Source organism: Streptomyces sp. BoleA5 (assembly GCF_000373665.1).
Taxonomy (GTDB): domain Bacteria; phylum Actinomycetota; class Actinomycetes; order Streptomycetales; family Streptomycetaceae; genus Actinacidiphila.
The window spans coordinates 1-56,255 of sequence record NZ_KB892121.1 but is presented as its reverse complement, the minus strand read 5'-3'; the positions used below and the strand labels follow the sequence as shown (position 1 = coordinate 56,255).

General features: G+C 72.4%; 51 protein-coding genes and 4 pseudogenes (1 of these 55 running past the window's edge). 25 read left to right on the top strand and 30 right to left on the bottom strand.

Features of this window, described 5'->3' with window-relative positions; translation table 11 throughout:
- Positions 1–1,643, bottom strand: the 5' portion of a protein-coding gene (locus B085_RS0129200) for a HEAT repeat domain-containing protein (RefSeq protein WP_018562149.1). Its footprint begins 469 nt before the window's first position; 1,643 of the gene's 2,112 nt are visible here — the first part of the coding sequence; it begins with the start codon at positions 1,641–1,643; its stop codon lies beyond the left edge, outside the window.
- A gap of 153 nt (positions 1,644–1,796) precedes the next feature.
- Here B085_RS0129200 and B085_RS0129195 point away from each other — a divergent pair, with 153 nt between their 5' ends.
- Positions 1,797–2,642, top strand: coding sequence for a GNAT family N-acetyltransferase (locus tag B085_RS0129195; RefSeq protein ID WP_026251561.1), 846 nt, complete (start codon positions 1,797–1,799; stop codon positions 2,640–2,642).
- Positions 2,643–2,773: 131 nt separating this feature from the next.
- On the top strand, positions 2,774–3,583 hold the full coding sequence (locus B085_RS0129190) for an SDR family NAD(P)-dependent oxidoreductase (RefSeq protein WP_018562147.1): 810 nt from the start codon (positions 2,774–2,776) through the stop codon (positions 3,581–3,583).
- Between the two features lie 44 nt (positions 3,584–3,627).
- Here B085_RS0129190 and B085_RS0129185 read toward each other — a convergent pair whose 3' ends face one another.
- Positions 3,628–4,104, bottom strand: coding sequence for a MarR family winged helix-turn-helix transcriptional regulator (locus B085_RS0129185; RefSeq protein ID WP_018562146.1), 477 nt, complete (start codon positions 4,102–4,104; stop codon positions 3,628–3,630).
- A 104-nt stretch (positions 4,105–4,208) separates the two neighbouring features.
- Here B085_RS0129185 and B085_RS0129180 point away from each other — a divergent pair, with 104 nt between their 5' ends.
- The 5 genes from B085_RS0129180 to B085_RS0129160 all read left to right on the top strand — a co-directional run bounded on the left by B085_RS0129180 (position 4,209) and on the right by B085_RS0129160 (position 9,306).
- A complete protein-coding gene (locus B085_RS0129180; RefSeq protein WP_026251559.1) occupies positions 4,209–5,258 on the top strand; it encodes an LLM class flavin-dependent oxidoreductase in 1,050 nt (349 codons plus the stop codon).
- Positions 5,251–6,282, top strand: a complete 1,032-nt coding sequence (locus tag B085_RS0129175) for an LLM class flavin-dependent oxidoreductase (RefSeq protein WP_018562144.1) — start codon at positions 5,251–5,253, stop codon at positions 6,280–6,282. Before B085_RS0129180 ends, B085_RS0129175 begins: the two co-directional genes overlap by 8 nt.
- 33 nt (positions 6,283–6,315) lie before the next feature.
- Complete coding sequence (locus B085_RS0129170) at positions 6,316–7,002, top strand: NADPH-dependent F420 reductase (RefSeq protein ID WP_018562143.1); 687 nt, start codon at positions 6,316–6,318, stop codon at positions 7,000–7,002.
- Between the two features lie 88 nt (positions 7,003–7,090).
- The gene (locus B085_RS51080) at positions 7,091–7,585 is read left to right on the top strand and encodes a hypothetical protein (protein WP_026251557.1); all 495 of its coding nucleotides are present in this window, start codon (positions 7,091–7,093) and stop codon (positions 7,583–7,585) included.
- Positions 7,579–9,306, top strand: coding sequence for a hypothetical protein (locus tag B085_RS0129160; protein ID WP_234018682.1), 1,728 nt, complete (start codon positions 7,579–7,581; stop codon positions 9,304–9,306). The genes B085_RS51080 and B085_RS0129160 overlap by 7 nt, the downstream gene beginning before the upstream one ends.
- Before the next feature lie 715 nt (positions 9,307–10,021).
- On the opposite strand, the pseudogene B085_RS51075 reads toward B085_RS0129160, so the two are convergent.
- Both B085_RS51075 and B085_RS0129150 read right to left on the bottom strand, forming a co-directional pair.
- A pseudogene (locus tag B085_RS51075) lies at positions 10,022–10,287 on the bottom strand (site-specific integrase); the annotation flags it as partial.
- A gap of 176 nt (positions 10,288–10,463) precedes the next feature.
- The gene (locus B085_RS0129150) at positions 10,464–10,925 is read right to left on the bottom strand and encodes a hypothetical protein (RefSeq protein WP_018562141.1); all 462 of its coding nucleotides are present in this window, start codon (positions 10,923–10,925) and stop codon (positions 10,464–10,466) included.
- Between the two features lie 77 nt (positions 10,926–11,002).
- On the opposite strand from B085_RS0129150, the gene B085_RS47470 reads away from it, so the two are divergent.
- On the top strand, positions 11,003–11,563 hold the full coding sequence (locus B085_RS47470) for an IS5 family transposase (RefSeq protein WP_324603887.1): 561 nt from the start codon (positions 11,003–11,005) through the stop codon (positions 11,561–11,563).
- Positions 11,564–11,614: 51 nt separating this feature from the next.
- Here B085_RS47470 and B085_RS0129140 read toward each other — a convergent pair whose 3' ends face one another.
- The 3 genes from B085_RS0129140 to B085_RS44155 all read right to left on the bottom strand — a co-directional run bounded on the left by B085_RS0129140 (position 11,615) and on the right by B085_RS44155 (position 13,414).
- Positions 11,615–12,313: an alpha/beta fold hydrolase gene (locus B085_RS0129140; RefSeq protein WP_026251554.1), complete on the bottom strand. Its 699-nt coding sequence runs from the start codon at positions 12,311–12,313 to the stop codon at positions 11,615–11,617.
- Between the two features lie 236 nt (positions 12,314–12,549).
- On the bottom strand, positions 12,550–12,957 hold the full coding sequence (locus tag B085_RS0129135) for a DUF6416 domain-containing protein (RefSeq protein ID WP_234018681.1): 408 nt from the start codon (positions 12,955–12,957) through the stop codon (positions 12,550–12,552).
- A gap of 184 nt (positions 12,958–13,141) precedes the next feature.
- Positions 13,142–13,414, bottom strand: coding sequence for a hypothetical protein (locus tag B085_RS44155; protein WP_158689851.1), 273 nt, complete (start codon positions 13,412–13,414; stop codon positions 13,142–13,144).
- 904 nt (positions 13,415–14,318) lie between these two features.
- Between B085_RS44155 and B085_RS0129125 the strand changes: the two genes are divergently transcribed.
- Positions 14,319–16,811 carry a SpoIIE family protein phosphatase gene (locus tag B085_RS0129125; RefSeq protein WP_018562136.1) on the top strand — a complete coding sequence of 831 codons (2,493 nt, stop codon included), beginning with the start codon at positions 14,319–14,321 and terminating at the stop codon, positions 16,809–16,811.
- Between the two features lie 253 nt (positions 16,812–17,064).
- Positions 17,065–19,599, top strand: a complete 2,535-nt coding sequence (locus B085_RS46305) for an alkaline phosphatase D family protein (protein ID WP_018562135.1) — start codon at positions 17,065–17,067, stop codon at positions 19,597–19,599.
- A 67-nt stretch (positions 19,600–19,666) separates the two neighbouring features.
- Here B085_RS46305 and B085_RS0129115 read toward each other — a convergent pair whose 3' ends face one another.
- From B085_RS0129115 to B085_RS0129105, 3 genes are all read right to left on the bottom strand, one after another.
- A complete protein-coding gene (locus tag B085_RS0129115) occupies positions 19,667–20,647 on the bottom strand; it encodes an aldo/keto reductase (protein WP_018562134.1) in 981 nt (326 codons plus the stop codon).
- 147 nt (positions 20,648–20,794) lie between these two features.
- The gene (locus tag B085_RS0129110) at positions 20,795–21,895 is read right to left on the bottom strand and encodes a M20 family metallopeptidase (protein ID WP_018562133.1); all 1,101 of its coding nucleotides are present in this window, start codon (positions 21,893–21,895) and stop codon (positions 20,795–20,797) included.
- Positions 21,896–21,932: 37 nt separating this feature from the next.
- Positions 21,933–22,526 carry a DinB family protein gene (locus B085_RS0129105; RefSeq protein WP_018562132.1) on the bottom strand — a complete coding sequence of 198 codons (594 nt, stop codon included), beginning with the start codon at positions 22,524–22,526 and terminating at the stop codon, positions 21,933–21,935.
- A 190-nt stretch (positions 22,527–22,716) separates the two neighbouring features.
- Here B085_RS0129105 and B085_RS0129100 point away from each other — a divergent pair, with 190 nt between their 5' ends.
- From B085_RS0129100 to B085_RS0129085, 4 genes are all read left to right on the top strand, one after another.
- On the top strand, positions 22,717–23,664 hold the full coding sequence (locus tag B085_RS0129100) for a hypothetical protein (RefSeq protein ID WP_018562131.1): 948 nt from the start codon (positions 22,717–22,719) through the stop codon (positions 23,662–23,664).
- A 161-nt stretch (positions 23,665–23,825) separates the two neighbouring features.
- A complete protein-coding gene (locus B085_RS0129095) occupies positions 23,826–24,353 on the top strand; it encodes a hypothetical protein (protein ID WP_037732724.1) in 528 nt (175 codons plus the stop codon).
- A 155-nt stretch (positions 24,354–24,508) separates the two neighbouring features.
- A complete protein-coding gene (locus B085_RS0129090) occupies positions 24,509–25,075 on the top strand; it encodes a SigE family RNA polymerase sigma factor (RefSeq protein ID WP_018562129.1) in 567 nt (188 codons plus the stop codon).
- Entirely contained in the window at positions 25,072–26,286 is a 1,215-nt protein-coding gene (locus B085_RS0129085; RefSeq protein WP_018562128.1) for a WD40 repeat domain-containing protein, read from the top strand. Before B085_RS0129090 ends, B085_RS0129085 begins: the two co-directional genes overlap by 4 nt.
- Before the next feature lie 182 nt (positions 26,287–26,468).
- Here the strand turns inward: B085_RS0129085 and B085_RS0129080 are convergent, their stop codons facing one another.
- From B085_RS0129080 to B085_RS0129070, 3 genes are all read right to left on the bottom strand, one after another.
- Positions 26,469–27,620, bottom strand: coding sequence for an amidohydrolase family protein (locus tag B085_RS0129080; protein WP_018562127.1), 1,152 nt, complete (start codon positions 27,618–27,620; stop codon positions 26,469–26,471).
- Between the two features lie 465 nt (positions 27,621–28,085).
- Positions 28,086–28,928: an alpha/beta fold hydrolase gene (locus B085_RS44145; RefSeq protein ID WP_018562126.1), complete on the bottom strand. Its 843-nt coding sequence runs from the start codon at positions 28,926–28,928 to the stop codon at positions 28,086–28,088.
- Between the two features lie 146 nt (positions 28,929–29,074).
- On the bottom strand, positions 29,075–29,599 hold the full coding sequence (locus B085_RS0129070) for a cupin domain-containing protein (RefSeq protein WP_018562125.1): 525 nt from the start codon (positions 29,597–29,599) through the stop codon (positions 29,075–29,077).
- Between the two features lie 508 nt (positions 29,600–30,107).
- Here B085_RS0129070 and B085_RS44140 point away from each other — a divergent pair.
- Positions 30,108–30,470: pseudogene (locus tag B085_RS44140) on the top strand (alpha/beta fold hydrolase); the annotation flags it as partial.
- A 113-nt stretch (positions 30,471–30,583) separates the two neighbouring features.
- On the opposite strand, the gene sigJ reads toward B085_RS44140, so the two are convergent.
- Positions 30,584–31,465 (bottom strand): RNA polymerase sigma factor SigJ, encoded by an 882-nt coding sequence (gene sigJ / locus B085_RS0129060; protein WP_018562123.1) that lies wholly within the window; start codon positions 31,463–31,465, stop codon positions 30,584–30,586.
- Positions 31,466–31,985: 520 nt separating this feature from the next.
- Positions 31,986–32,954, bottom strand: coding sequence for an esterase-like activity of phytase family protein (locus B085_RS0129055; protein WP_018562122.1), 969 nt, complete (start codon positions 32,952–32,954; stop codon positions 31,986–31,988).
- A 662-nt stretch (positions 32,955–33,616) separates the two neighbouring features.
- On the opposite strand from B085_RS0129055, the gene B085_RS44135 reads away from it, so the two are divergent.
- From B085_RS44135 to B085_RS44125, 6 genes and pseudogenes are all read left to right on the top strand, one after another.
- Entirely contained in the window at positions 33,617–34,369 is a 753-nt protein-coding gene (locus tag B085_RS44135; RefSeq protein WP_078620116.1) for a hypothetical protein, read from the top strand.
- A gap of 151 nt (positions 34,370–34,520) precedes the next feature.
- Complete coding sequence (locus B085_RS0129045) at positions 34,521–35,597, top strand: SpoIIE family protein phosphatase (protein WP_018562120.1); 1,077 nt, start codon at positions 34,521–34,523, stop codon at positions 35,595–35,597.
- A 41-nt stretch (positions 35,598–35,638) separates the two neighbouring features.
- Positions 35,639–35,980: pseudogene (locus tag B085_RS44130) on the top strand (RrF2 family transcriptional regulator); the annotation flags it as partial.
- Positions 35,981–36,092: 112 nt separating this feature from the next.
- A complete protein-coding gene (locus B085_RS0129035; RefSeq protein WP_018562118.1) occupies positions 36,093–36,704 on the top strand; it encodes a GOLPH3/VPS74 family protein in 612 nt (203 codons plus the stop codon).
- Between the two features lie 318 nt (positions 36,705–37,022).
- Positions 37,023–37,304, top strand: coding sequence for a helix-turn-helix domain-containing protein (locus B085_RS52010; protein WP_078620114.1), 282 nt, complete (start codon positions 37,023–37,025; stop codon positions 37,302–37,304).
- 81 nt (positions 37,305–37,385) lie between these two features.
- Entirely contained in the window at positions 37,386–38,069 is a 684-nt protein-coding gene (locus tag B085_RS44125; protein WP_158689850.1) for a hypothetical protein, read from the top strand.
- Positions 38,070–38,156: 87 nt separating this feature from the next.
- Here B085_RS44125 and B085_RS0129025 read toward each other — a convergent pair whose 3' ends face one another.
- Positions 38,157–38,633, bottom strand: coding sequence for a MarR family winged helix-turn-helix transcriptional regulator (locus B085_RS0129025; RefSeq protein ID WP_234018679.1), 477 nt, complete (start codon positions 38,631–38,633; stop codon positions 38,157–38,159).
- Between the two features lie 87 nt (positions 38,634–38,720).
- Positions 38,721–40,193: a dihydrolipoyl dehydrogenase family protein gene (locus B085_RS0129020; protein ID WP_018562115.1), complete on the bottom strand. Its 1,473-nt coding sequence runs from the start codon at positions 40,191–40,193 to the stop codon at positions 38,721–38,723.
- A 144-nt stretch (positions 40,194–40,337) separates the two neighbouring features.
- Between B085_RS0129020 and B085_RS0129015 the strand changes: the two genes are divergently transcribed.
- On the top strand, positions 40,338–40,787 hold the full coding sequence (locus B085_RS0129015) for a MarR family winged helix-turn-helix transcriptional regulator (protein WP_026251552.1): 450 nt from the start codon (positions 40,338–40,340) through the stop codon (positions 40,785–40,787).
- A gap of 17 nt (positions 40,788–40,804) precedes the next feature.
- Here B085_RS0129015 and tatC read toward each other — a convergent pair whose 3' ends face one another.
- The 5 genes from tatC to B085_RS0128990 form a co-directional block, all read right to left on the bottom strand.
- Entirely contained in the window at positions 40,805–41,662 is an 858-nt protein-coding gene (gene tatC, locus B085_RS0129010) for a twin-arginine translocase subunit TatC (RefSeq protein ID WP_018562113.1), read from the bottom strand.
- 20 nt (positions 41,663–41,682) lie between these two features.
- Positions 41,683–41,943, bottom strand: coding sequence for a Sec-independent protein translocase subunit TatA (tatA, locus tag B085_RS0129005; RefSeq protein WP_018562112.1), 261 nt, complete (start codon positions 41,941–41,943; stop codon positions 41,683–41,685).
- A gap of 76 nt (positions 41,944–42,019) precedes the next feature.
- The gene (locus B085_RS44120) at positions 42,020–42,259 is read right to left on the bottom strand and encodes a hypothetical protein (protein WP_018562111.1); all 240 of its coding nucleotides are present in this window, start codon (positions 42,257–42,259) and stop codon (positions 42,020–42,022) included.
- A 51-nt stretch (positions 42,260–42,310) separates the two neighbouring features.
- Positions 42,311–43,420, bottom strand: a complete 1,110-nt coding sequence (locus B085_RS0128995) for an alpha/beta fold hydrolase (protein ID WP_078620123.1) — start codon at positions 43,418–43,420, stop codon at positions 42,311–42,313.
- 118 nt (positions 43,421–43,538) lie between these two features.
- Positions 43,539–44,012, bottom strand: a complete 474-nt coding sequence (locus tag B085_RS0128990; protein ID WP_018562109.1) for a VOC family protein — start codon at positions 44,010–44,012, stop codon at positions 43,539–43,541.
- A 321-nt stretch (positions 44,013–44,333) separates the two neighbouring features.
- Between B085_RS0128990 and B085_RS0128985 the strand changes: the two genes are divergently transcribed.
- Both B085_RS0128985 and B085_RS0128980 read left to right on the top strand, forming a co-directional pair.
- Positions 44,334–44,936, top strand: coding sequence for a CGNR zinc finger domain-containing protein (locus B085_RS0128985; protein ID WP_018562108.1), 603 nt, complete (start codon positions 44,334–44,336; stop codon positions 44,934–44,936).
- Between the two features lie 155 nt (positions 44,937–45,091).
- Positions 45,092–46,447, top strand: coding sequence for a mycothione reductase (locus B085_RS0128980; protein WP_018562107.1), 1,356 nt, complete (start codon positions 45,092–45,094; stop codon positions 46,445–46,447).
- A gap of 70 nt (positions 46,448–46,517) precedes the next feature.
- Here B085_RS0128980 and B085_RS0128975 read toward each other — a convergent pair whose 3' ends face one another.
- Positions 46,518–48,488 carry a multicopper oxidase family protein gene (locus B085_RS0128975; RefSeq protein WP_106435057.1) on the bottom strand — a complete coding sequence of 657 codons (1,971 nt, stop codon included), beginning with the start codon at positions 48,486–48,488 and terminating at the stop codon, positions 46,518–46,520.
- A 498-nt stretch (positions 48,489–48,986) separates the two neighbouring features.
- Entirely contained in the window at positions 48,987–49,892 is a 906-nt protein-coding gene (locus B085_RS0128970; RefSeq protein WP_018562105.1) for an NAD(P)H-binding protein, read from the bottom strand.
- Between the two features lie 239 nt (positions 49,893–50,131).
- Between B085_RS0128970 and B085_RS0128965 the strand changes: the two genes are divergently transcribed.
- Entirely contained in the window at positions 50,132–52,375 is a 2,244-nt protein-coding gene (locus B085_RS0128965) for an ATP-binding SpoIIE family protein phosphatase (RefSeq protein WP_018562104.1), read from the top strand.
- A 31-nt stretch (positions 52,376–52,406) separates the two neighbouring features.
- Here the strand turns inward: B085_RS0128965 and B085_RS44115 are convergent, their stop codons facing one another.
- From B085_RS44115 to B085_RS0128935, 6 genes and pseudogenes are all read right to left on the bottom strand, one after another.
- Complete coding sequence (locus B085_RS44115) at positions 52,407–52,787, bottom strand: nitrile hydratase accessory protein (RefSeq protein WP_018562103.1); 381 nt, start codon at positions 52,785–52,787, stop codon at positions 52,407–52,409.
- Positions 52,784–53,383 (bottom strand): nitrile hydratase subunit alpha, encoded by a 600-nt coding sequence (gene nthA / locus B085_RS0128955; RefSeq protein WP_018562102.1) that lies wholly within the window; start codon positions 53,381–53,383, stop codon positions 52,784–52,786. The genes B085_RS44115 and nthA overlap by 4 nt, the downstream gene beginning before the upstream one ends.
- On the bottom strand, positions 53,380–54,045 hold the full coding sequence (gene nthB, locus B085_RS0128950) for a nitrile hydratase subunit beta (RefSeq protein ID WP_018562101.1): 666 nt from the start codon (positions 54,043–54,045) through the stop codon (positions 53,380–53,382). The genes nthA and nthB overlap by 4 nt, the downstream gene beginning before the upstream one ends.
- Positions 54,046–54,167: 122 nt before the next feature.
- Positions 54,168–54,995 carry an SDR family oxidoreductase gene (locus B085_RS0128945; RefSeq protein WP_037732701.1) on the bottom strand — a complete coding sequence of 276 codons (828 nt, stop codon included), beginning with the start codon at positions 54,993–54,995 and terminating at the stop codon, positions 54,168–54,170.
- A 176-nt stretch (positions 54,996–55,171) separates the two neighbouring features.
- Positions 55,172–55,843, bottom strand: coding sequence for a histidine phosphatase family protein (locus B085_RS0128940; RefSeq protein WP_018562099.1), 672 nt, complete (start codon positions 55,841–55,843; stop codon positions 55,172–55,174).
- 89 nt (positions 55,844–55,932) lie between these two features.
- Positions 55,933–56,255, bottom strand: a pseudogene (locus B085_RS0128935) (6-phosphogluconate dehydrogenase); the annotation flags it as partial.

Genomic DNA, 56,255 nt, shown 5'->3' with positions numbered 1-56,255 from the left:
GGGTCGTCGGCCTGCGCCAGCACCCGCACCGCTTCGAGGGCGGGTGCGGCACCGGTCCCGAAGGCGGCCAGTGCCTTGAGAGCGGAGGCGGTGGTGCGCCACTGCCCGTGGCGCGCCGAGGCCGTGGCCATCGCGGTGATCGCGGGTACGGCGGCGGGATCCCCCAGCCGGGCGAGGGCGGAGAGCAGGGCGTTCGTGCTCATGTCCGCCCATTCCGACGACGGGTCCTCGGCGGTGAGGTGCCGGCACAGTCGCGGCACCAACTGGTCGGCCGCGGGGGCGAGGTGTCCTGCCACCTGCACGGCGCGCCAGGCGTCGACGCCACCGTCCAGCGCCGTCAGCAGGCAGGGCAGGGCGCGCATGTCACCGAGGCGGGCGAGGGCCATGACGGACTGCTGGTGCGCCCGGCGCAGCAGTGGGCAGGGCGCGGCCCAGACCTCCGGTCCGTGCGCGTCGCGCAGGGCGAGGACGTACGCGGCGAGGGCTTCGCGGGCGGGTTCCGCGATCGGGCTCAGGGCGCCGAGGACCTCGGCCGCTTCGGCGGCGGTGTACGAATGGCCGGGGAGCAGGCAGCCGGCGAGCTGCGTGACCAGCGCGGAGTGGTCCCCGCGCCAGGCGCCCATGAGTTCCTTGGCCATACGGATCGCGTCGTGGCGGACGGCCGGATCCGGGCTGGCGATCTGCTCGGTGACGAGCGCGGTGCGATCGGCGACGCGGAAGTCCAGCACCTTGTGGAAGGTCCGCAGCAGGGAGGTGAGCGGGGAGTGCGTGCGGTTGTGCCGGTCGAGGTCGTCGAACGCGGCGACGACCTGCGGCGGCGCGTTCCGCGACGCCTCCGCGGGCGCTTCGGGTTCTTCGGGCGCGGTGCACCGGCACCCCCCGGTGCCGGACCCGGCGGCCCCGTCTCCGGTGCCGGTCTCAGGGGCGGGCGTGCTCAGCCGCAGCAGGCCGACGGCCCGGGGCATGGTGCCGGCGACGATCCGCTCCGGGGCGCAGCGGGCGCCGTGAACGAGGGCGGCGAGCCGGGTCGCCGGGTCCACCGCCTCGTCGGAGGCCACGGTGTCGAGCCAGGCGGTCGCGGCGTCCCGGGCCGCCGGCAGGCGCAGCGCCAGCGTGGCCGTCGTCTCGACGACGAGCAGCCGCTCCTCGGTGCCGTCCTCGGCGGGCAGGCGGTCGCGCAGCAGTGCGGCCGCCCGGGCCGCGTCGTCGACGAACAACCCCAGGCCCTCGATCGCCGCCCGGCGCACCAGGCGGTCGTCGTCGCGGGCGTAGGACACGAAGGCGTCCGCGCGCTCGCGCACCACGACCGCGCTGCCCTTGTAGTCCGGGCCGTCCACGTAGTCGTACCCGCAGCGCTCGACCGCGTGCGCCCCGATGCTGACCAGCAGCCGCACGATCGCGGCCCGGTCGGGCGTGGCGGGGTCGTCGGCCAGGGCGAAGAGGAAGGGCAGGCTCGCCGTCGTGCTGGCGTACACGTCTCCCTGGTGGTGGACGGCGCTGTAGAAGTGGCTCACGGCCTTCCGGCGGGTCTCGGCGTCCGGGGAGGCCATGTCCCTCAGCCACACCGGAACCTCGTCCGCCGCGCCGTAGGCGTGGTGCATGGAGGACCAGTCGATGGCGTCGAGTGCTCGTTCGTCGATCATGGGCGGCACTCTGCCGCAGGCCACTGACACCGGCGCCTGGACCGGAATCCCGTACGTCACATTGTCGATATATGATCCGCGCGCCCCCTCCCCGGTGGGGGCGGTGTTCCGGCCCGCGGGCGACGCGCACCAGAGAAGAGAGCCAGGCCTCACATGAACGCAGTGGTCCCCCCGGCGGTCGCGGAGCGGTCCGAGGCCGAGGCGCTGTACCGGTTCGAGACGGAGGTGCCCGACTCCGTCCGGGCGGCGCTCGGGATGAACGCCGCGCGGATCGGCGGCGGCGTCGTGCTGTCGATGCGCGACGACCCCACCCGTTTCTGGAGCAAGGCGCTCGGCTTCGGTGTCACCGCCCCGGTCACGGCCGAGGTGATCGGTGCGGTCTGCGACTTCTACCGTTCGGAGGGGACGTCGCAGGCCGTCCTTCAGATCGCGCCCGCCTTCCTCCCGGAGGACTGGGACGACATCCGCGCCCGCGAGGGCATCACGGCGGGCTCGTCCTGGGTGAAGCTGGCCTGCCCCGTCGAGGAGGCCGTGACCCGCGCGCGGGCGCTGGAGCCGCCCGCCGGAATCCGGGTCGCCCCCGTGGAGGCGGACCAGGCCCAGGAGTGGGGCGCGGTGGTGACCCGGGCGTTCGGCATGCCCGAGGAGCACTACGCCGGGATGACCGCGGCCTCGGTGGGACGGCGCGGCTGGCATCCGTTCGCGGCCCTGCTGGACGGGGAGATCGTCGGCACGGGCACGATGCACGCCGATGGCGACGCGGCACAGTTCTTCGCCGGCGCGGTGCTGCCGCACGCCCGCAAGCGCGGCGGCCAGACCGCCCTGCTGGCCGCCCGGGCCCTGAGAGCGCGGGACCTCGGCTGCCGCGTGCTGGTCGCCGAGACCGGCGCGGAGGCACCCGGCACCCGCAACTCCTCGCTGCACAACATGCTCCGGCTCGGCTTCCAGGTGGCGTACGAGCGCCGCAACTGGGTCTGGCGGTCCTCGACCGGGGCCTGACGCGGCGCGGCCGGTCGCGAGGCCGCGACGCGAAGGCCGTCCGCGGGGCGCGGCAGGGCTTCCCGGCCCGACCATGGGAGGACCGGGTCCGCACGACAGGACGGGTCCGGACCCTGACCCGGAAGGTGCCCATGGTCCATGAACACGCAGATGGCGCCCGCGCCGCGCTGATCACCGGCGCGTCCTCGGGAATCGGGCGCTGCTACGCCGAGCAATTGGCCCGGCGCGGCTACACGCCGGTCCTCGTCGCCCGCCGCGCGGACCGGCTGGCCGCGCTCGCCGAGTCCGTCCGCCGGGAGACCGGTCTCAAGGCGACCGTACTCGCCGCCGACCTGGCCGACCCGGACGACCTGGCCCGGGTGGAACGGGCCGTCCTCGACCACGGCAGCCTCGCCGTGGTCGTCAACGCGGCCGGGCTCGGTGCCCTCGGGCCGCTGCGCGACGCGGCGCCCGGGGACCTGGACCGCCTCGTCGCGGTGAACGTGCTCGCGCTGACCCGGCTCTCCCGGGCGGCGCTGCTCGCCTTCGACCGGCACGGCTCGGGCACGTTGATCAACGTGTCGTCGATCGGATCCTTCCACGCACCGCCCGGCGGCACCGCGTACGCCGCGAGCAAGGCCTACGACCTGCACTTCTCCCGGGCCCTGCAACGCGAGGTCGAGGGCAGCGGCATCCGCGTGCAGGTCGTGCTGCCGGGCCCCGTGCGCACCGAGTTCTTCGAGGCCTCCGGCGTGGACTCCTCCTTGTTCCCGCAGGAGTCGTTCGTCGACGCCGGCGACCTCGTCCGCGCCGCGCTCGCCGGCCTGGACATGGGTGAACTCGTCTGCATCCCCACCCTCCCCGACATGACGGCCTGGGAGGACGAGGCCGCGCGGGGGCAGGCACTGCGGAACGCCGCGGGCCTGCGCGGTGCCATCAGCGACCGCTACGCCCGGCCCTGACCAGCACTGACCGGGCCTGACCGGGCCCGGCCGGGCCCCAGGCCTCAGGAGGAGCCGGAGGCGGTGTCCAGCCGGGCGCGCAGCGCCTGGGCGATCGCTCCGGCGGCGGCCAGTTGCTCCGGTGTGAGGGCGTCGACGAACATCTCCCGGACGGCGCCGAGGTGCGGCAGTGTGGCCAGCCGGAAGGCCTGGGCGCCGTCGTCGGTGAGGACCGCCTCGGCGCCCCGGTTGTCGGTGGCGCACTCCACGCGCCGGATCAGCCCGCGCCGTTCCATGCGGCCGAGGTGGTGCGACAGGCGGCTGCGTTCCCAGCCGATCGCCGCCGCGAGCTCGGAGGAGCGCAGGCGGTGGCCCTCGGCCTCGTGCAGCGCGAGCAGGACCGCGTAGTCCCCGGGGGACAGCGCGGAGTCGCTCTGCAGGCGCGACGCGAGATGGGAGCGGAGCCGCTCCGTGGTCTCGATGAAGTCACGCCAGATCCGGAGTTCTTCGGTGGTGGGCAGCGGCCCGTGTCTGCGTCCCATGAGCACCCCTCTGTTTGACACGTCAATCATATCGATGCATGCTTGACGCGTCAATCACTTGGCCGCCGGGCGCGGAGCCGTTCCGGAGGCGACAGGAGGGGACCATGACGCCCACTGCCTTCGAAATGGGCCTGAACTCGTTCGGCGAGATCGCGACGGACGACGGCCGCGCACTGAGCGACGCCGAGACCGTACGGCTGCTCGTCGAGGAGGCCGCGCTGGCCGACGCCGCGGGGCTCGACGTCTTCAGCGTCGGCGAGCACTACCGGCCCGGACACATGGACACCGCCACCCCCGTCCTGCTCTCCGCGATGGCCACCGCCACCGAGCGCATCAGGCTCGGCACCTCGGTGACCGTGCTCAGCACCAACGACCCCGTGCGGCTCTACCACGCGTTCTCCACCCTGGACGCGGTGTCGGACGGCCGCGCGCAACTCGTCCTCGGACGGGCCTCGGTCACCGAGTCGTTCGCCCTGTTCGGCCACGACGTCTCCGACTACGACCGGCTCTTCGACGAGAAGCTCGACCTCTTCATGCGCCTGCAGCGGGAGGAGGAGGTCACCTGGTCCGGCACCGTCCGGACCCCGCTGGCCGGCCAGCTGCTGCGGCCGCGCATGCGCGAGGGCGGCATCCCCACCTGGATCGGCGTCGGCGGCAGCCCCAACTCCACCCTGCGCGCCGCCCGCTACGGGCTGCCGCTGATGCTGGCGATCATCGGCGGCCGCCCGCAGCGTTTCGCGGGCCACGTGGACCTGTTCCGGCGCGGCCTCCAGCAGGCCGGGCACCCCGTCCAGCCCATCGGCCAGCACTCCCTGGGCCTCGTCGCGGACACCGACGAGGAGGCCGTCGAGACCTGGTGGCGGTACTGGGAGCCGGTCATGACCGCGCTCTCCGAGGAGCGCGGCTTCTACCGGCCCTCGTACGAGCGCTACCTGGCGGAGGTCGCCGACGGCGCGCTCTTCGTCGGCTCCCCCGCGACGGTGGCGCACAAGATCGCCCGGGTCGCCCGCGACCTCCACCTGAACCGCTTCGACCTCAAGTACGACATCATGCACCTGCCCCGCCAGGCCCGCGCCCGCACGATCGAACTCCTGGGCCGGGAAGTGGCGCCGATGGTGCGCGAACTGCTCACGAAGGAACCTGCTGATGTCTGACCTCGTCTTCGGCCTCGACACGTTCGGCGACGTACCGGTGGACGACACCGGTGCCCCCGTCTCCCACGCGGCCGCCATCCGGCAGGTCCTCGACGAGGCCGTCGTCGCCGACCAGATCGGCGTCGACGCCATCGCACTCGGTGAGCACCACCGCCCCGAGTACTCGGTGTCGACTCCGGAGACCGTGCTCGCCGGGATCGCCACGCGCACCGAGCGGATCAAGCTCGGCTCCGGCGTCACCGTCCTCAGCTCCGACGACCCCGTCCGCGTCTTCCAGCGCTTCTCGACCGTCGACGCCCTCTCCCAGGGCCGGGCCGAGGTGATCCTGGGCCGCGGGTCCTTCACCGAGTCCTTCCCGCTGTTCGGGTACGACCTCAGCGACTACGACGTGCTCTTCGAGGAGAAGATCGAGCTCTTCGCGAAGCTCCTCGACGAGAAGCCGGTGACCTGGAGCGGCACCACACGGGCCCCGCTGCAGGACGCCGACGTCTTCCCGAAGACCGACTCCGGGCGGCTGCAGACCTGGGTCGGCGTGGGCGGCTCGCCCCAGTCGGTCGTCCGCACCGCGCGCTACGGATTCCCGCTGATGCTCGCCATCATCGGCGGCGCCCCCACGCGCTTCGCGCCCTACATCGACCTGTACCGGCGCGCCGCGGAGCAGTTCGGCACGACAGCCCACCCGGTGGGGATGCACTCCCCCGGCTTCGTCGCGGACACCGACGAGGAGGCGCGCGAGGGGTTCTGGCCCGGCTACAAGGTGATGCGCGACCGCATCGGCAAGCTGCGCGGCTGGCCCCCGGTCCGCCGTGAGGAGTACGACGCCGAGATCGAGCACGGCTCCATGTACGTCGGGTCGCCCGAGACCGTCGCCCGCAAGATCGCCCAGGCCGTCGGCGACCTGGGGGTCGGCCGGTTCGACCTCATCTACACCGTGGGCCCCCAGCCGGTCGGCGCCCGCATGCGTGCCGTCGAGTTGTACGGCACGAAGGTCATCCCCATGGTCCGCGACATCCTCGCGGGCTGACGCCGAAGCTGACGCAGGAACGGAGAGAAGGACATGGACACCGAGGGCGTGCGCACGATCGGCATCCTGGGCGCGGGCAAGGTCGGGACCGTGCTGGCCCGGCTGGCCCTGGCCGCGGGCCACCGCGTGCTGATCGCGGGCTCGGGCGACCCCGCCGCCATCGCGCTCACGGTGGAGGTCCTCACCCCGGGCGCGGTCGCCGTCACCGCCGCCGAGGCCGCCGCCCGGGCCGACCTCGCGGTCCTCGCCCTCCCCCTGGGCAAGTACCGCACCGTCCCGGCGGAGGCGCTGCGCGGCAAGCTCGTGATCGACGCGATGAACTACTGGTGGGAGGTCGACGGCATACGCGACGACCTCACCGACCCGCGCACGTCGTCGAGCGAGACCGTGCAGGCCTTCCTGCCGGGTTCCCGCGTGGTGAAGGCCTTCAACCACATGGGCTACCACGACCTGGAGGACGGGGCCCGGCCCGCCGGGACGCCCGGCCGCAAGGCGATCGCCATCGCCGGCGACGACCCCGGCGACCTCGCCGAGGTCGCCCGCCTCGTGGACGCGCTCGGCTTCGACCCCGTCGTCGCCGGACGGCTCTCGGAGGGCGTCCGTCTGGAACCGGGCACCGAGCCCTTCGGCGCCAACGTCGACGGCGCGGAACTGCGCGCCATGCTCGACCGCTTCCCGCGGACCGACCGCGGACGGACCGTCGCCGAGGCGCGGGCGTAGACACCCGAGTGCCGCCGGGCCCGGGCGGGAGGCGATCGCCTCCCGCCCGGGCCCGGAGTTGTCGGACCCTCGTGTCACGATCTTCAGCATGGATCTCGACACCGTCTTCGCCGGTCTCGGCCGGATCGCCTGGCCGGAGCTGCACCACGCCTACGGCCCCGCCGATGATGTCCCCGACCTGCTGCGGGCGCTGGCCGCCACGGACGAGGAGTCCGCGGAGGAGGCCGAGCAGGAGCTGTGGAGCAGCCTCGTTCACCAGGGCACGGTGTACCGGGCGACGGTTCCCGCCGTGCCCTTCCTGGCGCGCCTCGCGGCGGCGGGTGTGCGCGGCGCGGAACTGCTGGGCATGCTGGGCGCCATAGCCGAGAGCACGATCTCGAACGGCCGGGCGCAGCACGTGCGGCGGTCATCGCACAACTTCCGCTCCTCCTGCCCCTGTTGTCGGACGCCGGCCCCGAGGTGCGGCAGTGTGCGGCCTGGGCGGTCGCCCAGTGCGGGTCCGGGGCCGGAGCGGACGCGCGGGCGGCGTTGCGCTCCCGCTGGACGGTGGAGACCGATCCGACGGTGCGGGCGGACGTGCTGACCGCGTGTGCCGCCGTCGACCCGGGCGCGGCGCAGGAATGGTGCGCGGCGGCGCGGCGGACGGCGGAGCCCCCGCAGGTGCGGGTGGCGGCCTTGCTGGCGATCGTGGACACCGGTCAGCCGTGGGATCGCGACTCGGCCGCCGTCGTGGCGGAGTTGTCTCCGCTGGAGCCGCACACAGCGGGCGGCCAGTGGGAACGCGAGGCTCTGGAGTACCTGGTCACCGGACTCCACGAGCGTGGGGACGCCGACGCCGCGATCGACGTCGCCGTCTCGGCGCTCGGCCGCGCGGCCGAAGCCGTTCGCGCCGGTGCTCACCCCAAGGAGGCCGCCCAGGAGGCGACATGGGCGGCCGAGTGCCTCGCGCTGCGCTCGAGGACCGCCCCGGCACGGCTGCTGCCCGCGATGCTGCCGCTGCTCGACCACCCGGACACCGCGGGCGACGTCATCGACGCGATACGGGACTGGGCCGTACCCGTGCCGCAGTCGGTGCCTCCACTGGTCCGCATGGCCGAAGGGGCGGGAGAGCACGCCGACCGTGCGCTCGCAGCTCTGGTGAGAGTGGGCGCGCCCGAGGCCGCGGACCTCCTGGCGCGAGGGATCGAGGACCGGCCGCGCGCTGTGAAAGCGGCGTTCGATCGCACCACTCAGAGGCCTCCGGCTCCGCTGCCGTGCACCCAGGCGCTGCTCGACGCCGTCCGGGCCCGGCTCGCGGCCCGGACGGACGGCGCCACGACGGCCGGCCCGCGGCAGTCGCTGGTGGCGGGCGGCCTCGCCGACGTCAACGAACCGGTCCACCTCGCGGGTCTCCTGGCCGGTTGGGGCCCCTCCGCCCGCGCGGCGCTGCCCGAACTGATCGCCGCCCTCCCCCATCACACGTTCACGACCGGCCGGGCGCTCGCCGCAGTCGCCGACGCCGGGCGCGACCCGGAGGTGGTCGCCGCGCTCAGGGCCCGCACCGGAACCGGGTCGGTGCCGGACCGGCAGGCGGCCGCGGCCGCGCTCCACACGCTGACGGGCGACGCGACCGCGCTGCTCGCGGTCCTGGGGACCGCCCTCGACGAGCCGAACGGTCCGCGCGACAACTGCCTTCGCGCCGTCGCACCGCTCGGCGAACAGGCGCGTCCGCTGCTGCCCCGTCTCCGGGCGCTGCTGGCCGAACCGGTGGAGAACCGCTCCACCGTCCCCGCGGCCGAAGCGGCGCTGACGGCGGCCACCGTGATCTGGGAACTGACGGGTGATCAGGCTTGCGTGCTGCCCGTCGTCCTGGAAGGCCTGGCCTGGGCCGAGCAGCCCTGGGGCGACCGGGTCAGCCAGCGGGCAGCGGAGGTCGCGGCCCTCGTCGGCCCCGCGGCGCGGGCGGCCGTACCGCGGTTGACGGCGATGCTCGACCACCCGGACACGGCCGCGGCCGCCGTGCGCGCCCTGGTGGCCCTGCACCCCGGCAGCGACCGCCCGGCCGGCGTCCCGCTCACCGAACTCGCCGAGCGCGTCCTCCCCTCGCTGGAGTCGGGCGCGTATCTCAACTCCGCGCTCACCGCGCTGAAGGCCCTGGCCGCCCTCGGCCCCACCGCGTTCACCCCCGCCCAGCTCGAGCGGATGCGCCGACTCGCCGACGGGGAACGCCGCATCGTGGGATCCGGCATACAGATCGACATCATCCGCGACGACGAGGAGTTCCGCGCCGCCGCCCGTACCGTCCTGGCCGGCCTGACGCCCTGACGCCCTGACGCCCTGAACGTCCCTTCCCCGTCGGGCCACGGTCCGCACGGCGCGACTCACAGGAGCGACGACAACGGCAGGAGGAGCAGGACGGCGACGACCGACGCGACGCAGACGCCGAGCGTGCGGGTGCGGGTGGCCTGGGCGACCGTGTCGGCGCCGATCATCAGCGGGGCCCAACGAGACCCTGGGCCGCGCGACACCGTGGTAGGTCGCCTTGTCGAGGCGCTGAACCAGGGCGGGGTTGTCCACAGGCACCCCGGATCGCCTGTGACAGATCGCCTGGCTCGGTGACAGCAGCGAGTCCCGGCGTGGCAGGCGTGTACGGCAGTGAAGTACGGCAACCGCAGCAACCACTGCTGCCCACCGGCGGCCTCAGGCGTCCTCGCCACGTGCCCAGCAGACCTCGGGGACCGCCATGCCCGTAGATCGCATCGAGAGCCTCACCAGCGCGGAGCCCGTACCACTCTCGTGCCGGAGGCCGCAGGCTACGATCAGCTGCGGGGAGGGGACATGGAGACGGCTGGGACTCTTTTCGCTGTGATCATCTACGGGGGCCCTGTTCTGGCGGGCCTGGGACTGATCTTGGCTGCGCTTGTGATTCCCCGGTGGCGTCGTCATGCAGTCGCCCGTATTGAAAGCGAAGCGGCTCGGGCCGTCTGTGGGCCGTCCGAGGCCGCTTGACGGAAGTCGAGGCTGACCAACGACGGCGCATGGCGCGGCCGTGCCGGGCGTCGCGCAGCCGGATCACGCGAAGGCCGGCGTTTCCCGCCACGCGCGTGAACGAGCAGGACGGATTCCGCGGCTCCACCGGGCACCCAGTGCGGGTGGTGAGACGTGGTCGCTCTCGGTCCACTGCTCCCCCGCACGCTCCCGCGTGGGCGCCTGACGCATCCGCTGCCGCCGCAACGCGCCACTGCACATCGCCGGCGAGAAAAGCGACCGCTTGCGGCGGCTGCCCTTGGGACCGTCGTCGTGCACCTCTCTTTGTTCGTCCGGTCCGGAGGCCGACGGCCCATGGGCCTTGAGTGGCGGGAAGAGCCGTACCGACTCCCGGCACGGAACCCGAGGCACCGCATGGCGGGCGGGTCGCACAATGCAGCCAGGTGACCACCTGTCAGGCACGCCTCAGTTCGGGGACCGTCCCGCCAGCACGCCTAACCGAGCACAAGCGCGAGCACGTTGAGTGCGATCAGGCCGGCCGTGAGCAGAAGCGCCGTTGCCGAGACAACCACGAAAGAGAGGGCCACCCTGCCGTTCCCCACACGGTCGGGAGTCGACACGTTGACGGGTTCCAGCGGATCGTAGACCACCCCGAGTAGGCCCCCTGGACGGACGGGCGGCACGTCGAACGGGGCAACCGTCGTGCGTACGCCCTGGCCGCCGTCCGCCGTGAACTCGATCGTGAGTTTGAAGTTTCCGTTCGGCCCCCCTGCGATGTTCACGCACTTCGCCTGAGTCCGGACCCCGCGCTTACGCAATGCGCGGCCTCCCCGGAAGATGCGCCACGAGAGCCACAGGACAAGAGCGGACACAACCGCCAGAATCATCAGACCGAACACTTCATCCCCCCAGATGCCGACCGACGGCCCGCCCAACGGCGCGGGAACGCACGCCATGCGGCAACCGCGCATCACTCTAGGGCCGTTGATCCACGCAAGTCACCTCGACGTCGACTCCACGGTCTGCCGGGCCCATCACACACGCGGTAGGAGCCCGCAAACGGGGCAAGCTGCAGAAGGAGCCGCCCGGTGGTGTCTTCGTCGAGCCGGGTGACCATGGGCCGGGGCGCTCGCGCGGCGGGTTCACCACCAAAGTGCACCTGGCGGTCGAACGGGGGCAGAATCCCATGTCGATCGTCGTGACCGCCGGACAGCGGGGCGACTCTCCCCAGTTTGAGACGGTCCTGGAGCGTGTACGGGTTCCCCGCCCTGGTCCCGGCAGTCCCCGAACCCGGCCCCGGCGGGTACGGGCGGACAAGGCCTACGCGTCCCGTGGCAACCGGGCCTACCTGCGCAGGCGCGGCATCCGCTGCACCATCCCCGGCAAAGCCGAGCAGGCCCCCAACCGCACGATGCGAGGATCCCGAGGCGGTCGGCCTCCCGCATTCGACCCGGTCGACTCCCGGGAGCGCCACGCAGTCGAGTGCGGCGTCAACCGGCTCAAGAGGTATCGGGCCGTGGCCACACGCTACGACACCAAGCAGGTCCGCTACGAGGCCACGGTCTTCGTAGCAGCCATCAACGAATGGCTGTGACCAGCACATGTGATACCCGCTCAAAGGGAGCGCGCAGGCATGGACCTGCAGTTACTCCCCGGCTGCGTCAAGCAAGATCTGTGCCAGCTCGCGCGGCTGGGAGAACATCGGCCAGTGGCCGGTGTCCATCTTGACCAGCTGCCAGTACTCGCTGTTCAGCAGTTCGGCCACGTCGTCGTCGAGCTCGGCCCCGGCGAGTAGACACTGGATGTACGTCGCCGGAAGGTCACCGAGCAGCCCTGCGAGCAGGGCGGGCTCGGTCAGCGTGGCGCCCGGGTGCGGCGTCGAGCCACGCACGAGGCGTGCGATCTGCTCATCGGTGAGACCCTCGCCGTCGTAGTGAGCTGCGGGCACGAGCGGCCAAAACCCTCCATTTTCGGCGATCGATGCCTTCACCCCCGCCCCGCCGTCCGGCCAGACGGAGGCAAAGGACTCGCCATCAGTTGGAACACTGGAGTCGACGAATACCACGCGGGCCAGCCGGTCGCCGATCCGCTCCGCGGCCTGACCGACCGGGATGCCCGAGTAGCTGTGACCGACCAGGACGACGTCACACAGACCCTGGCGTTCGACCTCGGCAACAATGTCCTGGACGTGGGTCTGCTGCCCTGCCAGCACACCCCGCTTGTCAGCAAGACCGGACAGCGTCAACGGGTAAACGCCGTGGCCGGCCGCACGCAGATACGGCACCACCTCGTCCCACGCCCACGCCCCGAGCCGCGCACCTGCAACCAGCACGAAATTCACCATGCCCGCACCGTAGCGGGGCAGCCTGACGATCGCCCTGAAAATATTTTCGACGCACTCCCTAGCGGGTTTCCTCAACAACCGAGTGCCCTCCCGGGTCGCCTCGGGCCGTGGAAGGGCACTCGCTGGTGACCGAAGCCGACAACCGCCGACAGCCCAGCAGCAGCAGCAGCTCAGAGCAGTGATCGATCCGGTGACCGCAGGTCACCGCCACCGGGCGTCGGTTACGGCTGTGGAAATCATGTGGCGTCGAGCTGAGCGGCCAAGAACACCGCTGCCACCGAGGGGCGGACTGCGTACGTTGCACCCACGCTCCCCTCGGGAGCCTCCCACCAGTAGAACGGAAGTCGCCGCTCACTGTTGCCGTGTCCCTTGCTCATCCCGGACAGCACCCCCGCCACGCGCCGCGCCGGATCGCTCTCGTTCGGCCCGCCCAGGGCCTTGTCCACCAACTCCGTGCAGTGGATCGCGCGACCAGGGTTGCGCAGCAGGTACCGGAACACCTTCCAGGCCTGCGGAGCGAGTTCGGCCAAGAACTTCGCGGCGCGCTCCAAGTCCTGCGGACCCCACTCCGAGTCCCGGTAGTGCCCTGCTTCACCAGAGTGCTTATCCCATCGTGGATCAGCCTCAGTCAGATACGCCGTCATGCCCGCCCCCAACACTTCACCTGTACGTGCGCGTCGTACGCACCGTACAGATTCGCCGGGACACTGCGTGCCGAATCCGTGTCGAGGTTCTACCGGCAAGCAGTCCGGCTGAGGAAACACACGGGTCGAGAGGAGGACGGGACGCCGCCACAGAGCGCCTTCCTGTCGCTGGAGGCAAGTTCGATCACGGATGATCAAGGCCCAACGCCGCTGGAAGGCCTCGGATCCATGTGGCTCGGTCCGGCTCGTCTGCGGCCACGCGCTCCAGCGCTTCGAGGAATCGCCGACGCTCACCAGAGCTCATCTTGCCGAGCTCCGAGGCGATCCCCTCCAGGGCACTCAACGCCATGTGCGAGTCGTGCCCTACCTGGACGAGATCCTCCAGGATCGCCACCGCCGTCAAAAGCGCTTTGACCACCTCGTCGCCGGGAACCACGGCCTCACCCTTCTTCCGCACGGTTGATCAGGAGGAGATGGTGTCACCCAAGGAGGGGTTCAGGGGGTTCGGTGTCGAAGCTCTGCGCCCGCTCACACGGACTCGGGACGCCAGCGCTCCGCGGCGCGGGCTCGCCCCACGCAGTGCGCGTCGAGCGTCTACTGCTTCCCGCCCATCCCGTCCAACCCGGCACCGATCTCCCGGGTCCGCCGGGCAGGGTCCGCCCTCTCGGCCCGGGGAGGGACGTGGTGGAGTCCGGAACTCGATTGCGCCTGTGGCATGCGCATGCGCAAGGATGTGCGCCCGCGTCCCGACCTCCGTGCACCAGTGCTCGACGAACTCCCGGTCGTCGTCGTTCAACGCACTCCCGACCAGGACACTCGCTGCCTCGGTCTCGTGCGAGCGGTCGCCCAGGGCGCTCCAGCGTCTCGACCGCAACCTCGTGAGGCAGCGCGGGAGGGTTCCGGAAGCTGCGGTGTGTATGCACCCCGCGAGACTACGCGGACCCGCAACACCGACATCTGCCGGTCCGCACCGGAACGGCGCGAACGCTGCCCGTGATGCGGCACTGGCGACCGATCCGGCCGCAGCCACGCCTCGGACGGTTTCCGGACGGCCGGGTGCGCGGCGACCAGGCCGGACAGGGCATACGCGACCTTCTCCGTCCCGGCCGTCGCCGCCGTCGACGCCCGGAGCCGGACAGGCCCCGGATCGGACGCGCGAGGCACCTTGTCGGCGGCGGGACGCCGGACGGGGCAACCGCTCCGCGTACGACCTCGCCGTCGCCCTGGTGGACTCGGCGGGAACGTGTCCGTATGTGGCTTCTGTCACAAAAGAGCCGGTTGCTTGGTCTGTCAAGTAACCGGCGGATTTTCGACCGTCCGCCGCGAGACCGATCCCACCCCCAGGCAAGGACGACGGTTCGATGACCACGAAGAGCTTCGAGACTGTCTCGCTCGGTAAGCGATCGAACAGGCTCGAGATACCCGACACGGCGATCGCGATGCTCGACGAGCAGGGAACCGTCGTCGGATGGACGCAGGCCGCCGAACACCTCGTCGGGCACCTGGCCGGATGTGTGGTCGGCAGGCCGGCCGCACTGGTGCTGCCGCTGTTCGGCGAGCGGCAGAGCACATCGGACTTCGTCAAGCACTGCCGTGCGCAGAACGGCTGGTCGGGGACGACGGCGGTGCGTCACCGGGACGGACGCGTGATCGAGGCATGCCTGCGGATCACGATGCTGCGCGGTCTCGCCGGAGCGGTGCGCTGGTTCGTCTCGCTGGTCGACACCGGCACGCTCTCCGGTGACGCGATGAGCAGCCTGGTGAGTGGACCGCTTCTGGGCCGCGCTCCGATCGGGGTCGCCGTACGCGACCCGCAACTGCGCTGCGTGTTCGCCAATGACGTGATGGCGGAGCATGACGGTATCCCGTGCGACCAGCGGCTCGGACGCCGGCTGACCGAGGTGGCTCCCGGCCCCCGGGCGGAGGCGCTCGAGGCCATGACGCAGCAGGTGCTGCTGAGCGGCACCACGAAGGTGTACGAGTACCGGACGTGGCTGCCGGTGGGCAAGGGCCATGGGTACCCTCTCGCGGCCTCGTTCCAACGGCTCCAGGGCGCCGACGGCGCATCGCTGGGGGTGTGTCTGGTCAGTGCCGACATCGCCGAGAGCCGTCTGATGCGGGAGCGCCTCGCCGTGGTGGGCGGGGCCGGAACGCGGCTCGGCGGGACGCTGGACGTGATGCAGACCAGTCAGGAGCTGGCCGACATCGCGGTACCGCTGCTCGCCGACTTCGTCGCCGTGGATCTGGAGCAGTCGGCGCCGTCCGGTGAGGGCTCGCCCGCCCGTACGGGGGCCACGGGCGAACGCCGGCCGGCTCTGCGCCGTGCGGGGCTGGCCTCGATCCATGAAGGGACCCCGGAGTCGCCGTGGGTGCGCGGGGGACCGGTCACGGTGCCGGCGGCGTCGCCGTTCTTGAAGGTCCTGAGCACGGGGAGAACTCACCTGGAGCCACTTCTGGACACCGCTCCGGGGACATGGATGGACCAGGTCCCAGCGATTCGGGACAGGGTCCGCGCGCACGGGGCCCACTCCCTGATGGTCGTCCCGATCCGGGGGCGGAACGCCCTCCTGGGTGTGGCGCTGTTCCTGCGCACCACGGATCCCACGCCGTTCCAGGAGGGTGACCTGCTGCTGGCCGAAGAACTGGTCGGGCGCGCCGCGCGGGCGCTGGACGTCGCGCGGCAGTACGCGCGCGAGCAGGCCGCGGCCCTGACCCTGCAGCGCAATCTGCTCCCCCGCAGACTGCGGGGCGGCACGGCGGTCGAGGCCGCGTCGCGCTACCTCCCGGCGGACCTGGACCACGGGGTCGGCGGCGACTGGTTCGACGTCATCCCGCTCTCCGGCGCCCGCGTGGCGCTCGTCGTGGGCGACGTCGTCGGGCACGGTCTCCACGCCGCGGCGACCATGGGCACGCTCCGCGCCGCCGTCCGCACCCTGGCCGACATGGAGCTGCCACCCGCCGAGCTGCTGTCCCGCCTCGACGACACGATCCAGCGACTGGTCGAGGAGGAGGACACCGAGCCCGTGAACGGGACGGCGGCGGTCGTGGGCGCCACGTGTCTGTACGCCGTCTACGACCCGGCCACCCGCGTGTGCACGATGGCACGGGCCGGGCATCCCCCGCCCGCGATCGTCGACCCGCAGGGCCGGGTCACCTTCCCGGACCTGCCCGCCGGAGCGCCGCTCGGCCTCGGCCTCGGCCTCGGCGACCCGTTCCAGTCCGTGGAGCTGGAGCTGCCCGAGGGGAGCCTCATCGCCCTCTACACCGACGGCCTGGTCGAGTCCCGCGACCACAACATCGAGGAGGGGATGAACAGTCTGGGCGACGCCCTCGCCGAGCCGGACGGATCCCTGGAGGACCTCTGCGACCGTGCGACGCAGTCCGTCGCCGGACAGGTGTCGTGCGACGACGTCACCCTGCTCCTGGTTCGGACCTGCTCACTCGGCGCCAGCCGGTCGGCCTCCTGGACACTGCCAAGTGACGGTCATGCCGCGGGCGAGGCCCGGCAGTTGGTCGCCGGCCAGATGGGCGCCTGGGGTCTGGACGGCCTCATGGACTCCACCCAGCTGATCGTCAGCGAACTCGTCACCAACGCCGTGCGCCACGGATCCGGCGCCGTCACCCTGTGCCTGAAGCGGCACGCCGTCCTGACCTGCGAGGTGTCCGACACCAACGTCTGCGCCCCGCGGGTGCGCAACGCCGGCATCACGGACGAGAACGGCCGCGGCCTGTTCCTGATCGCACAGCTCTCCCGCCGCTGGGGGTCCCGGCCTGCGCCGGGCGGCAAGGTCGTCTGGGTCGAGCAGGACCTGCCCGGCGACTCCGGCGACCCATCACGTCTGCGGGCCGCCTGAGAGGGCGCCGGCCGCGCGGAGGAGTCGCTCGATCCGGTCGAGGTGGCGATGTCGTTCTCCGGCCGCTCCTCGGGGGTCCACGGCCCGACACCCCTCCCTGGGGCGTGGCCGGTCTCAGGGAGGTGCGGAACCGGTCTTTCGGGTGGCGGGTGTTGACCGGGCACGTGACTGCCCCTGCCCGACATGTGGTGGTCACCCTCCCTTCCCGGCGCAGACACCCGCCCGGTCGCGGGGCGCTGCACGATCTTGGGACGTGACTACCAGCACCGCTCTGCGCACCCTCGACCGCCGCCGGTTCCTCGCCCTCGCGGGCGGCACCTTCGGCGTCCTGGCCGCGGGCCAGTTGACCGAGGCGCTCTCCGCGCGCGCCGCGGAACTGGACCCCGCGCCCTTCTCGCTTGGCGTCGCCTCCGGCGACCCGGACCACCACAGCGTCGTCCTGTGGACCCGTCTGGTGCCCGACCCGCTCGACGCGGAGACCGGCGGCATGCCCGCGACGCCCGTCGAGGTGCGGTGGGAGGTGGCGAAGGACGAGTCCTTCAGGAAGGTCGTGGCGAGCGGCGCGGTGACGGCGCTGCCCGAGTCCGCGCACACGGTGCACGTCGTCGTGGACGACCTGGCCCCCGACCGCTGGTACTGGTACCGCTTCCAGTACGGCGAGGTCCGCAGCCGCACCGGCCGCACCCGGACCATGCCGCCGCCCGGGGCGAAGGCCGACCGGATGCGGTTCGCGTTCGTGTCGTGCCAGTCGTGGACCGGCGGCGCCTATCCCGCCTACCGCGATCTGGCGGAGCAGGACCTCGACTTCGTCCTCCACCTCGGCGACTACATCTACGAGACGACGGCCGGCAGCCTCACCGAGTTCCGCCGGCTGCACGCTCTCTACAAGACCTCGCCCGAACTGCGCGCGGCCCACGCCCGGTTCCCGTTCTTCGTCACCTGGGACGACCACGAGGTCCAGAACAACTACGCGGCGGACGTGCCGGGCGGCGCCGGCGACGGCCGTCCCTTCCTGGAGCGCCGCGGCAACGGCTATCAGGCGTACTACGAGCACCTGCCGCTGCGGCCGGAGCAGCGGCCCACCGGCCCCGACGCGCTGATGTACCGTCAGGTCCGGTTCGGGAAGCTCGCCGAGTTCAGCGTGCTCGACACCCGCCAGTACCGCACCGACCAGGCGTACGGGGACGGCCGCAAGGAGCCGGGTCCCGAGGTGTGGAACCCGGAGCGCACGATGACGGGTCCGGAGCAGGAGAAGTGGCTGCTCGGCAATCTGGACCACTCCAAGGCGCAGTGGAACGTCATCGCCCAGCAGACCATCATGGCCGCCTTCGACTACGACCTCGGCCCGGGGAAGATCGTCAATCTCGACCAGTGGGACGGGTACGCGGGTGCCCGCGCCCGCATCCTCGACTTCCTCGCCGACCGCGACGTCGCCAACCCGGTCGTCCTGAGCGGCGACTGGCACACGCACTGGGTCAACGACCTCACGACGGACTTCGACGACCCGCACGCGCCGGTCGTCGCCACCGAGTTCGTCGGCACGTCGATCTCCTCCGGTGCCGGCTGGGACGCCGACGTCCGCGCGGGCCTCGTCGCGAACCCGCACGTGAAGTTCTACAACGGCACCTACCGCGGCTATGTGATGTGCGACGTGACCCCCGACCGCTGGCGCGCCGACCTGCGCATCGTCCTCAAGGGCGACGACGCCGCCTCGCCCGCCTTCACCATCGCCGCCTTCGAGGTCCGCGACGGGCTGCCCGGGGCCCGGCGGATCGACGCCGGCGACGGGCTGGTGGGCCGGATCGCCGACAAGGCGACCGGGAAGGCGCTCGCAAACGTCCAGGTCACCGTCACGGCGGAGGACGGCACCCGCTTCGCGGCCGTCACCACCGACACCACCGGCGAGTACCTGGCGTTCGCGCCGCCCGGCCGGTACACGGTCGCCGTCAACGGCGTCGGCTACGAACCGGGGACCGCCACTGCCGTCGTGCGCGCGGGGGCGCAGACCCGGGGCGACGTCGCCCTGACGCGTGCCGCGGTACGGGCCGGCACCGGCCGTCCGGTGCCGGGGCCGCAGTCGCAGGCGGCGGCCACGGACGTCACGCTGTCCAACGGCATGCTGTCGCTGGCCGTGTCGGCGGGTTCCCAGGATCCGCAGCTGCCCGCGGTGACCCTGGGCAAGCCGCTGGACCTGGCGGCCGTGGGCCATCTGGACCAGCTGGACTGGATGAACCTGCCGTACGCCTCGACGGCTCGCCCGCGCGGGAGCAACGCCTGGCAGCAGCTCACCGTACGGTCCACGGCCCTGGAGGTGCTCTCCGCAGGCGGCCCGGTGGCCTCCGCGCGGGCCACCGGCGCCACCACCCAGGTCCCCGACGTCGAGGTGGTCACGACCTTCACGATCGGCGAGGGCGAGCCCTGGGTCACCGCCGAGAGCGTCTTCACCAACCGTGGGACGCAGGCCCGTACCTTCTGGCTGGGCGACGTCCTGGACCACGACGGCGCCGGCCAGCGCAGCGGCGTCGCCGGGTACGGCACCGTGACCGCCTCGGCCCCGGCCGACTTCGAGCCGACGGCTCCCTGGGTCGGCATGACCGGTTCCGACGGCCAGACGTACGGCCTGCTCTACGACGAGCCGGGCTTCACCGCGTACGCCTGCGGGATCTGGGTGATGACCCAGCGCCAGGTGACGATCGAACCGGGCGCCGCGTTCACCCTGCGGCGCCGGATCGCGGCCGTCGACAACGGCGGCGCGGCCGACCCGTTCGCGGTGCTCGCCGGGCTCTGATCCGGTCACCGGCCCGACGCGGCGGCGGTCCCCCGGTCCCGGGGCCGCCGCCGCGGCCCACCGCCGGTCAGCGGTTGGTGGACTCCAGCGCCCGCGCGGTGTAGCGCGCGCCGCTCACCTCCCCGGCCGGGACGGCGGCGCCGAGCGCGGCCAGTTCGTCCTGCGACAGGACGAGGTCGGCGGCGGCGTTCTCCTCGAGGTACTTCCGCCGCTTCGTGCCGGGGATGGCGACGGCCCCCTGCGCGTTGACCCAGGCGAGCGCGACCTGTCCCGGTGTCGCGCCGCGCACCCGCGCGATCTCCCGTACGCGCTCCACCAGGACGAGGTTCGCGGCGATGTTCTCCGGCGAGAAGCGGGGCAGCCCCCGGCGCGCGTCGTCCGGTGCCAGGTCGTCGACGCTGCGGATCGCTCCGCTGAGGAAGCCCCGGCCCATGGGCGAGGAGGCGACCAGGCCGATGCCCAGTTCGTCCATCGTGGCCTTGCGGCCGTTGTCCAGCAGATCCTGCGTGAACAGCGACATCTCCGACTGGACCGCGGTCAGGGGGTGGACGGCGTGGGCCCGGCGGATGGTCTGCGAGGAGACCTCGGACAGCCCGATGTAGCGGACCTTGCCCGCGGTGACCAGCTCGGCCATCGCGCCGACGGTGTCCTCCACCGGCGTGCCTGGATCGACGCGGTGCATGTAGTACAGGTCGATCACGTCGGTGCCCAGGTGGCGCAGCGAGCGCTCCACGGCCCGGCGGATGTGCTCCGGCCTGCCGTCCAGGGGGCCGGGCGTGCCGTCGTCGGCGAAGTCGAGGCCGAACTTCGTCGCCAGGACGATCTCGTCCCGGCGGTGCCCCAGCGCGCGGGCGATCAGCCTCTCGTTCTCGAAGGGGCCGTAGGACTCGGCCGTGTCGATGAACGTGACGCCCAGGTCCACCGCGCGGTTGAGCGTGATCACGGATTCCCGCTCGTCGCCCGCACCGTAGTCCACGCTCATCCCCATCGCACCCAGGCCCTGCACCGGTACGCGCAGTCCCTGACCGCCGAGGTCCACCGTCCGCATCGAGAATCCCGCTCCCAGTCGTGTCGATCCGCCGCCCCGGTGCGCCGAAGCGCACGGGCGGTCGTCCTCCACGACCATGACCGGCCGGCTCGCGTATCCGTGACACCGGCCCGGACACGGGCTCCGGCACCGGGCGGGAGCGGGTGGCTAGGTGTTGCGGATGGCGTCCACCAGGCCCGCGACGAGGGTGGCCCGCTCGGCCATGGTGTCGACGACCAGGTACTCGTGGTCGGCGTGCGCCCCGCCCCCGACCGCTCCGAGGCCGTCGAGGGTCGGCACGCCCAGCGCGGCCGTGAAATTGCCGTCGCTGCCGCCGCCCACCACCCTGCCCTCGATGCCCGGGTGCAACCGCCGCGCCAGGGCGAGGAGTCCGGCCGAGGCCGACTCCGGCATCGGGGGCCGGTGGACGCCTCCGCGGACCGAGATGCGCGCTCCCTCGACGTGCGGGGTCAGGCCGGCGAAGCCGGCCTCGACGCGGTCCTTCTCCTCCGCGCTCGCGACCCGGACGTCGGCGACGACCGTCGCCCGGGCGGGCACCACGTTGTCGACGGTGCCCGCCGACGCCACCGTCGGGGTGACGGTCGTACCGGCCTCTGGCCGGCCGAGCGCCGCGACGGCCAGCACCTGGTGCGCGGCCTCGACGAGCGCGTTGACACCGGCCTCGGGCTCCAGTCCGGCGTGCGAGGGCCGGCCGGCGACGGTGACCTCGAACGTGCCGCACCCCTTGCGGCCCGTCTTCAGTGCCCCGCCCTCGGCGGCCCCCTCGAAGACGAGTACGGCGCCGCAGGCGAGGGCCCGCTCCTCGATCAGGGCCCGCGAGTGCGGGGAGCCGACCTCCTCGTCGCAGGTCACGAGGATCTCGACGCCCGAACGGTCCTCCAGCAGGGCGACGCCGTGGACGGCCTGGACGAGACCGCCCAGCATGTCGAAGACGCCGGGACCGGTGACGCGGCCGCCGGCGACGGTGAACGGGCGCCGGGCGAGGGTGCCGAGCGGGAACACCGTGTCGTGGTGCCCGAGGATCAGCACCATGGGGTCGCCCCCGCCCGACCAGCGCACATGCGGCCCGCCCGGGCTCTCCACCCAGACGGCCTGACCGCCGAGGCGCCTTTCGAGCACACCGGCGACGGCCTTGGCCGACACCGTCAGGGCGTCGACGTCACGGGACGGGGACTCGACCTCGACGAGCGTCCTGAGGTCCTCGATCATCGCGTCGACACTCACCGGGCCGGTCATGCGCATCGTCATGCCGCAAGGCTACTGAGCCGGCTGCCGCGCGCTCATGTCACCCACCGGCCTCGCGGGCCACGCGCTCGAGCCGGTTGCGGTACTCCTCCCACCAGGCACCGTCGCCCGGCGGGATGCTGTCGTTGCCCTGCAGGAAGCCGGCGCTGCCGTCGATGAACTCGCGGAGGATGTCGGCGTGGCCCGCGTGCCGCTGGGTGTCCGCGATCACGCGCACGAGCACATGGTTCAGGGTCACCTCCCGCCTCTCCTCCGGCCACCAGGGGACGTGGCCCACCGCGTCGAGAGACAGCGCCTCGACGGTGGCGTTCGCATGAGCCCAGGCGCCGCGGTACAGCCCGGTGATCTCCTCGCGCGACTCGTCCGCGGTGGCCCACATGTCGGCGTTGGCCTCGGCGTCCTCCCGGTACCAGGAGGGCCACTCGTCCGTGAAGAACGGCCGTCCGAAGGTGTCGCCCAGGTAGCCCAGCTCCACACCGGCGGCGTGCTTGACCAACCCCAGGAGATTGGTCCCCGTGGGCGTCAGGGGGCGGCGGACGTCGTACTCCGAGAGCCCCTCCATCTTCCACAGCAGGGTGTCCCGCGCGTCCTGCAGGTACCGGAGGAGATCCGCCTTGGGATTCGGTTCGATCATGCCGGGCAGTCTCCCACCCGCCACCGACAGCGGCCCCCCGCACGGGCGGTCGCGGGCGGAGAGGAGCCTGCCGGGGCGCAGCGCGGGGCGGTCTGCCTTTCACCCGCCGCTCCCCCGGAGTTCGCCTGGACGATCTTCGGCCGCGTCAGGGTCGAGACCTGCCCTGTCACCGGATCGACCGAGGGAAACCATGCGAGCACGAACCAAGATCGCCTCAGCCGCGGCAGCCTGCCTGGCGGCGGCGGCACTCATGGCGGCCACCGGCCTCGGATCCGCCGAGGCCTCGACCCCGGCGGTCGCGAAGGCGGCCGTCGCGGCCCCCGCGCAGTACACGGCCGAACTCCGACACACCTTCGCCGCATTCGACGCGAGGCAGGGTGTCGCCGTCGACCGGAAGTACTTCTACGCCGTCAACAACCAGACCATCACCAAGCACGACAAGGAGACCGGCAGGCCGCTCCTGCAGTTCGTCGGCGACCCCGACGGCCCGATCATCCACATGGACAGCGCCACCGTGGTCGGTGACAAGCTGTACGCGGCGACCTCGAACTACAACGTCACGCCGGAGAAGAGCTCCGTCGAGGTGTTCGACACCCGGACGATGAAGCACATCGACACCTTCAGCTTCGGCATCGACCGCGGCTCGCTGACCTGGCTGGACCGGCACGACGGGGCGTGGTGGGCGGCCTTCGCCAATTACGACAAGCCCCCGGCGGGCTCGACCGAGCCGTACGGCGGCACCGACAACACGCAGATCGTCAAGCTCGACGACCGGTTCCGGGTCGTGGAGGCCTGGACGCTGCCGCAGGAACTCCTCGACAAGGTCCGGCCGATGAGCAACTCCGGAGGTTCGTGGGGCCCCGACGGCCGGCTGTGGATCACCGGCCACGACTACGACGAGGCCTATGTGATGGACGTCCCGTCCGAGGGCTCGGACCTGCGCTGGGTGGCGACCGTCAAGCTGCCCGACGTCGAGGGCCAGGCCATCGCCTGGGACCGCTCCGGCGGGACCCCCGAGTTGTGGACGATCAAGCGCTCCACCGAGCAGGTGCTGGTCTTCAGGGCCCCCTACGCCTCGATCGAGGACCGGAACACCCGCCAGTGGAAGGTCGTCGGCCCGGGCCACTTCGTGGAATGACGCCCCTCGCGTCCGCCGCGCGTCGTGGGCTGCCCACGCCGCCCGGCGGACGCCTCCCCATGGCCGGGGTCCGTGTGCGGCGGAGGCTGATCGGGCGGCGGTACCTCTCCCGTGCCTGACCCTGCTTGCGGATGAAGGGCGGCGGCTGCGAGAGTCACGCCGTGGCCGTCGTCGTCGGAGACAGGAGCAGGTTCGCCGCCGAGGTCGGCGAGTGGGACCATGCGCTGCGCCGAGTCGACCTCTGGGCTGCGGGGCAGTGGCTGACCTGCGACGACAACATGGCCTTCGTCGAGCAGTTCCGCCTCGCCGTACTGGACACGGCCACGTGGCTGCGCTGCGGTCAGGGCTCTCCGCCGCCGTTCGGCGGCCTGTCGCCGGAAGCCGCACACAGGCGCCTCATGCTCCACGCCGGGGACGACGAGACCGAAGCCGAGTACGAGCTGCGCAGCCGGTTCTCGGCACTGCGCTGGGGACCCACGACGGACAACGTGACGGCCCACCTGTTCCGCGACGGGGACCGCTTGGCGATCACGCTGCAGTTCCGGCGAAGGCATCACCTGCATGGGCGTCCCGAGCACGCGGGCGAGATCTTCGTGGCCGAGGTCGCGGCCGCGGAGTTCATCGGAGTCCTCGAGGACCTTGTGGCCGTCCTCGACGGCCGGCGTGAGGAACCGCCCGTCACCGGCTGACGATCCGGATGTGCCGCCGGCCCGGATCGGCCCTGCCGACCGCCCGATTCCTGCGCGCACAGGGGCATAGCAGGGGGCCGCCGCGGACGTCATCAAGGGCAGCAAGCCCGCCGAGGAAGATCCCGGAACGGCCAGGACAACCCGAGAAGGTGACGATGGATGCCGAGGCGCAGGAAAACTTCACGGAGTTCGTGGAGAACAGGTCCTCCGCGCTGCTGAAGACCGCCGTCCTGCTCAGCGGCGGCGACCGGCACGCGGCCGAGGATCTGCTGCAGAACGCGCTGATCAAGGCCGCTGGTCGCTGGCACCGCATCGAGGAGCCCGAGCCGTACGTACGGCAGATCCTCTACCGCCAGCAGGTGAGCCGCTGGCGGCTGAAGTGGCCGCGGCGCGAAGTGAGCGTCGCCGCGCCGCCGGAGAGCCCCGTGCGCCACGGCGCCGACGACGGGCCCGGCGCGGCCGACCTGCGCATCGTCATGCGCGCCGCGCTGGCCCGGCTCACCGCCCGTCAGCGCACCGTCCTGGTCCTGCGGTACTTCGAGGACCTACCCGAGGCCGACGTCGCCCGTCTGCTGGGCTGCTCGGTCGGGACGGTCCGGTCCACCACGCACCGTTCACTGGCCCGGCTACGGGGGCTGGCCCCCGAACTGGCCGCACTCGGCCCCGCGGACGCCGAGCAGCAGCCGTCGCGTGACTTCTCGCCCATGGAGGTGCGTCCGTGAACGCCGACGAACTGCTCCGCGACTCGCTGCACGAACAGGCCGCCGGACAGCCGCCCCTGGGACCGGGCTTCGCCGAGCGGGTGCTGACGGTCCGAAGGCGCCGTCGGACCCGGGCGCTGGCGTGCGCCGCCGCGGCAACCGCCGCCGTGGTCGCCATCGCGGTGGCCGTCCCGCTCCTGGCCGCCGACAGGGACCACGTCCACGTCTCGAGCGGGACGCACCCACACGACATCCTCGCCCACCCGGACCAGACGCCGCCTCGCAACCTGATCGCGGCGGGGAACGTCGCGCTGGCCGCGTACTACACCTGGAGCAACGTCAAGCAGACGGACGACCGCGCCGTCACCCTCCGCGATTACCGGCTCCTCGACCAGAAGAGCGGTACGTACGTGGAGTCGCCCGAGTGGTCCTTCCTGGACGTCGCCCCCGGCATGCGGACCGCCGCCGTCCTGGAGAAGGACCTGCCCGCCAGGCGGATCGGCCTGCTCGACCTGTTCACCGGCAAGGTCGAGCGCTGGATCGCCCTCGACCGCGGCGTCGCGTCCGTCGCATTCTCGCCCGACGGCGGCAAGCTCGTCGCGACGACGTACGACGAGAACCCCGACCTGCGGTACAGGGCGGATTACGACAGCGACGGCGACGGCGAGAAGAACGACTGGATGCCGCAGATGGGCCAGTCGAGCCGGACCGGCTTCTACGTCCTGGACGTGAACTCCGGAAAGGGCTCATGGAGCGAGGTCACCGACGTCGACGAGCTGAACACACGTCAGGACTTCGCCTTCAGCCACGACGGCAAACTGGTCTATTCCGGTCTCAGCACGGAACCCCACATGCAGTACTACGACTTCGCGGGCAAGAAGGTCGCCAGGCCCGCCGACGAGGCGTACGTGCACTGGGCCAACGCAGCAGGGCTCTCCCCGGACGGCAGGCTCGTCGCGGGCGGCTTCGCGGGCGACGACAAGCAGACCGCCTCTGTGCTCCTCGACCCCCACACCGGCGAGGCGGTCACCAAAGTACGCGGGCAGCAGCTGCTCGCCTGGGCCGACGACAAACGGCTGATCGCCTGGGACATCACCCCAGGATCGAACGAGTTCCACAACCGGCTCGTGCTCGTCACGATCGGCAGCGACAAGGTCGTGCCGCTGAGCGGATTCCGGAAGGGCAACGACGGCGCGGCCGGGCGTTGGACGCCGATCTTCGCCGAACGGTGACCAGGCGGGCCCGCCGGCCGCTCCCGGCCGGCGGCCTGCAGCGGTGCGCCGACCCGGCCCGCGGGGAGCACGAGCAGTTCGTCGGCTGCGGCCCCGCACGGCGCGGGAGACGGTCAGGGGGCGCTGTCGCCGGCGAGGTGCAGCGACCCCTGCGGGGCGTGGTCCGGCGCAAGCCCGTCGGCTCACCGCACGCGGGTGCCGGCGCGGAAGACCGCCCGAACGTCGAGGACGGCCGAAGGGTCGTGCTCGAGGTCGCCGTCGACGACGAGGAGGTCGGCGTCGGCGCCGGCGGAGATGCGGCCCTTGCGGCCCTCCACGCGGCACAGGCGGGCCGCCGAGCTGGTCATGGACCTGAGCGCGTCCAGCGGCGCGACGCCCAGTAGCGCCAGGTTGGCCACGCCGTGCGGGAGGACGTCGTGGGGCTTCGCGGGCCCGATACCGGCGTCCGAGCCGATGACGACGTTGGCGCCGTGCTTGTGCAGCGTGCCGTAGGTGTCCATGACGGCGTTGACGTAGTCGGCCTGGGGCTTGGGCAGCCGCATGTGCTCCTCGGGGTCCAGCCCCAGCGTCAGGCTGACGAAGGTTCCCTTCGCCACGATGGCGTCGACGAGGCCGGGGTCGGCGGCCATGCCGTGCCCGGTGAGGAAGGAGACGTGCTCCACGCTGTCGACGCCCGCTTCCACGGCGTCGCGGATGGCCTGGACGCCATGGGCGTGCGCGGCCACCGGCAGCCCGAGGCGGTGTGCTTCGTCCACGACGGTTCGCAGGTCGTCCAGGCTGTACTGGGACGCGTGCGGCGGTACCGAACCGGGTGTCATGTGGCCACCGCTGGCCATGATCTTGACGACGCCGCAGCCGCGGGCATGGCGCCGGCGTACGGCGGCGCGAAGCGCTTCGGTGCCCTCGACCTCGCCGCCGAAGAAGTGGCAGTGGCCGCCCGGTGTGGTCAGCGGAGGGCCGGCGGCCAGGATCTCCGGGCCCAGTTCCGGGTGCACGCTCATCTCCTCCACGAGGTCCAGCAGGAGGTAGCCGCGGTCGCCGAGGTCGCGCACGGTGGTGATGCCGGCCAGCAGGGCGGAGCGGGCCGCGGTCCGCATGTGCGTGAGCAGGTCGCCGTCCGATGTGGAGGCCAGGGACGTGACGGGGTCCGTCCCGGCGTCGAAGGCGAGGTGGACGTGTGTGTCGATCAGGCCCGGCAGCAGGCAGGCCGAGGCGCCGAAGTCGATGACCTCGCTGCCGTCGGCGGGCAGCCCGCCGGTTCGGTCCACGCGTACGATCCGGTCCCCCGAGACGTACACGGTGGCCGGACCCGACAGGGTGTATCCGTCGAACATCGATCCGGCGTGCAGGGCAAAGGAACGCAACGGTATTTCTCCGATCGGAAAACGTGGGTGACTCGGTTGTTCGGCATGTCCGCAGCGGCGCGGGGCTCCGGCCGCGCAGGCCTGACCGACCCGCCGAAATGAGCCTGGCCACGCGGGATCCGGGCCCCGCCCGGCACGCACGCCCACGTCGAAGGGGCGTCCGCAGGCAGCCGCCGGACGAGGCAGCCCACACGGGAGCCCGCCCGTGGCCGAACGGTGACCCGGACGCGGCCCGTACTCGGGGAGGCGGCCCCCGTTCGGCAGTGTGGGGGCCGCTCCCATGTCAGGTGATGCTTCTCCACCAGGGACTCACGGCTGCGATACGCGCCGCGGATGGTGCCGGGCGGGCCTCCGACCCTCGTGAGGTCCGGCCCTCGTCAAGGAGACGAGGCTGCCCGCACTGATGTGACGACTCCCCGTGTGCGTGTGTCGGCGTCAGCCGAAGAACTTCTCCAACTCGGAGACGAGCGCGGCCGGCTGCTCCTCCGCGATGTAGTGACCGCAGTCGGCGATGGTGCCGAAGCGGATGTCGTCGGCCTTGCCTTCCATCATCGCCTGCACCACGGCGACGTACTGGCCGCCGAGGCCCAGAACGGGCATGGTCAGCGGCGGGTAGGAACTGTTGTCGGCCAGGTCCTGGTGGAACGTCCGGTACACGCCGAAGGCCGCGGCGACCGCCTCGGGTGCGTCGTAGGCCGCGGCGTACAGGGCCCGGCTCTCCTCACTGATCCGCTCCGGGTGGAGCGCCAGGTGCTCGGCCGACCAGTCGATGATGTGCCGGAACCGTCCCGCCAGCAGCTTGGCGGGCAGGCCGTCGACCTGGCTCAAGGGGTACCACCAGGGGTTCGGCTGATCCGGCTGCGGAAAGGAGCTGATGAAGTCGATGAATATCCGGGAGAACGGTCCTCCCTCCCAGATCGCGAGCTTCTTCGTGGCCTGGGGATGGTTCGCGGCGAAGCTGTAGGCGACCATCGCCCCGATGTCCCCACCGGCGATGTTGACCTGCTCGTGGCCCAGGCCGCGGATCAGTTCGTGGACGTCCTTGGCCATGTTCTTCTTGTCGTAGCCGCAGGCGGGCTTGTCCGACGCGCCTTGACCGCGGTAGTCCACGGCGATGACACGGAAGCGCCGCGCCAGCGGGGGCAGGATCTCGCGCAGCGCGTGCACGGTGCGCGGCCATCCGTCCATGAGGACGAGCGGCTCGCCCTCTCCTCCGGTGACGTAGTGCAGCCGGGTGCCGTTCACCTCGGCATAGCCGTGTTCGAATCCTTCGATCATGCTCGGTTCTCCTGTGTGCGATGCGGTCACGTGGCCGGGGTGCGGACCATGACCGGGTGAGCACCGGCCTTGCCGGCGGATGTCCAGTGGCCGACGGCCACCTGGCGCCGCTGTGACGCGGACCTGGCCGTGGCGCGGTACGGAGTTCAGGATGGTTCGGGAAGGATGATCGACTTCGCCAGCCCGGCCATGATGTCGAACCGCGCGAGCTGGTCGTCGTCGATGACCGATGGGGGTGCCTCGCCGGGCCTGGCCGGGAGGGCGTGGTCGACGAAGATCTGCTCCAGGCCCGGAGGCGTGAAGATGAAGATCATCCTTGCGGCGTGGCTGGCCTTGTTCTTGAAGCGGTGACGGACTCCCCGCGGGATGTGGACGAAGTCACCCGCGACCGCGGTGAAGAGGTGGTCGCCGTCGAGGAACTCCAGTTCACCGTCAAGGATGTAGAACGTCTCCTCCTGCTCGGGGTGCGCGTGAGGAACGGGCCCGCCGCCGGCGGGAACGGTGGCCTCGATGAAGCCCATCCCGCCGTTGGTCTGCGCGCCGGTGGCCTTGATCGTGTAGACATCGCCGGCGGCCCACACCGTCGGGCCCTTGCCTGACGGCACATGGATCGCGCCGCGCCTGTTCCAGTGCGGGTCGTGCGAGTCGAGCTCGGCCAGGGAGAAGGTCATCGGTTCCTCGAGGTCAGGGCTGGATCGACAGGGAAGAAAGCCGTCACAGCGGTCCGTTCGTGCCCGCGCCGCGTCGCGAGACCGGCCGCTCCGTCGGCTGGGAGGGCGGAGCGGTCGGTCCGCGATCGTCACGGGTGGCCCGGTGCGGTTGCCCGGCGGCTTCGCCACCCCGCCCGCGCGTACCGCCGGGAGTCGTACGGAGATGGCCGAGCCGCGCGATGCACCCTCGCTCCGCTGCCGCTTCCTCAGGTGGACGAGGCAGCCCGCGCCGATGTGACGGGCGCAGCCGGGGAGTTCCGGCGGTGTGAACGAAATCCGCCGTGGTGTCCGGATCGAGGCCGAGGCTTCCGGTGTCCGCGCACGGTCCGGTGCCGGATGCGGTGGTGGTGCGCCGAGGCCCGGTGGCCGTCCTCGTCTCTCCGTCGGTCCGGAGCGGAGGGGAGAAGGCCGTGCGCAACGCCGCCGTGACGTCCGAGGGCGACCGGATCCGCCGGGCCGAGTTGCCGGGGCAGACAGCATGGGTGGCTCGGTGGTTGTCGTCCTGGCCGCCCGGCACGCCCGTCCGGTCTCCCGCCTGGTCCTGATCGACGCCACGATGCGCCTGGCGGGCCAGGAGGCCCTGCGTCGCCGCGCGGTGCACCTCACCCGGGACACGGCTCCCGCCATGCGTGAGCATCTGCTGGACCTGAGCATCCTCCGCGCCTACCTGCTGCCCGAGGCCGGTGGCCCGCTCCCGGGCACCGATGCGCTCATCGCGGCGGAGGTGGCCGCGGTCCCGGTCCCGGACTGCGGTCACAACGTCATGCCGGACACCCCGGAAGGGTTCGCCGGCGCCACGGCGGCGGCGCTCTCGGACCGCGACCAGCAGTAGAGCCGCGACGAGCCGCGCGATCCGCGTACCGGTACGAACCGGAGTGAAGCAGGAAGCCTGGTCGAGCGGACGCTCGCCGTCCGTCCCTGGGGTGCCCCGCCCGCTGTGAGGTGTCACACGTGCGCGAGCTTGTCCGGGTTGAGGACCCTGCGGTACGCGATGACACGGCCGTCCTCGATCTCCACCGTGTCCACGGACACGGGCCGCCCTGCCAGGCGCAGCAGGAGCGCCGGCTCGCCCCCGACCTCGACGACCTCGATGCTGTCCGCGCACAACAGGCGCCCCGCCCTCACCAACACCATGGCGACGCGCTCGCCGCCCCGGATGGACTTGCGCGCCGCGGCGACCCTGCCGCCACCGTCGGTGACATAGACGGCGTCGGGGTGCAGCAGGCGCACCAGGCCGGCCATGTCCCCCGCTTCGTAGGCGTTGCGGAAAGCCACGAGCAGGCGCTCACGCTCCGCCGGCGAGGCGCGTACGGTGCACCGCCTGCCCGCGGCCACTTTCCGTCGTGCCCGTGAGGCGAGTTGGCGGGCGGCCCCCACGGAGACATCGAGCACGTCGGCGATGTGGCCGAACTCGAGACCGAACACATCGTGCAGGATGAAGGCCACACGTTCGGGCGGCTTCAGCTCCTCCATCACCAGGAGCATCGCGGATCCGACGGATTCGTCGACCAGCACCGGCTCGGCGGCGTCCGGCCCCGTCAGCAGGGGCGCCGGCAACCACGGCCCCACATAGGTCTCCCTGCGGACACGGGCTGATTTGAGGATGTCGTACGACCGTCGCGCCGCCACCGTGACCAGCCAGGCCCGAAGGTCACGGACGTCCCGCAGGTCGGCCGTGGCTGCCCGCACCCACACGTCCTGGACCACGTCCTCGGCATCGGCCACGCTGCCGAGCAAGCGGTACGCCGCTCCGAAGACGGCGGGCCGGAGTGTCTCCCACTCGTCCTCGAGCTTCCCAGGCGGCCTGGGTGCTCGTGTCACGTTCATCGACGTGGCCTCCTTCGCCTCCCGATGCTCAGGCGAGCACCTGCGCCGGGAGTACAGATCAACATGCGCCGCCATGGCGGAGCGTGCGCTTCCGCCTCCGCCTGATCGTCGAGCGGGATGCGACGGGCGATTTCGCCGAGCCGCATAAATAGGAGCATATACTCCTGTTGGTGAACCCGTCGACGAGCCCCCGCACGTGGCCCATTCGGAGGGGCCCGGCAGGCGGCGTCACGCCGTGCCAGGCACGGGATCCCGCCCTCGGGCAGACGGGCCACGCCCACGCGCGAGGACGGGAGGCGAGAGGCCGCCGCCGCTGCCGGTGTGGACAGAGGTGACCGCCCCGCTTCGAGCAACCAGGACCAGGCGGCGCTCACCCCCTCGCCCCGAACCGACCGGAGCGAGGGGGTGTGAACCCGGCAGACCTGTCGGGGCCGGTCGGGACGGCGGCACTGGAGGTCGGTCCGGACCGGGCGACCTCCGCCGCGCATCGCCGCGTCGGCACAGGACGGCGCAACGGGGCTCAGAGCTCGGGCAGCCGTATGGTCAGCCCGTAGAGCCGGGTGGTCTGCATGTCGCTCTGGTTGTCGTCAGTGACCATGAGGACCTTCAAACGACCGTCCGGAGTGGTCTCGGTGATCGTCATGCCCTCGATGTTGCCGAGCAGGGGGTTGGCCTGCGACTGCTTGTTCGTGGCCCCGAGCGGCGGGCAGTCGACCATGTCGACCAGCAGGGTCTTGTCCATCAGGCGGACGCCGTCCCGGCCGGACAGGCTCTCGACACCGGTGATGTCGTCCGCCTCGCGCGGGTCGGCGAGATACAGCCGGATGATATTGCCGACGCTCCTGTCGAAGCCTCGCTCCAGAACGAGAATTGTGCCGTCACCGGACGCGCATATGTCCGACAGCGACAGGCCTCCGTCGCGCTCGTAGCCCCACTGCACGCCCGTCCGGAACTCGCCGCCGGCGCTTTCGCGTTCCCAGGTCTGGAAACGCACGTACGCGCTCTCGTCACCCCTCAGGGCGCCCTCCATCGACGCCACGAGGGTGAGACCGCCGGGCTGCATCGCAAGGCCCTCGAAGGTCTCGTTGACCACGGCCCGGCCCCTGGGCTCGACGAGGAGGCTGTCCGGGACCGGCAGCCTCTCGATGAACTTCCCCTCCGGGGTGAAGCGACGAACGGCCGGTTCCTCGGACGCGATCAGGAGCGTGCCGTCCTCGTCGAAGACCAGGGCCTCGAAGTCCGTCTCCTTCCCGTTCTCGTCGTACAGCGCCACGACTTCGACGGGCTCGTGGGTGGCGGCGTCCAGGTGGAAGAGCAGGGAACGGTCCGCGAGGGCGGCTACCCGCCCCTCGGGACCGACCGCCAAAGCGGACATGTTGCCGACGAACCTCCCCTCGAAACGGGTCTTGTCCAGGGCATCGGAGAACCAGTCGACAACCGCCCAGGCGGAGCGGGCGTTCAGCTCCGAGGCCTCAGAGATCGCGGCCATTGCAAACTCCTTCACATAAATCGAACACACCACGTCGAACGGATGGGAATCCCAGGCAGGGTGACATCTCGCGTCGGCCTTTCCCGGTTTCTTGGTTTCTGGGTTCTGGAACAACCGCATCGGACCTGAGGTCCCGGGCTCTCCTGCGTGCCACCGTGCGGTTTCTCAAGGACGCAGGATCGCGCACTCCGGGGGCGGCATCGGGACACGTGCCCACCGTGCGTCAGCCGGCCTTCTCCTCGGACCGGTCAGCGCACATGGGGAGAGCTCCGACGGACGCGCCCGGCCCACGCCCGGCGCCCTGGTCTCGGGTGCCACCCATCGGCCGACGCCGCGCCGGACGACTCGGCCGCGCCCGTCACCGGGATGTTCGCGGATGTCCGTGCAGTGAGGCTCCAGCAGTTCGAGCACCTCCCGTCCGTGCGCGGTCGTCGCCGCCATGAGCATCGAGCCGCCCTCCCTCCACGGGAAGCCCCGTCGAACCTTCCGGCGGGGCCGGACGCCATGGAGCGATCGTGACGCGGCTGAAAGTGATCACGGCGTCGGAACCCTACTCGATGACCTGTTCTCCGGACTGAGGCCACGGAGGTAGAGCCGACCGATCCCCGATGATCGGCAGCCCACAAGGGCATCGCGTCGGAGGGCCGGTCCAGGTTTGGCCCGTGCACGAAAGCCATTCCGGCGCCGGGGCGCCTTGTGAGCCCGACCTGCCGCCCTACCAGGCGGTCCTGACGGAGACCGATTGGGGCTCGCTCCGAACGCCTTTCGGGAACGGGAACGGTGAGGACATTCCCGAGGTCCTGGCGCGGCTGTTGGCTCCCGACCCCGGAATCCAGGTCGCCGCCCTGTCGGAGCTGTTCGAGACGGTCAACCACCAGAACAGCATCCACGAGGCCACCGCCCCCGCCGCCCTGTACGTCGCCGGCATCCTCACCCACCCGGCGGCCGCGAACCTCCGGGCCTACCGCAACATCCCCATCCGCGCGACGCTGTCGAACTCGTTGGCGTCGGTGGCCTACGACGCCTCCGACGAGACCGTCGGCCGCATCGAGCGGTACTTCCCCGGATCCCTCACTCCCGGCACCACCATGGCGGCCTTCCGGGGTCTGCGGCCGACGCTCTACCGGGCCGTCGCGCCCTTCCTGCGGGACGGCCACGAGGACGTGCGGGAGGCCGCCGTCGTGGCCGCGCTCATCCTCGCCGAACACCCCGCACTCGCCGAGCACCGTGACCACCTCGCCGTGCACGCGCGCCGCGTCCTGGACACCAGCGGCCACGGCCCCGACCGTCGCGTCGCCTGGAACGCCCTTGCAGCATGGGGGCACGACGTTCCCGGACCCGAACCCTTCAGGGAGGAACCCTGGAATTGCGGGCCGCACAGCGACGGCCGCGGCGATCTCGAACCTCCCTTCTGATCCGAGGGAGGCACCGGCCCAAGGACGCGCGACGTCCGCCGACCCGCGGTGGGCATCCCGGGGCGCACGCGGCGTCAGATGTCGCACCGGCGGGAGACGATCAAGGATCGCCTACGATCCAGCCATGAGCGCTCTGGCCCGATTTCGGACGATGTGGTCGAACCTGCGGCGCCGGGACCCCGTTCTGCTGTCCCCCGCCGTCCTGACCGCGGTCATCGGGGTCCTGGCGGTCCTCACGCCCCAGGACGTCCCCTTCACCCGGCTGCTGCCGGCGGCACCCGCGCTCGCCGCGTCGGTCTGGTCCGTGCGGGCGACGCTCACCCTGGGGGTGATCTGCCTGCTCCCGGTGATCGGCTACGCCCTGGCCTTCTCCGACATGTCGGCCCTGTACACCGCGGGCGCGATCGGCGCCGTCAGCCTGGCAGCGGCCTACGCGAGCCATCTGCGCCTGCAGCGCGAACACACCCTCGCCCAGGTCCGCGCCGTCGCCGACGCGACGCAGGAGGTCCTTCTCAGGCCGGTGCCGCAGCGCATCAGGAATCTGGAGATCGCCACCCTCTACCTCGCCGCGGCGCCCCAGGCCCGCATCGGCGGCGACTTCTACGCCGCGGCCGACACGCCCCACGGTCTGCGCCTCGTCCTCGGGGACGTCCGCGGCAAGGGCCTGCCCGCCGTCGGCGTCTCGGCCGCGCTCCTCGGCTCCTTCCACGAGGCGGCCTACGACGCCCCGGACCTGGCGCACCTCGCGGAGCGTCTGGAGACGACCATGGCCCGGTACACCGCGGCGGTGCCCGCGCAGGACGACTGCGAACGCTTCGCCACCGCCGTCATCGTGGAGATCCCGCCGGCCGCCGACCACGCCCGCGTGCTCAGTTGCGGGCATCCGCCGGCGCTGCTGGTGCACGGCGGACGCACCCGGGCCGTCGAGCCCGCAGTCCCGTCACCGCCGGTCAACCTGGCGGCACTTCTGGGCTCCGGCTACCACGTGGACCGCGTCCCCCTGGCCGTCGGCGACCTGCTGCTGCTCTACACCGACGGCGTCAGCGAGACCCGCGACCCGGACGGCGCCTTCTTCCCGCTCGCCGCGTGGACCCGGCAGGCGGCCACCACGTCACCCGCCGGGTTCCTGGAACTGCTCCACCAGGCCCTCCTCCGGCACGGCCACGGCAGCCTCAACGACGACATCGCCTGCGTCGCCATCCGCAAGACCTCCGCGAAGGCCCAGTGAGGCACCGCGAGGCACCGCCACGCAGCGACCGCCGAAAATAGTTCCTCGCGGGCATCCTCAACGAGCTGCGCCGTGCCGGTCTGGACGTCAGCTGGCGGGGCGGCGACGGGGGCTGCCGGCTGGCCGGGCCCGCCGCGTCGATCAGCATCGCCGACGTCATCCGCGCCGTCGACGGACCGCTCGTGTCGGTCCGCGGGGTGCGCCCTCCGGACCTGGCGTACACCGGTCCCGCGGAGTCGCTGCTGCCGCCGTGGATCGCACTGCGGTCCAACGTGCGCGAGATGCTGGAGGGTGTGTCCCTCGCCGACGCCCCCGCGGGGGCCGAACTGCCGCGCGATGTGCTGGCCCTGACGGAGTCCCCGAGCGCCTGGACGAACCCCTGAGCACACGGGACGGACGGGTGCGCGCCGTGCGGGACGGCTCGCCGTGGGCCGGGAGCGGCGGTCCGCGGCGCCGGGCGACGTATCGTTGTTGATCTCTTCGACGGGAGCCGCCATGAGCACGCCGCAGGACCTGATGATCGTCAGCATGGACGTGGCCTCGAGCCCGCCCGTCGAGGCGGGCGACCTCTCGCTCGCGCTCGCCGGAGCCGAGGTGATCGACCTTCTGGGTGCGCGGGCCGTCACCCTGCAGGGTGACCGCCTGGTCCCGGTGGACGGGCCGGTGACCGGTGACCATCTGCTGGACCAGGCGGCGTCCGCGCTCGCCGACGAGGCACCGTACGAGTCGGTCGAGGACTGGCTGTGGCGCAGGGGCCGCAACCTCTCCTCGGTCTACCGCGCAGGGCTGCGGGCGACCGGCCTGACCGCCGTGAACAGCCCCCGCTGGCGGCCCTGGGTAACCGGTGAGCCGGTGCTGCTGGACTCCCCCGCACGCAAGGAGGCGCTCGCCCGCTGGACGTCCGGGGAGCCGGTCCTGTCGGCCCTGGCCGCCGCCGCCGGGATCTCCGGGGACCGCGGCGAGGACGCGCCGTCGGCCGGTGAGGTCACCGACGACGCCGTGGCGACCGTGCTGGCTGCGGTCCACGACGCCGTCGAGGAGCTGCAGTCGGTACGGCAGCGCAAGGACGTCGAGCAGGCGGCCTTCGACAACATCTGGCGGGCCTGAGCGAGCCCGGCGCCGCGGCACCCCGAAGTCCTCGGTGCGGAGTCGTCCTGCCCTTGCCGCGGCCCGCCCGGCGGTCAGGAAGGGTTGGTGTCCGGCCCTTCGGGGAGTGCGCTGTGCTGCCGAGCAGCGGTGGCACGTCGTCGGGGCCGTGACCGCCTCGATGAGGGCCAGGCGGCCGGCGTACCGCGCGGCCCGGTCGGGGGCCGCGTCGGGTTCCCGCCCGGTGCGGACGGTGGCGACGAACGGGTCCCGGAGGCCGAGGGCGGCTAAGACGACGGGCCGCCCGCCCCCTTCGACGACGCGTGGCCGGCGGCGACGCTGTTCCCGCAGGCGGCCGTCGGGCCCGCCGCTTCTCATCCCGAACTGAGCCTGGCCGTACGGGGGTTCGCGGACAACGGCTTCTCCCTCACCGCGACCGGCCGGGCGCTGCATCTGCATCCCGACACCGCGAAGTACCGCCTCAACCGCCGGTGGGAGCTGAGCGGTTGGGACGTGCACACCTGGCACGGACTGGCCGCGAGCCTGCTGGGGCCGGGACTTGCGCAGGCGGGGGCGTTTCGGCCCGCGGGGAGCGGGGTTGAGGAAGTCCCAACTCGCTGAGAACGGGGCGGTTCCGGACGAGGGGGGCAAAGAATCGGTACCATCCGGCAGCAACATCCGATACACGAGAAAGCGGCTGTCGTGTCCCACAACACAACCATTCAGGACCGGTATGCGACGCGTCTCGCAGAGGACCTGGAGAGCAACGCCAGAGAACAGGCAGCGGTACGGGAGCAGGTGGCGGAGCTCCAGGCCCGCCTGACCCGGCTCGAGGACGAGCGGGCCTGGCTGACCCGGCTGGAGGGCACCGTGACGACCGGTGCACCGGACGCCACGGCGCGCGAGGAACCGGCCGAGGCGGAGCCGGCGGCGGAGGCGCCGGTCGTGGAGGGCCCGGCCGCCGTCGCGGCCGGTGCTCCGCAGGAGGGCAAGGGCCGTGCCGTCCCACGGCCGCGCGCGCGGAAGACCGCCGCAGGGGCCAAGTCCCGGAAGTCCGCCAAGAAGGCGGCGCCGACCGCGGAGAAGGAGAAGGAGAAGCCGACCCTGCGCGGCCTCGTCGCCGACGTCCTCGCCGCCGACGACGAACCGCGCATGGTCAGTGAGTTCGTCGACGCGCTCGCCAAGCGGCACCCGGACCGCTCCGCACCGACCGCCCCCGTCGTGCGCAACGCCCTCGAGGCGCTGGTCGCGAAGGGGCTCGCCGAGCGGTCCCGCCGCCAGGGCAGCGTCTTCTACACCCCTGTCACGCCGTCGGCCGGCGCCGTCGGCGAGGGTGCGGGCGCGGCGGCGTCCGAGGCCGGGGAACCGGTCACCGCGAAGGCCTGACCGGGCGCCGTGGCAGGGGCACGCCTCTGCCACGGCGAGGTGGCCGCCGCGTCACGGCGGCGTGGCCGCCCGGCCGTCCGGGCGCGGTCAGGTGGCGACGTTCTTCAGTGCCGCCCCGAGCGCCTTGAGGTCCAGGCCCTCGAGGTGGTCGAGGAAGTGGCGGCGCACCGAGGACAGGTTGGTCCGCCACGCCTCCCGCAGCCGGGCGAGGCCGGCGTCGGTGAGCACCGCGTTCCAGCCGCGGGCGTCCTGCGTGCACTTGACGCGCTGGACGAGCCCCTCGTTCTCCAGCCGGTGGACGACACGCGTCATCCCGCTCACCGACAGTTCGCAGGCCCGCGCGAGATCGCTCATGCGCATCTGCCGCTCGGGGGCCTCGGAGAGGTACATCAGGGCCAGGTACTCGATGAGCGGGAGCCGCTGCTCACGCACCATGTCAGTGTCCAGGGCGCGGGGCAGGGCGTAGATGACACGACTCAGCGACCGGACGACCGCCTCCTCGTCGGGAGTGAGCGGCACCGTCGCCTCGGGGGCCGCTTCCTGCCGCGGCATGACGTCTGACATGCCTCCACTTTACTTGCGCCGCGAAGGATGTGAACGCTTCCTAACACCGGAAGCGGAATCTTCACGGATTTGAGATCATGCGGCGTTTCATCCCGCTTTCACCGGCACCGGACGGTCTCGGTAGCTCTCCAGCAGCCGGAGCCAGACCTCGCTGATCGTGGGGAAGGCGGGCACGGCGTGCCAGAGCCTGTCGATCGGTGTCGCCCCGGTGACGGCGACGGTGGCGGAGTGGAGCAGTTCGGCGACGCCGGGGCCGGCGAAGGTCGCGCCCACGACGGTGCCGCGGTCCTCGTCGACGATCATGCGGGCCTGGCCGCGGTACCCGACGCCGTACTGGTGGGTGCCCGCGAGGCGGGAGAGGTCGTGGTCGACGACCGTGACCCGCCGCCCGGTGCGCTCGGCCTCGCCGGCGGTCAGGCCGACGGTGGCTATCTCGGGGTGGGTGAAGACGACCTGGGGGACGGCGACCGTGTCGGCGGTCGCGGTGTGGGCACCCCACGGGGTGCCGTCGACCGCCTCGCCCCTGGCGCGCGCGGCGATGGCCGCGCCGGAGATCCGGGCCTGGTACTTGCCCTGGTGGGTCAGCAGGGCACGGTTGTTGACGTCGCCCACGGCGTAGAGCCAGTCTCCCGCCACCCCGGTCACACGGCAGCCGTCGTCCACGTGCAGCCAGTCTCCCGGGGTGAGGCCGACGGTCTCCAGGCCCACGTCCCGGGTCCGCGGAGTGCGGCCGGTCGCGAAGAGGATCTCGTCCGCCACCACGTGATCGCCGTCGGCGAGGGTGACGCGCACCTCGCCGTCCGTACGGGCCACCGAGACCACGGAGGCCCCGAACCGGAGGTCGGCGCCCGCTTCGCGCAGGTGGTCGGCGACCAGGTCGCCCGCGAACGGCTCCATCCTCGGCAGGAGCCCGCCCTCGCCGCGGACCAGCATGGTCACCCGGGAGCCGAGGCCCTGCCAGGCGGTGGCCATCTCGACGGCCACCACTCCCCCGCCGACCACGACCAGCCGCCCGGGCACCGCGCCGGCGGTCGTCGCCTCGCGGCTCGTCCACGGACGGACGGCGTCGAGACCGGGCAGGTCCGGCAGCGCCGCTCCCGTGCCGGTGCAGACGGCGACCGCGTGCCGGGCGGTCAGTTCGACGCCGTCCCCCTCGGGCGTGCGCACGGCCACCGTGCGGGTACCGGCGAGCCGGGCGTGGCCGCGGATCAGGTCGACACCCACCGACTCCAGCCAGGCCACCTGGCCCTCGTCCTTCCAGTACGCGGCCATCGCGTCGCGGTGCGCGAGGACCGCGGCGGCGTCCAGCGGACCGGCCACCGCGCGGTCCAGCCCGGGCACGCGTTGCGCGTCGGCCCGCGCCACCACCGGTCGCAGCAACGCCTTGCTCGGCTCGCAGGCCCAGTACGAGCACTCGCCGCCGAGCAGGTCGCGTTCGACTATCACGGCGCTGAGCCCCGCCGCCGCGGCGCGGTCGGCGACGTTCTCGCCGACCGGGCCACCGCCGATCACGACCACGTCATAGGTGCGGCGTGCCGGCTGGGTGTCCGTCGTGTCCATCACTTCTCCTGTCGTTCTGTGTTCGTTCGGCCACGGGAGCCGTGAGCCGCCCGTCGCGACGGGCTCGCGACCGCGCGGCGGGGACCGCCGTTCCGGTGTGGGAGCAGATGCTCGTATCATGGGGAGGATGCTTGGGAGGTGACCATGAGCTCTGCGGAGTCCAAGGCCGCGCTGTGCAACAACCTGGCGCTGCGCAAGGCGGCCAGATATCTCGGCGCGACCTACGACAAGGCGCTCGCCCCGGTCGGCCTCCGCGCGACGCAGTTCAGCATCCTGCAGCACCTCGGGGCCCGGGGGGAGCTGACGATCACCGCTCTCGCCGACATGATCGCCATGGACCGCACGACGATGGCCTCCAACCTCAAGCCGCTCGCGCGGGAGGGTCTGGTCACCGTCGAGACCTCGGCCGCCGACCGCCGCGCGAGGATCGTCACGATCACACCGGAGGGCCTGGCCCGGATGGAGTCCGCGCTCCCCCTGTGGGACGACGTGCAGACCCGCTTCGAGGAGCGCTTCGGTACCGAGGACGCGGCCCGGCTGCGCGGGTTCCTCGAGGCCGTCCTGGACACCGGTTTCGAGCCCTGGGCGGAGTGAGCCGCCGCCGGGGCACCTCATGACCGGCTGGCGACGGCGTCGCCGCGGCTTTCGGCGGCGTCACCGGCCGGGTCGGTACGCCCGGACGCGCCGCGCCGACGGCGGCGGAGGTCGTTGCACCAGGCGATCGCGCACGCCGCCCCGTACAGCAGGCCGATCGGGGTCGCCAGCAGCAGCATGCTGACCGGGTCGGTGCTGGGGGTGGCGACCGCGGCGAAGGCGGCGACTCCCATGAGCATGCCGCGCCACCAGCCGGTCATCCGCCGGGCGCTGATCACCCCGCCGAGGTTCAGCAGCACGAGGAGCACCGGGAGTTCGAAGGAGAGGCCGAACACCACGACCATGCGGGTGGCCAGGGCGAGGTAGTCGTCGACGGGCAGGATGTTGGTGGCGTCGTCGGGGGTGAAGGAGATCAGCACCCGGGTGGTCGTGGGCAGCGTCCGGTAGGCCACCGCGGCGCCGGTCAGGAACAGGGGGATTCCGGCGCCGAGGAAGGCCAGCGTGTACTTCTTCTCGTGGCGGTGCAGGCCCGGCGCGAGGAACGCCCACAGCTGGTAAAGCCACACCGGGCTCGCGCCCACCACGGCGGCGGTGATCGACACCTGCAGCACGAGGCTGAAGGGCGACAGGAGGCCGTTGAGGGCGATCACGCCGCAGTGGCCCGAGCCGTCCGCCGCTGGGGCGCCGGTCAGGCGGCCGGGGGCGCAGCCGGGCAGCGGGTCGATCAGGAAGCCGATCAGCTGCCGGTGGAAGAGGGCCGCGAGGACGGTGGCGAGCAGGATCGCCCCCACGGCCTTGAGCAGCCGGTTGCGCAGTTCGCGCAGGTGCTCCCGGAGGGTCATCCCGTCGGGGCCCTGCGCGGTGCCGGTGGTCATCGCCGGTCCGTCCGGGCGCTTCAGCGCCGGTGGGGCGCGTCCGCCACGGCGTCCCCGGGCGCCGCGTGGGGGGTGCGCTCACCGCCGGCGAGGGCGGGGGCCGGCGCGGGGCCGGTCGTCCCGTCACCGTCCTCGTCCCGCATGGCCTTGGTCTCGCTCCTGAGGATCCGGAGCGACTGCCCGAAGGAGCGGGCCATGTCGGGAAGCCGTTTGGCGCCGAAGAGGAGGAGGACTACGACGAGGATGAGAAGGATCTCGGGTGCTCCGAGCCTGCCGAACATGGGGATTTCCTTTCTGAGGTGCCAAGGTGCCGAGGTGGTGCCGCGATCCCCTGCGGGGCCGGTGAGGACGGCCCCGTCACGGCCGCCGGCCGCCGGCGGGCGGATCGCGCGGGTCGAGGTCGGTGAGGTCCAGGTCCCTTATGTCGGGCGGGAGTTCGTCCCGCAGGCCCGCCCGGGCGCCCTGCGCGAGCTCACGGAGCCCGCGCAGGGCACGCACGGTGTCGGAGACCAGCCCGGGGAGCTTGTCCGGTCCGACGAGGACGACCGCCACCACGAGCAGCGTCAGTACTTCCAGCGGGCCGATGTCGGAGAACACCGTGCCTCCCGTCTGTGGGTGGGGATCGCCCGGGTGGGCCCCGGCCGAGGGTTACCGGCGGCCGGCGGCGCGGCGGTACGGGGCGAGGAACGTGCCGAGTTCCGTGAGCATCTCGCCGGGCGCCTGCTCGGCGACCCAGTGGCCGGCTCCACGGATGACCACACCCCGTACGTCCTCGGCGAGGGGCCCCATCGCGTCGGCGACGCCGGCGCCCCAGCTCTCGGAGCCGCCGATCGCCAGGACCGGCATCGTCAGCTTCTTCTCCGCGCGCCTGTCGTTCTGCTTGGCGGTGGCGTCCCACGCGCGGTAGAAGCCGAAGCTGCCGCGGAGGGTCGCGGGGTCGGAGAAGAGGCGCACGTAGTACTCGCGTGCGTACCGCGGCAGCCGCTCCCCGCCCTGGATGTCGAACTCGTAGCCGTAGAAGTCCTCTTCGCGGCCCCTGACCAGCGTTTCGATCAGCTCGTGGTCGACCCGGTTGAACGGGATGTGCCAGAGCCTGTTGTTGTCCCGCTCGTCCAGGAAGAGAGGCGGTGACGCGGACTGCCGCGGGGGGCCTGGAACTTCGGCGAGGGCGACGCGGGCGACCCGTTCCGGGTGGTCGGCCGCCAGCGCGTAGCTGATGATCATTCCGGTGTCGTGGCCGACGACGGCGAACCGCTCGTGGCCCAGGGCGTCCATCAGCGCGACCAGGTCGTCCGCGAGGGTGCCGGTGTCGTACCCGCTGCGGGGCTTGTCAGTCAGTCCCATGCCGCGCTGGTCCACGGCGACGACGGTGTGGTGCCGGGCCAGTTCCGGCATCAGCATGCGCCAGGCGTACCAGTTCTGCGGCCAGCCGTGCACCAGCAGGAGCGGCGGCCCCTCACCTCCGATGACGACGTGCTGGCGCAGCCCGCCGGCCCGTACGAAGCGGCTGCTGAAGGTCCGGGTGAACCCGGCCGGCAGCCGCGGCGCCGAGGAGACCGTCCCGAACGCGTGCGGCGCCCGCGTGGGCGGGGTGGCGGAGGCCGACGGGAGCCCGCCTGCCAGCGAGAGGCCGGCGACGGTGGCGGCGGAGGCGGCCGCGCCGCCGACGAAGGTGCGTCGCGAGAGTCCGCGCGGGGCACGGTGCGACGGCGGCTTCGCGGCGGGGCCGTCCTGCCGCGACGGCTCGACGGGGGGCATGTTCACGGGGGATTCCTTTCACTATGAACGAGCATGTGCGCGTATTAGGCGCGCAGGGGGCCGTGCGTCCGTACGGCCCCCTACGGCCCTGCGGGAGGGAGCCGGCGCCGGAGGCCGGTCAGCGGCCCGGGAAGCGCTGCTTGATCTCCTGGAGCACCCAGCCGTTGCCGTCCGGGTCGCTGAAGGTGGCGAACGAGCCGTACGAGGCGCGCTCGGGGTGCAGGCCGGCGAGCCGCCCCTGGCCCTCCAGCAGGTGGGTGGTGTCACCGCCGGCGTGGCCGTGGAACAGCAGGCCGCCGGCGTCGTGGAACACCTCGCTCACCTCGACGCCACGGGCGACCAGCTCCGCCCGGGCCTCCTCGATGTCGAGAACGGCCAGGTAGAGGCCCTGGGCGGAGCCCGGCTCGGCGGAGGTGAGCCCCGTGCCGAACATCACCGAGCACTCCGAGCCCGGCGGCGTGAGGTGCACCGCGCGCCAGTCCGCGCTGACGGCCTTGTCGAGGTCCAGGCGGAATCCCGCCGCCTCGTAGAACGCCTTGGCGCGGTCGACGTCGGACACGGGCAGCATGACCACTTCGAGCTTCATGTACATGGGGAGGTCCTTCTCGATCGACGGCGGTGCGCCGCACGCGGGCGGGTCACCGTTTCGGAGGGACGAGGACGGCGGGCCACACGGGCGCCGCACGCCGGGACACCGGTCGGGCGGCCGAAGGCTTCGAGCCCTGCTCCAGGAGCTGCTCTGCCCGTCCTCGTGGTTATGACCGTAGGCGATTAGCCAACAACGCGCAAAGCCCAGATGACCGAATTTTGCGCTTCGTGACGCACCTCACCGCACGGGAAGAGAGCAAGGACCGTATCCGTTACACGCCTAACGGAGAGCGACCTAGAATGGCCGGGAAGGGAGGTCCGTGCGATGCCCACACCCACGACCGAACGCAGTCCGCTGAACCAGCCGGCGGCCGCTGACGCACTCCTGCGCTTCCTCAACACGCACGCCTCCGGGCCCCGGCAGCTCCCCGAACGCCTTTCGGACGCCCAGGCCATGCAGGCATGGCTGCTGGAGCACGGCCTGGGCACGGAGAGCACTCATGTCACCGAGGCCGACGCCGCCGGGGCACGCGAGCTGCGCGACGCCCTCATCGCCGTGCTGCTGGCGCACGCGGGCGACCCGAGCACCACACCCGAGGCGCTCGCGCAGGCCGAGGAGCACCTGCGCGGGATCGCGGCGAGGTACCCGCTCACCACGGTGGTCACGGCCGCGGGCGCCACCTTGACGAGCACCCAGGCCGGCATCCCCGGACTGTTCGGGACCGTGCTGGCGAACGTCACCGAGCTCGCCCACGCGGGGCTGTGGGACAGACTGCGGGCCTGCCGCCACGATCCGTGCCACTTCTGCTTCTTCGACCGGACGCGCAACAGCTCCGCCGGCTACTGCGGCCCGAGGTGCGCATCCCGCGCGTCGATGCGGGCCTACCGGCGGCGCAGGAAGGAACAGGCCGCCGAATCGTCCGGCTGACCTCCGCCGGCTGTGTCGCACCGATGATGCGTCTCCGACACCCCGAGCCCGTGATATGAACCTCAGGGACCGAATGGGTATAAATCGGGCGTATCGCCCCGTGGGAGGGTCATACCCCGCGGCCCGGACATCCGACCGGCGGAAGGTGGGCGCAGATGCCGCACTACGATCTTGTGGTCCTCGGTGCGGGAAGCGGCAACATGCTGTTCGGCGAGGAGTTCGCGCACCTGCGCTGCGCCATCGTCGAACCGGGCCGGTTCGGCGGTACCTGCCTGAACCGGGGCTGCATCCCCAGCAAGATGTTCGTCGTCGCCGCCGACGCGGCCGAGGAGGCGCGGGCGGCGGCACGGCTCGGGGTGCGCGCCACCGTCGAACCGGTCGACTGGAAGACCGTCCGCGACCGGGTGTTCCGGCGCATCGACCCGCTCCACGACAGCGCGGTCGACTACCGCCGGGGCAACGGCATCGACGTCTACTCCGAGGAGGCGCGCTTCGTCGCGCCGAAGGTACTCCAGGTGGGTGCGGAGCGGATCACCGCCGACACCTTCGTCGTCTCGGTCGGCTCACGGCCCCTCGTGCCGGACATCCCCGGACTGGACTCCGTGCCGTTCCACACCTCCGACACCGTCATGCGGATCGAGGACGCCCCCGCCTCCCTGGCCATCATCGGCGGCGGTTTCATCGCGGCCGAGTTCGGCCATGTCTTCAGCGCGTTCGGCTCGGACGTGACGATCATCCAGCGGGGGCCGCGCCTGCTGATGGCTGAGGACGAGCAGGTGTCCGAGCGCTTCACCGAGCTCGCGTCCCGGCGGCACCGTCTCCTCCTCGGCGCCACCGTCGGCTCCGTCGAGCGCCGCCCCGGCGGGGTCGAGGTGAGCATGACCTGCGCCGACGGCGACCAGGTCGTCCAGGCCGAGATGCTGCTGGTGTGCACCGGCCGCCGGCCCAACAGTGACCGGCTGGACGCGGCGGCCGGCGGTCTGGACATGGACGGGCACGGCCACATCGTGACCGACGGTTCCTACCGCACGTCCGTGCCGGGGGTCTGGGCCCTCGGCGACGTCGTGAACCACTTCCAGCTCAAGCACATGGCCAACGCCGAGTCCCGCGTCGTACGGCACAACCTGCTCCACCCGGACGACCTGCGCACCCTGTCCAACAGGGTCGCTCCCCACGCGGTGTTCACCAGCCCGCAGATCGCGAGCGTGGGGCTGACCGAGCAGGAGGCACGCCGCCGGGGCGTCGAGTACCTGGTGAGCGTCCGCGACTACGCGGACACCGCCTACGGATGGGCCCTGGAGGACACCACCAGCTTCGTGAAGATCCTGGCGGACCCCCACGACCGGCGGATCCTGGGCGCGCACATCATCGGCCCCCAGGCCGCCACTCTGATCCAGCCGCTGATCCAGGCCATGTCACTGGGGCAGACGGCCGACCAGGTCGGCCGGGACGTGCTGTACATCCACCCCGCGCTCACCGAGGCCGTCGAGCAGGCGCTGCTGGACCTGTAGCCCGAGGTCCGGCCGGAGCGGTCCCGTCCGGGACGGGACCGCTCCGGCCGTCACGAGGACGTGCGGCGGGCTACATCTTCATGCCGCTCTTCATGTGCTTCATGTCGTGCGCGTCCATGCCCCGGCCCATGTCCATCAGCATCCGGTGGATGTCGTGGACCGGCGACGGCATGACGACGAAGGGCCGCATCATGCCCTCGTCCTCGTGGTCGAGGAGGTGGCAGTGGTACATGGCCTTCCCGGTCTGGTCGGCGAGCCGTCCCGCCACGGTGACCAGGGTGTTGGCGTTGACGGTGATGGTGTCCTTCCAGCCCGACTCCTCGGGGGCCACCGGAACCGGCGCGCCGAGGGTGATGGGCCGCGTCGTCCGCGCCGTGGCGAAGTCCAGCCCGGAGGCGTCGACGGCGCGCCGGTCGACGACCTGGAAGTTCATCAGGTGGATGTGCATCGGGTGGTAGATGGGCACGCCCTCGGGCGCGGCGCTGATGAAGTGCCACTTCTCCCAGGTGCCGGCGGCGGCGAAGAAGGTGGTGGTGTCCTCGAACATCGTTCCCGTGCGCCGCAGCGTCCGGGTACCACCGGGCATGTCGACGGTGACGATGCCGGTGCCGGATGCCGTGCCGGACGGGACCTGCTCCATCTCCCAGATCTGGGGCATGGCGCCGGTCTTGTCGAAGCCCAGCAGGACGAAGCGCTCGGTGGCGTCCTTGGGCACATCGGCGAGGCTGAGTCGGCGGAACGACTTCGACAACGTTGTCGGAAGCGGATGCGGCGCGCGGCGCTTCTTCTCGACGCGGAACTGCATGACCTCGGCGTGAGGGATCAGGAAGTCCGGCAGGTCGGCGCCGGCGGTCTGGCCCGGGATCGTGTTGACGAGCTTCAGCCTGCGGCCGGGGTGGGCCGCGAAGTCGATGACTACGTCGGCGCGTTCGGCGGGCGCCAGGGACAGCGCCTCGTCGATCGTCTGCGGCTTGCCGAGCAGGCCCATGTCGGTGCCGATCAGCTTCATGGCGCCGCGCACGACCTTGCCGGTCTCCTCGTCGACGACGACGAAGCGGTAGATGCGCGCGCCGGAGACGTTGACCAGGCGGAAGCGGTAGGCGCGGGCCTGGACGTCCAGGTACGGCCACACCACGCCGTTGACCATGGTGAAGGGGGCCAGGCTCGCCAGGGCGGGCGGGATGGTGCCGGGCATCGGCATGGAGCCGGGGCCCAGGATCCGCTTGGCGAGGACCTGGCCGGTGAGCCGTCCCTGGGCGTCGGTGTCGAAGTTGACGTCCTGGATGGTCAGCGGGATCTCGTACTCGCCGCGGGGCAGACGCAGCCGGTCCTCCTCCGCGTCGCGCACCAGGTAGTTGCCGACCAGGCCGGACTGGACGTTGAGCGAGGTCACCGCCATGGCGTGGTCGTGGTAGAAGAGGTGGGTCGCCGACTGGTCGTTGGCGTACTCGCCCAACTGCCCGTTGCCCGAGGTGACTCCGAACTCCGCGGCGCCGTCGCTCAGGGCGTTCTGGTGGCCGCCGTGCACATGGACGGTGGTCCACGCGGTGAGCCGCTCGACCTCGGGGCGCGGGGAGGCGCCCTCGGAGCCGGGACGGTTGTAGGGCAGCAGACCGGGGCCGGGGCCCTCCGCCTGCACCCACACCGCCTTGAGCGGCGTCCTGCCCTTGAGCCTGTTGTTCCAGGCTATGCGGACCCGCTCCCCGCTGCGGACCTCGAGGGTCGGGCCGGGGAAGTGGCCGGCGTAGGTCCACATCCGCGTGGCCGGCATCTGGGAGTGCAGCCGGACCCGCGACTCGACCATGTCGATCTCCGTGATCCCATGGCTCTTGGGGCGCAGCGTCGGCGGGACGCGCAGCGGGTCGCGGAACGGCTTCAGCGTCGTGAACGTGGGCTCGTTCACGCCCTGCAGCGCGTCGGCGGCCTCCGCCGTGCCCTGGAAGACGCCGGCGGAGCCGAGGACTCCGGTGCCGGCCACGGCGACGGCGGCGGCGGTGGCCCCGGCCATGCCGAGAACGGTCCGCCTGCTGGTCGTTGACATGTAAGTGTTCATCCTGTTCTAGGTGGCACGAGTGCGGGGCGGCCGGGCTTCGCGGGGACGCGCGCGCTCCCCTGGTCCGGGGAGAGGCGGTCCGCACGCCTCAGGGCGGCGATGCCGAGCGGACGGCCGGCGGCCTGAGGAGACTTCCGGAGCGGACGGAGGCGGTCGGGCCTGTCGGCCGTCCGGCATTCCGCGTCAGGGCAGGCACATCGAGGCCTGTCGGCCGGTCCCGACAAAGGTGGTGTCGGTCCGGCGCTCCCGGAGCACGCATCGTCGCGGTGGGTTCGCCACCTGGGTGCGGCACTCGTATCCGGGCGATCCCCCAGCGTGCGCCGAGCTCCCCGCATTATTTGCTCGGTCAAGCAAGTAGAACATTCGATCACTTGTACGTGCAAGTAGCTTGATTCACCATCAAACCGAACACGGCGGCCCCGCCGAGCGGGGCACGCCGCACCCCCCGTCCGGCATCCCCCGCCGGACGCCGGACCGCTCACGGGCTCAACCCAGGTAGAAGTCCCGGCGGGCGGCGACGAACTGCCCGACGGTGCGGGCGGGCACGCCCGTCACGCGCTCGACGTCCCGCGACGCGCGATCGTAGCGGTTCTCCCGGTGCAGCCGGCCCATGGTGGCGATGTGCGCCTCCACGTGCGGCGGCAGTCCGGCCCTGCCGAGCACTTCGGCCTCCCACCGCTCGGGCGGCATGTCGACGTACCGCACCTCACGCCCCAGGGCCCGCGAGAACTCCTCGGCCATCTCGGTCATGTCGACCGCGCGCGGTCCCGTCAGCTCGTAGACGCGGCCGACGTGCGGGCCCGGGTCGCCCAGCACCGTGGCGACCACCCGGGCGACGTCCTCCACGGCCACCGGCGAGGTGCGCCCGGCGCCGAACGGCAGGGCGATCGTGCCGTTCTCCCGGATCGACCGGGCGGCCAGCGCGGTGAACAGCGGATTATCCAGGAACGAGGTCGGACGGACGTGGACCACCGGCAGGCCCGACCAGTCCAGCACCTGCTCCGCCAGCCAGTGCAGCCGCTGCTGGTAGGACTCCCCCGTACTCGTCGCGGTCATCTGCGACACCGTCATCTGCGACATGCCCACCAGCGCGTCCAGCCGCCCGTACTCGCGGGCGACGCTCGCGACCACGGTCGCCGCGACCAGGTGGTCGGGAGAGACGGGCATGGCGAAGTACATCCGCCGCGCGCCCTCCAGTGCCGCCGCCACGGTCTCGGGCCGGGTCAGATCGCCGATGACGACCTCCGCGCCGAGCGCCCGCAGCGCGTCCGCCCGCTCGTCGTCGCGGCGGACCATCGCACGCACCGGTACGTCCCGCTCACGCAGGCGTTCGAGGACGGTACGGCCCACGCCGCCTACGCCGGTGACGAGGACAGGATTGCCGGCAGCCATCGGGCGGCCTCCTTCTGGGTTGGCTGGTCTCGTGGTGACGGGTGCGGCTCCGGGTGCCCATGGCGCACGCGCCGAGGGGCGGCGCCGCCGCCCGAACAATTACGAGCATATGCTCCTATCCGCCGGGCGGCAAGGCGGCCGCCTCTGCTGCGGGCCACGGCCACGCCCGAGGGCGCGGCGTCCCGCCCGAGCGCGACCGGCCTCCCGCGCACCTACACTCGTGGGGAGGGAGCCGTTCGATGACGAGCAACAGCGCGCTCGGAGAACACCGCCGCGAAAGCGGGCCCGCACGGACCGAGTGCAGGGGTCTCGAAGAGGCCCTGCACGGTGCCGTCCGTGAGGCCCTGTTCCGGATGGACGCCGTGTCCGCGGCGGTGTACCTGCTGAGCCGGGACGCCTCCGAGGTACGGGCGGCGATGATCGCCGGGAGCCCGCCCTCCAGCTTCACGATGCCCTGCCGGATGAGCATGGACATGCCTCGGGCGTCCACGCGCGCCGTCGCCACGGGCAAGGTGGCGGTCCTGCCGGATCCCGACCCGGCCGACCCGGACCAGACGTACGCCATGCCGTATCCGTACCCGGCCCTGGCCGCCCCGGTCACCGCCGGCGGTCACCGCTTCGGCGCGCTCACCGTGCTGCGCCTGGAGAGCCACGGCGGCTTCGGTCCCACCGACCGCAGGGTGCTGCAGGAGATCGCGGACGCACTGGCCGCGGCCCTCGCCCGGCTCGCACGCGCCGGCACCGCCGTCGTCGCCGGTCCCACACCCGCCCTCGCGCCGGTGTTCCACTCGAGCATCCGCACTCCGGGCTGGGGAGTGCGCGGCGTCCCCGGCTCGGCCGGCGCCAGCCTGATGTACCCCCTGCGGCACTTCGCCGAGCGGCTCAACCAGACCACGACGGTGGACCACCTCGTCGCGGCGGCCCGGGACTCCATCATGTCCCCGTTCGGCGCCCGGGCCCTGGTGCTGGCCTCGGTGGGTGCGGGGCGGCTGTGGGTGCTGGGGCACAGCGGACCGTCCTCCGCGATGGTCCGCGCCCTGCACGGCGCCCGGCTCGGGGCGAGCACCCCGGCCGTGGACGCCGTGCGCGGACACGCGCTCTTCCTGCCCGGGGGCCCGCCGCCGGACGCGGGCTCCGGCGGGCAGGGTGCCGGGCCGCCGGGCCAGGCCTACCTTCCGCTCGTCGCCGGGGGCAGGCCCGTCGCCGTGGCGTCCGAGGCGCACCCGCACGTCGTCGGTGTGTGCTGCCTCGAGTTCGCGGGGCCCCGCGAGTTCCCGCCCGAGGAGCGGGCGGTGCTCGGCATGATGGCCGGCATGCTGGGAGCGGCGGTGGAGCGCGTCGAACTCGGCGCCCGCCAGCGCGAGATCGCGGAGCACCTGCAGCGCAGGCTGCTGCCGTCCGCGCTCCCCGATCTGCCGGGGCTCGCCACCACCGCGCGCTACCAGCCCGCCGTGACCACCGTCCAGGTGGGCGGCGACTGGTACGACGTGATCAAAGTGTCGGACGAGCGCATGGTGCTCGTCGTCGGCGACGTGGAGGGCCACGACCTGGACAGCGCCGCCGTGATGGGCCAGGCGCGCACCGCGCTGATCTCCTACGCCACCGAGGGCCACCGGCCCGCCGTGGTGATCGACCGGACGGGCAGGCTGCTCGCCGGACTCGGCACGGAGCAGCTCGTGACGTGCTGCGTGGTCGCCCTGGACACCGGCGACGGCACCGCCGAGGTGGCCCTCGCCGGCCATCCCCCGCCACTCGTACGACGGCCCGACGGAGGCGTCGACACCCTGGCCGCGCCGGCGAACCTCCCCCTGGGCGTCACCACACACCACCCCTACCGGAGTTGGGAGCACACGCTGTCGCCGGGATCCGTGCTGATGCTCTACTCCAACGGCCTGACCGACTCCGCCACCCGCGACCCCGGCACCTGCGCCCAGGAACTGCTCCGCGCCGGCGGCCGGGAGGCCGGGGCCGACCTGGAGCGGCTGGCCGACCGTCTGGTCGCCGAGGTCTCCGGCCCCCGCTGGCGGCGCGACGACGCGGTGCTGCTCCTCGCCCGCTACGAGGGCGCCGTGAGCAGGGGCGCGCCGCGGACGGCGAGCCTGCACATCCAGCGCCGCGATCTGCACGGGGTCAAGGCGGCCCGCGCGTTCGTCGACCGGCAGTTGCGCTCGTGGGAGCTGACCGGCGTGTCGGAGACCCTCCAGCTGATCGCGTCCGAGATCGTGACGAACGCCCTCGTCCACGCGGGCAGCGACGTCGACGTCCGGCTGCGGGCCTTCGGGGACCGCGTGCGGCTGGAGGTGCGGGACTCCGACGGCAACCCGCCCGTCCCCTCGCCGCTGGCACTGGACGCGGAGCAGAACGCCGAGGCCGAGCACGGCCGGGGCCTGCTCATCGTGGAGGCCCTGGCCGGGCAGTGGAACACCTCGCCCAACGGCCGCGGGAAGACCGTCTCGCTGGACCTGCCCGTGGGGGACGGCTGACGGACCCGGCCGGGACCGGAGGGGCCGGCCGTCAGTGCGGACGGTCGTGGTCGTCGTGGTGGTGGTCGCCGCCGTGGTCCCCGTGGTCGTGGCCCGCGGGGCGACCGTCCAGGGTCCGGGCGCGCGTGGTGACCTCGTCCGCGCGGACCACGTCCTGTTCGGTGAGCACGTCCTCCAGGGCGGCCAGCCAGAGCCGGTAGTACTCCCAGGACTCGTCCGCGGACCGCCCGTCCTCCCAGGCACGGATCCGGGCGATCAGCGCGGCCTGGAAGCGCGGCCAGGCGAAGGCGCCCGCCTCGTGCAGCGCGACGGCCATGCCGAAGGCGCGGCTCTCCCACGGCTCGGCGAAGACCAGTTCGCCGTTGGAGCGGGGCGGGGCGGCCGGTCCGTCGACGTCCAGGGGCGCGGTCACGGCGCCGTCACCTTCGCCACGCCGACCATGGCGTCCCGGGTCACCAGCGGCACGAGTTCCTCTTCCGTCAAGTGCTCGGTGCCGGCGGGGCGTTCGGGCAGCACCAGCCAGCGCACCTCGCTGGTGGAGTCGCGGACGGTGATCCGTACGCCGTCGGCGAGGTCGAGTCCCATCTCGGAGAGCACCGCGCGCGGCTCCCGCACCAAGCGCGAGCGGTAGGCGGGGTCCTTGTACCAGCTCGGCGGGAGTCCGAGCACCGGCCAGGGGTAGCAGGAGCACAGGGTGCAGACCACCACGTTGTGGGTGGTGGGGGTGTTCTCCACGACGACGATGTGCTCGCCCTGCGGGCCGGTGAAGCCCAGTTCCGCGATGGCCGCCGTGCCCTCCTGGAGCAGCCGGCGCTTGTACTGCGGGTCGGTCCACGCCCTGGCGACGACCTTGGCTCCGTTGAGCGGCCCCACCTGGGTCTCGTAGGTGGCGATGATCGCGTCCATCGCCGCCGGGTCGATCAGGCCGCGCTCGGTGAGCAGTTGCTCGAGCGCCTCGGTGCGCAGGGCCGGGGCGAGGCGGTCGTCGGGACCGCTGGTGGGGGTCATGAGGGGGTCTCCAGGTAGCTCTCGAACAGCTCGGCGGTGACGGAGAAGGGTTCGGCGCCGGGGCCCCACAGTTCGCGGGAGTCGAAGCGGACCGAGTAGACGTGCTGCGGGTTCTCGCCCAGGAAGTGCGCGTGGGTGTCGGGCAGCAGGGCGGAGGGCTGGACGAGCTCCACGACGCCGCTGCGCCCGCGCAGGTAGCCCGGCAGCCGCGTGTGCCCGGGCGGCGACATGTCCCTCGCCCGCACCCGCTCACCGACGGCGAAGGCCGCAGGGGTGTCGACGGTGCGGAGCGAGCCCGGCGCGGTGGGGGCGTAGTCGGGGCGGGCCGGTTCGGGGGCCGGTGGCTCCACGAGGTGCTCGCCGCGCAGGTTGCGGGCACGGGTCTCGACGGCGGTGGGTGCGAGGACGGCGGTCTCGGTGAGCATCAGCTCCGCGGCGTTCAGCCACCGGCCGAAGTAGCCCTCGTCCAGGTAGGCGGCCCGGTCCAGGCGTTCCGTGGCATGCCGGAAGGCGTCCAGGTTGTAACCGGCCACCCGGATGGACAGGAGCGTGAGCGCGAACGCCCGCGCCTGCCAGGGCTCCGCGAACACCGGTTCGCCGGACCGCGGCGGCCGGACGGGGCCCCATCCCTCGGTGCCCCCCATGTCGGCGATGCCCTCCATGGCGTGCCCTTTCGTGTGCCGGGACGACTGGCACACCAGCTTGGCCCCCGGGCGGTCGCCGCTCCCGGCGACACGGCCCGCGCACCTCCCGTTTCCATCCGATGGACCGTCGGGCCCGCGCCCTACCGGGGGCCGAGGAACTCCCGGGCCCCGCGCAGACGTGTCCTTACGAGCCTCTGGGTGGCGCTGCTGTCGAGGCGGACGTCGAGCGGCCCGGGCACGGGGCCGTCGGCGCGGCGCCCGGTGGGCAGGGCGGTGGCGTCGAGTCCGTCGCGGCGGGCGATCAGCGCGCCGAGTTCGTGGCGGCTGAGGGCGTCCGTCCCGGCGAGGTGGAACACCCCGGACGCGTCGGACACCGCGAGTTCCCACAGGGCGGCGGCGAGGTCCACGACGTGCACCGGGCAGCGCACGTCGTCGGTGAACAGGCCGCCGTCGCGCACCCCGGCGGCCAGGTCGTGGACGAGGCGCTCGTGGACGGATCCGCCGTCGCCGATGATCAGCGAGGTGCGCGCGACCACGGCTGAGGGCACCAGCAGCCGCACCGCGGTCTCGGCGGCGGCCTTCGCCGCGCCGTACGGGGTGAGGGGGTCGGGCAGGCAGGTCTCGTCGTAGTGGACCCGGGCCCCGGAGAAGACGGCGTCGCTGGAGACGTGGACCAGGCGGCAGCCGAGTCGCGCCGCGGCCAGTGCCACCCGGACCGATCCGTCTGCGGTGACCTCCCAGTCGCTGTACCCGCTGGTCGCGTTGACGACGGTGTCGGGGGCGACCTCGGCCAGCACCCGGGCGGGGTCGCCGGGGGCGCGGAGGTCGAGGTGGTGCCACGGGACGCCGGGAACGCCGCCGGGGTGACGGGAGCGGTACGTCGCGGCCGTCCCGAACCCCGCGGCCACGGCCTGCCGTACGAGTTCCCTGCCCAGGAACCCGCTGCCGCCGACGATGAGGACCTTCACGTGCCCCACGGTAGGGCAGCCGTACGGCCGGTGGCCCCGTCCGTTCCCGGAAACGTCGAAGGCACGGAAGGAAGCCTTGAGTCGCGGAGTCGTGCGGGCAGCGGCGGGGCTCGGGCCGGGTTCGGCCCGGGTTCGGCCCGGCCGTCCTCAGCGGTTCCTGGCGGGGCGGTGCCCCGTCACACGCCGGGGAACCTCTCGTGTTCGGCGCGCCGCTGCGGGGGGACGGTGCCGGAGCGGGCGCCGGAGGCGCGGGCGCCCGTGGTGTTCCAGGCCTTGATGACGGGGCGGCCGTGCTCCGTGCCGAGCCGGCTGACGGTGCCGGTGTCCAGGGCGAACAGCGAGCCGGCGGAGGGCGGCAGCCCGAGGCGGCGGGCGGTGAGGACGCGCAGGATGTGGCCGTGGGCGACGAGCAGGACGTCGCCCGCGCCGGGGTCGCGCAGCAGTGGCTCGACGCGCGCGAGCACGCGGTCGGCGCGGCGGCCGACGTCCTCGGGGCTCTCCCCGGGATGGTCCGTGGGGCCGGGTGCCACACCGTCGGTCCACAGGTTCCACTCCGGGCGGGTGCGGTGGATCTCCGCGGTGGTGACGCCCTCGTAGCCCCCGTAGTCCCATTCGCTCAGGTCCGGGTCGATCTCGGCACCGGACACCCCGGCCAGTTGGGCGGTGCGTACGGCGCGGCGCAGGGGGCTGCTCAGGGCGAGGGCGATGTCGTGCCCGCCGAGCAGGTGGGCGACGCGGGCGGCCTCGCCCTCGCCGTGCGGTGTCAGGGGCAGGTCGGTGTGGCTGGTGTGCTGTCGGGACAGGGTCCACGCGGTCTCGCCGTGGCGGAGCAGGAGCAGGTCGCCCATGGTCGTTCATCCACTTTCGGCACGCAGGAGGGGTGGTGCGGGTGAGGCGGTGCGGAGCCCGCGCCGACGGGCGCGGGCTCCGGCCGTGACTAGGCCTTGTCGGCCGCGGTGGTGACGGCGTGGCCGCCGAACTGGTTGCGGAGCGCGGCGATCATCTTCATCTGCGGGGAGTCGTCCTGGCGGGACGCGAAGCGGGCGAAGAGGGACGCGGTGATCGCGGGCAGCGGCACGGCGTTGTCGATGGCGGCCTCGACCGTCCAGCGGCCCTCGCCCGAGTCCTCGGCGTAGCCCTTGAGNTNGTCGAGGTGCTCGTCCTCGTCGAGGGCGTTGACGGCCAGGTCGAGCAGCCAGGAGCGGATGACGGTGCCCTCCTGCCAGGAGCGGAACACCTCGCGCACGTCGGTGACCGAGT

What these genes read in the sequence shown, in the direction of transcription:
- B085_RS0129125 (WP_018562136.1), top strand. Translation starts at nt 14,319, where the DNA reads ATGACCACGAAGAGCTTCGAGACTGTCTCGCTCGGTAAGCGATCGAAC.
- B085_RS44145 (WP_018562126.1), bottom strand. Translation starts at nt 28,928, where the DNA reads ATGATCGAAGGATTCGAACACGGCTATGCCGAGGTGAACGGCACCCGG.
- B085_RS0129090 (WP_018562129.1), top strand. Translation starts at nt 24,509, where the DNA reads ATGGATGCCGAGGCGCAGGAAAACTTCACGGAGTTCGTGGAGAACAGG.
- B085_RS0129080 (WP_018562127.1), bottom strand. Translation starts at nt 27,620, where the DNA reads ATGTTCGACGGATACACCCTGTCGGGTCCGGCCACCGTGTACGTCTCG.
- B085_RS0128975 (WP_106435057.1), bottom strand. Translation starts at nt 48,488, where the DNA reads ATGTCAACGACCAGCAGGCGGACCGTTCTCGGCATGGCCGGGGCCACC.
- B085_RS0129070 (WP_018562125.1), bottom strand. Translation starts at nt 29,599, where the DNA reads ATGACCTTCTCCCTGGCCGAGCTCGACTCGCACGACCCGCACTGGAAC.
- B085_RS0129025 (WP_234018679.1), bottom strand. Translation starts at nt 38,633, where the DNA reads ATGTCAGACGTCATGCCGCGGCAGGAAGCGGCCCCCGAGGCGACGGTG.
- B085_RS0129055 (WP_018562122.1), bottom strand. Translation starts at nt 32,954, where the DNA reads ATGGCCGCGATCTCTGAGGCCTCGGAGCTGAACGCCCGCTCCGCCTGG.
- B085_RS0129150 (WP_018562141.1), bottom strand. Translation starts at nt 10,925, where the DNA reads ATGGCGTGCGTTCCCGCGCCGTTGGGCGGGCCGTCGGTCGGCATCTGG.
- B085_RS0129135 (WP_234018681.1), bottom strand. Translation starts at nt 12,957, where the DNA reads ATGACGGCGTATCTGACTGAGGCTGATCCACGATGGGATAAGCACTCT.
- sigJ (WP_018562123.1), bottom strand. Translation starts at nt 31,465, where the DNA reads ATGAACGTGACACGAGCACCCAGGCCGCCTGGGAAGCTCGAGGACGAG.
- B085_RS0129180 (WP_026251559.1), top strand. Translation starts at nt 4,209, where the DNA reads ATGACGCCCACTGCCTTCGAAATGGGCCTGAACTCGTTCGGCGAGATC.
- B085_RS0129140 (WP_026251554.1), bottom strand. Translation starts at nt 12,313, where the DNA reads ATGGTGAATTTCGTGCTGGTTGCAGGTGCGCGGCTCGGGGCGTGGGCG.
- B085_RS51080 (WP_026251557.1), top strand. Translation starts at nt 7,091, where the DNA reads ATGGATCTCGACACCGTCTTCGCCGGTCTCGGCCGGATCGCCTGGCCG.
- B085_RS0128980 (WP_018562107.1), top strand. Translation starts at nt 45,092, where the DNA reads ATGCCGCACTACGATCTTGTGGTCCTCGGTGCGGGAAGCGGCAACATG.
- B085_RS0128940 (WP_018562099.1), bottom strand. Translation starts at nt 55,843, where the DNA reads ATGGGCGACCTGCTCCTGCTCCGCCACGGCGAGACCGCGTGGACCCTG.
- tatA (WP_018562112.1), bottom strand. Translation starts at nt 41,943, where the DNA reads ATGTTCGGCAGGCTCGGAGCACCCGAGATCCTTCTCATCCTCGTCGTA.
- B085_RS0128995 (WP_078620123.1), bottom strand. Translation starts at nt 43,420, where the DNA reads ATGCCCCCCGTCGAGCCGTCGCGGCAGGACGGCCCCGCCGCGAAGCCG.
- B085_RS0129110 (WP_018562133.1), bottom strand. Translation starts at nt 21,895, where the DNA reads ATGACGATGCGCATGACCGGCCCGGTGAGTGTCGACGCGATGATCGAG.
- B085_RS0129170 (WP_018562143.1), top strand. Translation starts at nt 6,316, where the DNA reads ATGGACACCGAGGGCGTGCGCACGATCGGCATCCTGGGCGCGGGCAAG.
- B085_RS0129190 (WP_018562147.1), top strand. Translation starts at nt 2,774, where the DNA reads ATGGTCCATGAACACGCAGATGGCGCCCGCGCCGCGCTGATCACCGGC.
- B085_RS0129020 (WP_018562115.1), bottom strand. Translation starts at nt 40,193, where the DNA reads ATGGACACGACGGACACCCAGCCGGCACGCCGCACCTATGACGTGGTC.
- tatC (WP_018562113.1), bottom strand. Translation starts at nt 41,662, where the DNA reads ATGACCACCGGCACCGCGCAGGGCCCCGACGGGATGACCCTCCGGGAG.
- nthB (WP_018562101.1), bottom strand. Translation starts at nt 54,045, where the DNA reads ATGGAGGGCATCGCCGACATGGGGGGCACCGAGGGATGGGGCCCCGTC.
- B085_RS0129105 (WP_018562132.1), bottom strand. Translation starts at nt 22,526, where the DNA reads ATGATCGAACCGAATCCCAAGGCGGATCTCCTCCGGTACCTGCAGGAC.
- B085_RS0129015 (WP_026251552.1), top strand. Translation starts at nt 40,338, where the DNA reads ATGAGCTCTGCGGAGTCCAAGGCCGCGCTGTGCAACAACCTGGCGCTG.
- B085_RS0128985 (WP_018562108.1), top strand. Translation starts at nt 44,334, where the DNA reads ATGCCCACACCCACGACCGAACGCAGTCCGCTGAACCAGCCGGCGGCC.
- B085_RS0129115 (WP_018562134.1), bottom strand. Translation starts at nt 20,647, where the DNA reads ATGCGGACGGTGGACCTCGGCGGTCAGGGACTGCGCGTACCGGTGCAG.
- B085_RS0129045 (WP_018562120.1), top strand. Translation starts at nt 34,521, where the DNA reads ATGTGGTCGAACCTGCGGCGCCGGGACCCCGTTCTGCTGTCCCCCGCC.
- B085_RS0128970 (WP_018562105.1), bottom strand. Translation starts at nt 49,892, where the DNA reads ATGGCTGCCGGCAATCCTGTCCTCGTCACCGGCGTAGGCGGCGTGGGC.
- B085_RS0129100 (WP_018562131.1), top strand. Translation starts at nt 22,717, where the DNA reads ATGCGAGCACGAACCAAGATCGCCTCAGCCGCGGCAGCCTGCCTGGCG.
- B085_RS0129175 (WP_018562144.1), top strand. Translation starts at nt 5,251, where the DNA reads ATGTCTGACCTCGTCTTCGGCCTCGACACGTTCGGCGACGTACCGGTG.
- B085_RS0129035 (WP_018562118.1), top strand. Translation starts at nt 36,093, where the DNA reads ATGAGCACGCCGCAGGACCTGATGATCGTCAGCATGGACGTGGCCTCG.
- B085_RS0129195 (WP_026251561.1), top strand. Translation starts at nt 1,797, where the DNA reads ATGAACGCAGTGGTCCCCCCGGCGGTCGCGGAGCGGTCCGAGGCCGAG.
- B085_RS0129185 (WP_018562146.1), bottom strand. Translation starts at nt 4,104, where the DNA reads ATGGGACGCAGACACGGGCCGCTGCCCACCACCGAAGAACTCCGGATC.
- B085_RS0128965 (WP_018562104.1), top strand. Translation starts at nt 50,132, where the DNA reads ATGACGAGCAACAGCGCGCTCGGAGAACACCGCCGCGAAAGCGGGCCC.
- nthA (WP_018562102.1), bottom strand. Translation starts at nt 53,383, where the DNA reads ATGACCCCCACCAGCGGTCCCGACGACCGCCTCGCCCCGGCCCTGCGC.
- B085_RS0128990 (WP_018562109.1), bottom strand. Translation starts at nt 44,012, where the DNA reads ATGTACATGAAGCTCGAAGTGGTCATGCTGCCCGTGTCCGACGTCGAC.